Source organism: Rhizobium sp. BK251 (assembly GCF_004345245.1).
Classification (GTDB): Bacteria; Pseudomonadota; Alphaproteobacteria; order Rhizobiales; family Rhizobiaceae; genus Rhizobium.
This window is the reverse complement of the sequence record NZ_SLUQ01000001.1, coordinates 340,668-396,578: the sequence shown is the minus strand read 5'-3', so window position 1 is coordinate 396,578 and position 55,911 is coordinate 340,668. Positions and strand designations below refer to the sequence as shown.

The following is a 55,911-nucleotide window of genomic DNA, read 5'->3' as shown; positions in this document are numbered from 1 at the left end:
GTTCAATATGACCAGCAAACTCCTCACCACGGTTGCCGCAGGTGCGCTGTTCGCAACGGCACTTGCTCCGGCAGCATTCGCACAGAGCGCCACGACGCCGGCCGAACCCGCCCCGTCGGTCGAGGCCACGCAGCCCGCTACCCCTGCTCCGGCCCTTCCGGCCGACAACGCGCAGGCACCGGCAGCGGCTCCGTCGACCGATACGGCCCAGGCACCGGCGGCCCCAGGCAGCTATCTGACCGAACAGTCGGCTGACCAGATCAGCGCCAACACCTATATCGGCCAGTCGGTTTACAACTCGAACAACGAGAGCATCGGTAGCGTAAACGACCTGATCATGCAGAAGGAAGGCGGCCTTGTCGCCGCAGTGGTCGGTGTCGGCGGCTTCCTTGGCATCGGCGAGAAGAACGTCGCCGTTCCAATGGACAAGATTGCCGTCGCGCAGAATACGCAGGACGGCACGGTCAAGCTGACGACCTCCGAAACGGCTGACTCACTGAAGGCCGCACCGGAATTCAAGACGCTTGCAATGCAGTCTGCGGAACGCGCGCCTGCAACAACGGGTACGATGCCGACGGACAATACCTCGACGTCGTCCACCACCAATAACTAAGCCCCCTTTGGGAGGTGCAGGCGCTGCGGCGGCGTTGGGAAACCAACGTCGCCGCTTGTCTTTGTGATCACAGCAACGAACAGTATCTCAGCGCGTCGTAGATCGCTGCATGGACGTTCCGGCTGGCGACGGCATCGCCGATGCGGATCAGGTCGAACCGTCCTTCCGGGTTCCTGGCGGGCAGCGGCGTCCGGCGCGCAATCAGCGCCGAGTAATCGACAGCCCCCAGATTGCGCGAGTTCGGCTTCAGCTCGAGATAGAGGTCGGCATTGACCATCGTGCCGTGTTCGACCACGACCTGGGAGACATGCCGTTCGCTGGCGGTGTCGGCTGCGAAGTCCGATCCCAGCACTGCGACGAGGCCGTTTCCCGAACGACGCACCGATTTGAGGCGAGTGTTGATCGTCACGCGTACCTTCTTCTCGGCGAAGGCCTTCGCATAGGGCACATGATTCATGCCACCCATTTCCGGCGCGAAGAAACGCTCGGGCGATACGAGTTCAAGGTCGGCGCCTGCGTTTGCGATCACTTCCGCCGCCGACATGCCGGGATGGCCGCCGTTATCGTCGAAAAGCAGGACGGATCCTTCCGGCTTCACCGCGCCGGCCAGGATATCCCAGCTCGACGTTACCAGCTCCTCGCCGCCATCGAGCTCCGGCGACTGGGCGATGCCGCCGGTGGCGACGACGACGAGATCGGGTTCGAAGGCGAGGACATCGTCGGCACCGGCATAGGTGTCGTAATGGATCGGCACGCCCAGGCGTTCCAGTTCGGCAAGGCGCCAGTCGACGATGCCGATCATCTCCTTGCGCCGCTGATTGCGTACGAGAAGGTTGACCTGGCCGCCGGCCTTGCCGGTCGCCTCCAGGACATTGACCGAATGGCCGCGCTCGGCCAGCACGCGCGCAGCCTCGAGACCGGCCGGACCCGCCCCGACGACCACGGCCTTCCTGCGCGCGGCCGCCGGCGTGATGTCGTGCTGCATCTCCGCCTCGCGCCCGGTGGCGGCATTGTGGATGCAGAGCGCCTCGCCGCCCTCGTAGATGCGGTCGAGACAGTAGGTAGCGCCGACGCAGGGCCGGATGCGCGCCTCCTCGCCTGCGATCACCTTGCGAACGATGTGCGGATCCGCGATATGGGCGCGGGTCATGCCGACCATATCGAGCTTGCCTTCGGCGATCGCATGACGGGCAGTCGCAACATCGCCGATACGGGCGGCATGGAAGACGGGGAATTTGGTCGCAGCGCGGACCTCGCCGGCAAAATCGAGATGCGGGGAAGCCGGCATGCCCTGGATGGGAATGACATTGTTCAGGGCCGCATCATGATCGATATGGCCGCGGATGATGTTGAGGAAATCGATCGCGCCGGAGACAGCGATGCGCCGCGCGATCTCGATGCCCTCGTCGCGGGAAAGCCCCTTCTCCCAATCCTCGTCGGCCACCATGCGGATACCGACGATGAAATCCTGCCCGACGGCCTTGCGCACCGCCGCTGTCACCATCGAGGAGAAGCGCATGCGGTTTTCCAGCGATCCGCCGAATTCGTCCTCGCGGCGGTTGGTGGCCGGCGACCAGAAACCGTCCATGAAATGGCCGTAGGCCTCGAACTCGATGCCATCGAGACCGGCCGCCTGCATGCGCTGTGCAGCGTCCGCATAGTCGGCGACGATGCGTTCGATGTCCCAGTCCTCGGCCTCCTTCGGGAAGGCGCGATGCGCCGGCTCTCTTATCGGCGACGGGGCGAGCACAGGCAGCCAGTCGCCCTTGTTCCAGCCTGTGCGGCGGCCGAGGTGGGTCAGTTGGATCATCACGGCCGCGCCGTATTCATGACAGTCTTCGGCCAGCCTCTTCAGCCAGGGCACGATCTCGTCGCTGTAGGCATGCAGGTTGCCGAAAGAGGGCGGGGAATCCGGCGATACGACGGCCGAGCCCGCCGTCATGGTGAGCGCAATGCCGCCTTTGGCCTTCTCCCGATGATACAGGCGATAGCGATCCTTCGGCATGCCGCCTTCGGAATAGGCCGGCTCGTGCGCCGTCGACATGATCCGGTTCTTGAGCGTCAGATGCTTCAGCTGGAAGGGTTGAAGCAACGGATCTTTCGACGTGGTCATGGATGTCTCGCCTTTCATTGCAGCCGTCGGTCCCCCCGCCGCCGATCATTGCGCAGCAGCGGCGCGATTGCGATGCCCAGAGGCGGCGCGCAATAGCCCCCGTGCGTCTTTTGAGAAGGAGGAGAAGAGGTGGCGAGGACCAGCTGATGCGGTCAGGCCGGGACGCGATCCGTCGCGCCGAAATCGTAGTATTTTTCCTGCAGATACCGGAGCGTCGCGATGGCATCCGCAGGCTTTCCGAAGTAGTAGCCCTGTCCCATGCCGCAGCCCAGGGCGCGGAGCTTCACAGCCTCGGCATAGTCCTCGATACCCTCGGCGACGACTTCGAGGTCCAGGCCTTCACACATGGCGAGGATCGCCTTGACGATATGCTCCGAGGCGCGGTCGGAATTGATGCGGGAGACGAAGGCGCGGTCGATCTTGATCTTGTCGAACATGAAGTCGCGCAGGCGCCCGAGGCTCGACTGCCCGGTTCCAAAATCATCGAGAGAGATGCGCACGCCGGCCTGGCGCAAGTCGGAAAGGATGCGGTGTGCCGTATCCGCCGAGCTCATCACCGCCGTCTCGGTGATTTCGAGCTCGAGCCGGTGCGGATCGAAGCCGACACGCCCGAGAATGGCGAGGATACTGTTCGTGGTGCCAGGGTCCATCAGCTGGACCGAGGAGAGATTGAAGGAGAGAAAGAGCTCCCGCGGCCAGGAAAGCGCTGCCTCCGCCGCCTTGCGCAGCAGGGTTTCCGACAAGGCATCGATGAAGCCGCGCTCTTCGGCCAGCGGCACGAAGACGGCAGGTGAAACGAAGCCGAGATCCGGATCGCTCCAGCGCGCGAGGGCTTCGAAGCCGACTGCGACACTGTTGGAAAGCGAGACGATCGGCTGGAAATGGACGTCGATGGCATCGGAGATGATCGCGTTGCGGAGCGCCTGCTCGAGCTGCGTCGCCCGCCTCATCTCGAGGGCGATCTCCTTCGAATAGACGGTGATCTGGCCGCGTCCGCGACGCTTGGAGCGGTAAAGCGCGGTCTCGGCGCTCTTCAGCAGGTCCTCGAACTCCTCGCCCGCAAAGGGATAGATAGCAAAGCCGAAAGAAGCGGAGAGACGAACGTTGCGGTCGCCGAGATCATAGGGAGCGGAGAGGACTTCGCGGATCATCTGGCCGAATTTCTCCGCGCCGGCACGCTCGAAGACCAGCGGCAGCACGAAGGCAAATTCATCACCGCCATGGCGGATGACGATTGCGCCGTCCGGAATGCAGGCCTTCAGCCGGTGGGCGACCTGGCAGAGGATTTCATCGCCGGCGGCGGAGCCGAAAAGGTCGTTGATCGGCTTGAAGGAATCAAGATTGGCAATACCGATCGTGAAGGGTGCCGGATCGCTCGCGCGTTCCGCCGACAGCAGTCGCACCTTGTCGCGCATGCGATACCGGTTGCCGAGCCCCGTCAGCGGGTCCGTATAGGCCATCGCCTGCAGCTCGTCCTGACTGACTGGCACCAATGGTATTTCCGCCGACTTCATATCCGGTATCAGACCTCTTCCTCCACCTGGCCGGCAGGATGGGGATCAAAGTTTAATAAATCGATAGGAGAAGTATGGATCCGGCAACGATACAGATCCTGAAATTTTGGGAGTTGACGCGAGATTCCGGTCAGCCGCGTGCCTGGGCGACTTCCGGCGAAAGGTGCTTGTCGAACAGCGCCTGGAGGATGTCGGGACTGACCGGTTTCATGATGACGTCGTTCATTCCGGCTCGCGCACATTCGCTGCGGTCGCGTTCGAAGGCCTGGGTGAGGACGCCGACGATCGGGGTCTGCGATCCGTCGCCTTCCATCTGCCGGATGAGACGGGCTGCCTCGAAGCCATTGAAGCCCGGCAGCGAAATATCCATCAGCACGATCTGCGGCCGATGCTCGCTCCATAGCCTGACGGCTTCGTCGCCCGTCGAGGCGATCATGTAGCGATAGCCGAGGCCCTCGAGGATCTGGGAGAAGACGATCTGGTTGATGTCGTTATCCTCGGCGACGAGGACCTGCAGGCCGCCGTTCTCCTCGCCGGTGGTGATTTCCCAATCGGCGCTCGTGGCCTCGCCATCGGCCGCGCCGCGATTGACGCGGTTGAAATGGCGCGCAACGAGAAAGGTGATCTCGTTGGCCATCTGGAAGCCATCGAGCACCAGCGCAGTGATGCCATAGCGCTCGCCGAGTTCGAGACAACGCATGCCCATCTGGTTGTCGACGATGATAAGATCGAGCGCGACGCCCGCGGACGACGCCACCTCGAGGAAGGCCTCGAGTTCGCTGTCGCTGTGGACGGAACAGGCCTCGAATCCATATTTTGCGAGCGTCTTCACCGCCATCGTGTCGGCTGCGGGATCGTCCGTGACGATCAGCACCTTCTTGCCGGAGAAGCTCTCCGGAAAAACGGCTTCGGTAGCCGGCGGATTTCGGACTTCCTCGCCCGGCGCGCGAGCCGGTACATAGGCGCGTCTGTAGGACTGGCGGTTTGACACCGTCACGGCGGAAGCCAGGTTGAACTCCTCGACGTCGCCGCCGTCCCGCGGCAGCTCCTGCGCCGTCGAAACCAGGAAATAGCGGCCCGGCTTCCCGATGCGGTGCTTGCGGCTGACGACGTCTCGCTCGATGCCGTCCCGCGAAATCTGTCGATGGCGCGCGACGGACATTTCGCCGGTCTCCATGACATGCCGGTCGCTTTCCTCGTAGCGCGCCGCGACGTCGGGCGAGAAAATATCGGCGCTCCTGCGTCCGAGCACTTCGTCCGCGCCGACCTGATGCTTCTCGCAGAAGGCTTTGTTGACCGCGACATAGCTCAGGTTGCGATCCTTGACGAAAAGCGGAAAGGGAAGGTTGTCGAGGATGTCTTCCGTCAGCTGCACGCGTTCAAGATCCGCCCGCCACTGCTCCTCGCGCTTCTTCTCCTCGGAAATATCCGAGATGACGCAGAGGCCATAGCCGCCCGGCAGGCGGCGCTTCACGAATCGGATCCAGCGGTCTGCGCCGTGGCGCTCCACCTCCTCGTAGCGCTCGCGCCAGTGCGATGCGATCTTCTGCGATATCCAGTCGTCGCGCGACATGGGGTTCGCACCCTTTGCCGGATTGCGCTGCTGGCCGACGCCGGTGTCAAAGATTGCTCCGAGAAGATCGCGCAGGCGGGTGCCATGCCTCAGGAAATGCGCCGGCACGGGAAAAAAGCCGAGCAGCTGACGGCTTGTGAAGAGGACGAGGTCGTTCCTGTCATAGGCGATGAAGGCGGCGGACATGCCCTCGGACACGGCATCGAGGAACGCCGGCTGCAGGGCCGTGCCGGTAGGCTCCCAGCCGTCTGCCGGAGGATTCGCAGCCATTTCAGAGCCGGCCGTCATTCGCCCAGGTTCCACATTTTGTCCGGTTCAAGATGCTACTAAAGGTATATGCGAAACTGCCATCTTAATGTTAAGGCGTGATTAATTCGGACCTGCCTCTGGCTGGTTTCGAAACAGGGACTTATTTGAGTGGATGCGCGCGCCCCTGCCCCTTTCCTCGACGCCGCGAATCCTCGAAAATGGCAACATGGCAATCAGACAGCTCTCCGAAACCCTGATCAACCAGATCGCTGCCGGCGAGGTCATCGAACGGCCGGCAAGCGCGGCGAAGGAGCTCATCGAGAATGCGCTCGACGCAGGCGCGACGCGTATCGAGATCGCCACGGCGGGCGGCGGCAAGGGCCTTCTTCGGGTGAGCGACAACGGCTGCGGCATGACCGCAGAGGACCTGGAGCTCGCTGTCCGCAGGCATTGCACCTCCAAGATCAACGAGACGCTCGACGATATCCGCACGCTCGGCTTCCGTGGCGAGGCGCTGCCATCGATCGGCTCCGTGGCGCGGCTCACGATTTCGAGCAGGCGCGCCGATGGCGCCGGCGGTGCGGAGATCTCAGTCGAAGGCGGCAAGATGCGCGGCTTGCGGCCCGCCGGCACCAATCCCGGCACCATCGTCGAGGTCCGCGATCTCTTCTTCGCGACACCGGCGCGGCTGAAGTTCCTGAAGACCGAGAAGGCGGAAGCCGCCGCGATTACCGAGGTGGTGAAGCGCATGGCAATCGCGTTTCCCAAGGTGCGCTTCGTGCTCTCGGGCAGCGACAGGCAGACGCTGGAGTTCGCTGCAACCGGAGATGACCATCTGGCCCGCATGGCGCAGGTCATGGGCAAGGATTTCCGCGACAACGCGATCGCCATCGACGCGGCCCGCGAGGATGTGGAGCTTACAGGCTTCGTCGGCGTGCCGACCTTCAACCGCGGCAACTCCGCTCATCAGTACGCCTTCGTCAACGGCCGTCCGGTGCAGGACAAGCTGATCCTTTCGGCAATCCGCGGCGCCTATGCCGAGACCGTGCCGGCCGGGCGCTATCCGGTCGCCGCACTTTCGCTGAAGCTCGATCCGGCCCTGGTGGACGTCAACGTGCATCCGGCAAAATCCGATGTCCGCTTTCGTGATCCCGGGCTCGTTCGCGGCCTGTTCGTCGGTGCGATCCGCGAGGCGCTTTCCCGCGAGGGCGATCGGGCGGCGACAACCGGCGCCAGCGGCATGATGCGGTCCTTCCGTACCGGCTTCCAGCCCGCCTACCGCCCGCCTGCACCCGGCAACTGGACGGCCGCAGCATCTCCCTATCGCCCCCACGAGCCGGAGACGGGCTTGCGGGAGCGCCTGCAGGCCTCCTTCGACGGGCTCGCCGCCCCGACGGCACGGGCAGAGCGGGTTCCGCCGCCACAGCTGCAGCCGACACCAGAGGTCGTGCAGCGCTTTCCCCTGGGTGCTGCCCGCGCCCAGCTCCACGAGAACTACATCGTCGCCCAGACCGAGGACGGGCTCGTCATCGTCGACCAGCATGCCGCACACGAGCGCCTTGTCTTCGAGGCGATGCGCAAGGCGCTCAATGCGGCGCGGCTGCCCTCGCAGGTGCTCCTGATCCCCGAGATCGTCGACTTGCCGGAAGAGGATTGCGACCGGCTGATGGTTCATGCGCAGGGGCTTTCCGACCTCGGCCTCGCCATCGAACGCTTCGGTCCCGGCGCCGTCGCCGTGCGTGAAACGCCCGCCATGCTCGGCGAGGTCGATGCACAGGGGCTCGTACGCCAGCTTGCCGATGAGATTGCCGAATGGGACACGGCATCAAGCCTTTCCGCCCGGCTGGAACACGTGGCCGCCACAATGGCCTGCCATGGTTCCGTGCGCTCCGGACGGCGCCTCAGGCCGGAGGAAATGAATGCGCTGCTCCGCGAGATGGAGGTGACACCCGGCTCCGGCCAATGCAATCACGGCCGGCCGACCTACATTGAGCTGAAGCTTTCGGACATCGAACGGCTCTTCGGGCGCAGCTAGATCAGCCGTTTTCCGCAGCGGCGCATCCTACTCTAAAATGCTGGAAATCCGGCGGGTCACAGAGTATGGCTGACATGTGACAGGCTTTAGACTAGTATTTTCATGCATGTCGTTGCCGCAGGACCGCTGCGCCGTTTTGAGCGACATGCATTAGAGGATGGAAGGCATGAATCTTTTCGAAGGACACGGAAACCGCGAGGCGAAGATTCGGTATCTCGACGGCGATTTCCAGATCCTGATGCCCGGCGCCTATGTCGTCTGCGCGATGACCGGCAAGCAGATACCGCTCGACGAGCTGCGCTATTGGAGCGTTGCCAGGCAGGAACCCTATGCCGATGTCGCCTCGGCATTGGAGGCCGACAAGGTTGCCGGCGTGTTGCCGACGCAGAAGCGCTGATACATCCTACATCCGCCCGACCCCGAGCAGCGTCAGGTCAATCCTTCTTCCGGTTTTCCCGCAACCGCCGCTCGCGGCAGTAGGCAATCGCGCGCTCGATGATCAGGTCCGGCGCGCGATGGTCGACGAAGGCCATCTCCACCTCGATGACGCGGCAGCGCTGCAGCAGTTCCTGCGCCCTGCCATGTGCGCCCGCGAGTCTCACGAAGTCCTTCGAGGTCGTGACGATTTCCAGCCCGTCGCGGTCGGCAACGGTCAGGATTTCATCGATTTCGTCATCGGTCAGATGCTGGTGGTCGCCAAAGGGACGGCGCGCGACGATTTCCGCCTCCAGCTCCTCGACAGTCCGGAAGAACTTGCCGGGATCCGCGATCCCCGCAAAAGCAAGGACGCGCCTGCCCTTCAGGTCGTCCTGACGGGTGGGCCTGAGCGTAGCACCGAAGAACGGCTTGCCGGCGCGTGCGGCCATGCGGACGATCGCGTCGGCGGCGTTGCCCTGCCCGACCTTCAGCAGCGCGGTCGCATATCGCAACTGCTGGCGGATCGGGGCTCGCACCGGGCCACCCGGCACAATATGGCCATTGCCGATGCCGCGCACCGTGTCGATGACGACAAGCGCATAGTCGATCGCGAGCCGTGCACTCTGGAAGCCATCATCCATGATGATGATATCGGCGCCTTCCTCGACGAGGCGCTGCGCCCCCTCGACACGCCGGCGGGAGATGACCGTGAGTGCCTCGCGGGCGAGCAGCAGCGGCTCGTCGCCGACCGCCGAGGCGCGGTGATGAGCAGGGTCGACGACGGTGGTCACGTCCAGAAGTCCGCCATAGCCGCGGCTGAGGAAGCCGGGCTTCAGCCCCCTCGCCCGGGCCGCGCGGGCGAGCGTCAGAGCCGTCGGCGTCTTGCCCGCACCGCCGACCGTGAAGTTACCGACGCAGACGACAGGCACGGGCACGGACGCACGCCGCGCATGAGCCATGCGATGTCCGGCAATGCGACCGTAGATGAAGGAAACCGGTGACAAAGCCCAGGCGCGCCAGTCGGGCTTCGCCCACCAGAAAGGTGGTGCTTCGGATATCATCTTGCCGTCCCGCTCCCCTGTACGCGATCTTCTCCAGCGGCAGACAGCAGAGCCCCCAATATTCGACTTGGTGCAAGCAAACGGCAGTCTGTGCGAAAAAGCAAGCCCTTAGGGAGAAGTCGCAAAGCCCACTCCGGGCAAGAGGCCTTCGAGCGCGGTTATGTCATCGAGGCAATAATGCGAGGCATCGGCAAGCGATTCGCGCGAGCCCGTGCCGGTAAGTACGGCGATCCGCAATCCCGCCTCGGCGCTCATCGCCATATGAAGATCGTGGTTGTTGTCGCCGACGACGGCGACCTCAGAGGGCTGCAGGCCAGTCGCAGCGCAGAAGCCCAGCACCATGCCGGGCTCCGGCTTCGTGCCGAAGCCGCTGTCGTAGCCAGCGATATAGTCGACATAGTCGGCGAAGCCGAAGCGCTCGGCCGTATGGCGAATCGAGAGTTCGTTGTCGCTCGAGGCGATGCCGAGCTTGTAGCCGCGTTCATGCATCCGCCTGAAGAATGCGGCGAGGTCGGTAACAGGCACGGAGAAACGCGCGGCATCGGCAAAGAGCGCATCGAGACGCTCGGTCAATTCGTCCGTGGGGACCGGCGATCCCGCCGCGACCAGCCCGTCGGAAATCTGGCGCGTATTGCCGGCGGCGAGCAGGCTGTCCGGCACGATGTGGCCGGTTTGCGGGTCCATGCCGCAGGCGAGGAGCAATCGGTCGGCGAGCGCGGCGTCCCCTCTTGCGGCAATGCGGGCAAGCTCACGGTTCACGGGCAGCCAGCTCGCATCGTAGTCGAGCAACGTTCCGTCCTTGTCGAACAGTATTCCGCCGATCTCCGGATGCCGCCCCATGACCACCATCGAGACGCCTCAGCCCTGCGCCATGGTCTTCGGCAGAAGTCGCGCCTTGACGGTCAGCGGATTGATATAGGGCTCGAGGCTCTTCAACGTGGAAGACAGCGCGCCGCGCATTTCGTGGACGGTGGCGATCCCCGCATCGATCATTCCGTGGCGCACCTCGTCATTGGTCAGGAGATAGTGGACGCCCTTGGCGAGCATCTCGACGTCGCGCACCATGCGGGCGCTGCCGTTGCGCGCGAGCTTCTGATAGGCGTCGCGGAAGTTCTGTACCTGTCCGCCGGAAAGGATGGCGCAGCCGAGCATGGCCGGTTCCAGGGGATTCTGGCCGCCCTGGGCAAACAACGAACGGCCGACGAAGGCAACCTCGGTCATCCGCAGGTAAAGGCCCATCTCGCCGATGGTGTCTCCGAGGAAGACATCGACATCGGGGGAAAGCACGTCGTCGCGTGTGCGACGGGCGACCTTGAGGCCCTGCGCCGTCAGCATCTGCTCGATATCGTCGCAACGCTCCGGGTGGCGCGGCACGATGATGGTCAGCTGCGCGTCACGCTCCTTGAGCGTCCGGTGCACGACTGCAGCCGCGTTCTCCTCTCCCTCGAAGGTAGAGATGGCTGCCCAGGTCTTGCGGTCGCCGATCTGCTTCTTGTAGCGGGCAAAGACGGCAGCGTCATAGGGCGGCGCGTCGGTATCTACCTTGAGGTTGCCGGAAATGGAGACCTGCATTGCTCCGAGATCGCGGAAGCGCTCTGCGTCGAGGTCCGACTGGGCCACGACGACCGCCATGTTCTCGAAGAGCGCCTCGGCGATCGCGGGCCGGCGCTGCCAGCGGGCAAACGAACGGTCGGACATGCGGGCATTGACGAGAATCTGGGGAATGCGCCGCTGGCCGAGTTCCATGATCGTCATCGGCCAGATCTCCGACTCCGCAATCATCGCGCAATCGGGCTGCCAATAATCCAGGAAACGGCCAACGGCAGGCTTGATGTCCAGTGGCACGTATTGGTGGATGGCTTCCTCGCCCAGACGGTCGCTGGCAAGCTTTGCCGAGGTCGTCGTGCCGGTCGTCAAAATGACATTGATGTCGCGCCGGCGTATCTCGCGGATCAGCGGCGTGACCGCATTCGTCTCGCCCACGCTTGCGGCATGGAACCAGACGAGCGGCCCCTGCGGCCGGTTGGCGCTGGCATAGCCGAAACGCTCGAGCCGGCGGGCGCGATCTTCCTTACCCTTGGCGGACCGATAGGCGAGATAGGGGCCGATGACCGGATAGGCCAGCATTCCCGCAAGGCGGTAGGTTCCCAGCGCGACGCGCGCCACGCGGCCGCTCATATGAACTGCCTCCGATACGCACTGTGCCTCATCGCATCAATTCCCAGAATACCGCCCATGGTCGGAGATGACCGATTATTGCTAACAGAATGAGTCAAAAATACCGACGCACTATCCATGCGCCCCCGGCCCGCCGAACCTTTGACGGGCCGGCTGAAAAGTTATCGAGGGAGTCAGCCCTGACCGGAAGCCTTGTCCTGCGGGTCGAGCAAGCGGTGCATGTGTACGATGAAATAACGCATGTGGGCGTTGTCCACGGTCTGCTGCGCCTTTGCCTTCCAGGCGGTCAGCGCACTCGCATAGTCGGGAAATATTCCGACAATATCGAGGTCTTTCAGGTCGCGGAACTGAACGTCATCCAAACTCGCGAGTTCACCACCAAATACGAGATGCAATAGCTGCTTTTTGCCGCTTGTTTCCGTCATCGGACTTTCTTTCTTCTTCTTTCCTCCCCCCTCATCATCTGCGGGATTTTGACCGAAAGGTCAACTGGCTCTTCGACTTGTCAACTGCAGCAATATTTCGGGCAGACTTGAAGCCGAGGCGCCGCAGAGGCTGCGGTGGCTCACGTCGGGTTTGTTGTAGACGAGGCGGTTTCCTACGAGATCCACCAGATGGCCGCCGGCGCATTCGAGGATGAGATCGGCGGCAGCGAGATCCCAGTCGTGGGAATTAGGTTTCACGAACGTGCCCTCCAGCCGCCCGTCGGCGACCATGGCAAGCCTGTAGGCAAGAGAGGGAATATGTTTGGCGCGTTCGACCTGGCGTCGGAAATCGGGTGCAAAGGAGGCAACGACATCCTCCGCGGCAGCAAGGCGGCAGACTTCGCCCGGTTGCCGCTGCGACACGGTCACAGGCGCCTCGTTCTTCAGGGCCTGGCCGCCTTCAACCGCGCTGTAGGCCTCCTCCAATGCCGGGGCATTGAGGACACCGGCGACTGGTCTGCCGCGATGGACGACGGCAACGCTGACGCACCAGGTATCGAGGCCGGCCAGAAAGGCACGCGTGCCGTCGATCGGATCGACGACGAACAGCGTCTCGCGCGACAGCCGATCGTCGCCGTCCTCGGTCTCTTCGGACAGCCAGCCGTAATCCGGCCTCGCACTCCGCAGCATCGATTCCAGTGCCTCGTTGGCCGCGAAATCAGCAGCGCTGACCGGTGAACGGCCCTCGTTCTTCCACCAGACCTCGGGTGATCGACGAAAATACTCCAGAGCGACGTTGCCTGCCTGCCGTGCCGCATCGGCGATAAGCGCAAGATCGCGCTGCCAGCCGGAACTTTCCACTTCGCTCATCCAATCATCCGTTCATGTCTCAGCGCCCGGCGAGCGTCATCCCCTCGATGGCAAGCGTCGGCGCTGCCACGCCAAAGCTGCGGTCGATGTCGTTCGCGGGCGTCACGCGCATGAACATGTCCTTGAGGTTGGAGGCAATCGTGACCTCCGAGACCGGGAAGGTCAGCTCGCCGTTCTCGATCCAGAAGCCGGTTGCTCCCCTGCTGTATTCGCCGGTGATCATGTTCACGCCCTGGCCGATGAGCTCGGTGACGTAGAAGCCGGTGCCGAGGGAGCGTATCAGATCCTCCGGAGAGACATCCCCAGGTTCCAGAGCAAGGTTGGTCGAGGCAGGCGTCACCGAGGTTCCGCCCCGCACGCCGCGGCCGTTGGTCTCCATGCCGATCTCCCGCGCCGTCGACGTCGAGAGGAACCAGTGCTTCAGCACGCCGTCCTCGATCATGACGAGACGCTCGCCGGACACGCCCTCCCCATCGAAGGGACGGGAGGCGGGGCCACGAACGACCAGCGGATCGTCGGTGATGTTCAAGCCCGCCTTCAGGACCTGCTGGCCCATGCGGTCGCGCAGGAAACTCGTCTTGCGGGCAACGGCCGCCCCATTGATGGCGCCCGCGATGTGCCCGACGAAACCGCGCGCGACACGCGGATCGAAGATAACGGTCACGTTCTTGCCGGTATCCACCTGACGCGGATTGAGCCGCTTGACCGCCCGCTCTCCGGCGCGGCGGCCGATATCCTCGGGAGCATCGAGTTCGGCCGCATAGAGGCGGCTGTCGAAATCGTAGTCGCGCTCCATTCCGGTGCCCTCGCCGGCGATGACGCTGACGGAGCGCCCGAACCGCGAGCCCATGTAGCTGCCCTGGAAGCCGTGCGAGGTGGCAAGCACCATCCCGCCCATGCCCGCCGAAGCGCCGCCGCCGGAGGAGTTCGTCACACCCGAAACGGCAAGTGCGGCCGCTTCGGTCGCCAGCGCAGCTTCGCGGAGGGCATCCGCGGAGACTTCCGTCGGGTCGAAGAGCTGCAGGTCGGGATAGGAGCGCGCCAGATTGGCTTCGTCGGCAAGGCAGGCGAAGGGGTCCTCCGGGGAGACCTTCGCCATGGCGACAGCCCTTTCGGCAAGGGCTGTGAGATCGAAGCCGGGATTGGCCGAAACGCTCGCGACGCGTTTACCGAGGAAGACCCTCAACGAAAAATCGTCGCTTTCGGAGGATTCGGTCCCCTCGACCTTGCCAAGGCGGACGCTGACCGAATGCGCCCGCGAGCGCACGACAACTGCGTCTGCGGCATCGGCACCCGCCTTGAGGGCGAGGTCGATCAATTGGCTTGCACGGGAAAGTAGTGTGGCGGAATCGATTTCAGAAGACATCATTTTGGCCTTTCCTTCCCGTTCCATTTATTGTGCACTAACTGAAGCATCAAGGGCGGGATTGCCGATTCCTACCCCATATCCTCCCGCGGCGCCTCTCCGCTGAAAGAATGTCAGACATGTCAGCCCAGAATGCTCTCTTTTCCGAAACCCTGCTGCTGCTCGGCGGTGCAGTCGTGGCCGCCCCTATTTTCAAGCGGTTGGGCCTTGGCACGGTGCTTGGATATCTGGCCGCGGGCATCGTCATTGGGCCGATCCTGCACGGGATAAGCGACGGCGATCAGGTTCTCGGCGTTGCCGAGCTCGGTGTCGTATTTCTGCTCTTCATCATCGGCCTGGAGCTGAAGCCGACGCGGCTCTGGCAGATGCGCCGCGACATTTTCGGCCTTGGGATAGCTCAGGTGGTCCTATCTGGGCTTGCGCTCACGGGATTGTGTTATCTGTCGGGCGTCATGGACTGGCGCGGCAGCGTGATCGCAGGATTCGGCCTTGCTCTTTCCTCGACGGCCTTCGCGATGCAGATCCTGGAGGAGAAGGGCGACGTCAACACGCGTTACGGACAGCGTTCCTTTTCCATGCTGCTGTTCCAGGACCTGGCGATTGTGCCGCTCCTGGCATTGATCACGATCCTGGACGGTGGCGCCGAGACCGCTTCGCCCCTCCAGGGTTTCGCCGTAGCGGTTGCAGCGGTCGCCGGGATGATCATCGCAGGACGCTATCTCCTCACGCCGCTTTTCCAGATCATCGCAAGGACCGGCGCGCGCGAGGCGATGATTGCGGCGGCCCTTTTCGTGGTCATGGGATCAGCGACGCTGATGCAGCTCGCCGGCCTTTCCATGGCGATGGGCGCCTTTCTCTCCGGCGTGATGCTGGCGGAATCCTCCTATCGCCACGAGCTCGAGGCGGACATCGAGCCGTTCCGCGGCGTGCTGCTCGCTATCTTCTTCATGGCCGTTGGGCTTTCGCTGGAGCTCGACGTACTGATCGACAATATCCTGCTCATCGTGCTTGCCGTGCCGGTGATCATGATCGTCAAGGCAGTGATCATCTACTGCATCTGCAGGGTCACCGGCTCCAGCCATGACGAGGCGATCAACATTGCCTTTCTCCTGCCGCAGGGCGGTGAATTCGGCTTCGTGCTGTTCACCACCGCGAGCGGCGCCGGTCTGCTGACCGCCAGCACCGCGTCGCGCCTCGTCGCGATCGTCACCCTGTCGATGGCGCTGACTCCCCTCGGCGTTGCCCTTTCCAAGCGCCTGCTTGTCGGCAACAAGCAGGAGCAGCTCGACGAGGATTTCGAAGGCGCCGGTGCAGACGTGCTGATGGTAGGCTTCTCCCGCTTCGGTCAGATCGCTGCGCAGATCCTGCTTGCCGGCGGACGCGACGTGACCGTCATAGACTTTTCGGCCGACCGCATCCGCCAGGCCGCCTCGTTCGGTTTCCGCATCTATTTCGGCGACGGCACGCGCAAGGAGGTGCTGCGTGCGGCGGGCATTGATCACGCCAAGATCGTCGTAGTCTGCACGCACCGGCGGGAGATCACAGACAAGGTGATCGAGCTTGTGCAGGCGGATTATCCCCATGCCCGGCTTTTCGTCCGTTCCTATGACCGCATCCATTCGATCGCGCTGCGGGGTCGCGGAGTTGACTACGAATTGCGCGAGACGCTGGAATCCGGCCTGCTCTTCGGCCAGAAAACGCTGGAGGCTCTCGGCGTGGCCGAGCAGAAGGCGATCGCCATCAGTGAGGATATCCGCAAGCGTGACGAGCAGCGGCTTGTCCTTCAGGCCGCAGAAGGATTGCAGGCCGGACGCGACATGCTGTTCTCCCAGCCCGTTCGACCCGAACCGCTCATCAAGCCGAAGCGCCAGGTCGACGGGACTTTCGACGAGGCGACGGCCGTTCCGGGTGCGCGGGAGGCTCCGGCCGACGCGTAGAGCACCGGCTTAAACGAAGCGGCTTATCTCGCGATCCAGCGCGTATTTGAGTTCGTCCCTGATGCCGGCGGAAATCGCCAGGATGTCGCGCGCCTTGAGGAAATCGAGAACCCCGAAACGCCCCACCGCGGGACGCAGGAATATGTGCGGCTGCTGCAGCTTCAGCTTCAGCGATATGCTGGTCTGCATCATCAACTGGCCGGAGCCGAAAATGCTTTCGACGCGGTTCGGGATATGCGTGCCATCCCCTTCGGGCGCCCCCACGACATCGATGCCGATGACGATATCGGCGATCCCCATCAGGTTTTCGTAGGGTACCGGATTGCTGATGCCGCCATCGATCATCACTCGTCCGTTCAGGCGCACCGGCATGAAGACGGCTGGGATGGCCGAGGACGCCGCAAGCGCCTGAAAGAGATCGCCATCCTCGACGATCACTTCCTCCTGGCCATAGTAATCCGTCACCGTCACCTTCATCGGTATCTTCAAGTCGGCAAAGTCTTGCGGGACCGCGGGCGGAAGGAAGGCGCCAAGAACGCGTTCGAGATTGAACTGCCCGAGCCGAATGCCGTTCGATACGGCATCCCGCATCGAGGCCGGCCGCAGGCTCCAGATGCGGTTGGCGACAGCCGCCTTGTTGCCGACGACAGAAAGCGTGTAGTCCCGGACTTCTTCGCCGCGCATCCCGGCCGCCATGCCGGCGCCCATGATCGCACCGATCGAGGAACCGGCGATCGCAACCGGCGTGATACCGAGTTCGTCCAGCGTCTCGATTATATGGATATGAGCAAGGCCACGCGCGCCGCCGCCGCCAAAGGCGACGGCCACTGTGGGCACGCCACCGGCGCGTGGACGCACCTCGGATAGATCAGCACCATGCGGCATTGCTCTCTCCCGATCGAAGGGGCCGCCTACTGCGGTTGATAGCGGAAAAAATGCATCTTCGAATCGCCGAAGGTTCGCGATTCAAGGAACACATAGGCAGGATGAACCGAGACGGTAACATCCGCCCGTTCTTCAAGGATCGCGAGCGCCCCAGGTTCCAGCCATCCGCCATCCGCCGCCGCCGCGAACGCCTTTTCGCCGAGTCCCTTTCCATAGGGCGGGTCTGCGAAAAGGACGTGGAAGGGCTCGAGCGTGCCGACATTTCCGAGTGACGTCGCGTCTCGACGCAGGATACGGGCTCGGCCGTGTAGGCCGAGCGCATCGATATTCTCCCACAGCAGCCCGCGGCCCTCGACGCTGTTTTCGACGAACAGCGCGTTCTGGCAGCCGCGTGAAACCGCCTCCAGCCCAACTGCACCGGTGCCGGCGAACAGATCGATGATCCGGGTGCCGTCGACGCATTCGGGATAGGCGTGGTTCAGGATGTTGAACAGGCTTTCACGCGTCCGGTCCGCTGTCGGCCGGATGTCGTTGGATTTGGGAACGGCAAGCGGCCGCCCGCGAAACTCACCGCCGACGATCCGCACCGCGCGTCATTCCCTTGCCCTTACCGCCGCCACCAGCAGGCTTATCGCCACCCGGACGGCCGCCCTGCGACTTTCCCGAAAAACCTTTGCCGGCCGGCTTGCCAAAGGACTTGCCCGCCGGCTTGCCGAAAGATTTGCCGCCGGGCTTCCCGCCAGAAGGCTTGTCGCCGCGCGGCTTTTCGGACCGCCCTTCGCCGTGGAACGATTTTGCGCGAGGACGCTCGTCACCTTCCGGCCGTGGGCCGCGATCACCGTCCGGCTTGCCCGTGTAGGGCCTGTCGCCGCGAGGCGGGCGGTCGCCGAAGGGGCGCTCGGCACGGGCAGGCCTATCGCCAAAGCTGCGCGGCTTTTCGGAACGTCCTTCGCCCTGGAAAGACTTTGCGCGGGGACGCTCATCCCCCTCGGCCCTCGGCTTGCGATCACCGCCCGGCTTGCCCGTATAGGGCCTGTCGCCACGGGAAGGCCTGTCTCCGAAGGGCCGCTCGGCGCGGGCAGGCCTGTCGCCAAAGCTGCGCGGCCTTTCGGAACGTCCTTCGCCCTGGAAGGATTTTGCGCGAGGACGCTCGTCGCCCTCGCCCCTCGGCTTGCGATCACCGCGCGGCTTGCCCGAAAACGGCTTGTCGCCACGGGGCGGGCGGTCGCCGAAGGAGCGCTCGGAGCGGCCGCCGAAGGAGCGCTTTCTGTCGAAACCCTCCTCGCGATCCCCTGCCTTGCCGACAGGTTCGCTGGAGCGGATCCACTCGCCGTCCTCTTCCCGGACGCGGTTTACCTGAACGCGATGTTCCGCGGGCGGACGCGTGGAGCCGCCGCGCTGCGGATGCTCACTCTCGCCACGCCGCGCACTCGTCTTGGCGTTCTTGGCGGCCTTGGCGGCTGCCTTTTCGCCCAGCGGACGGGCGCCCGGGGCCATCCAGACATTGGCGCTGCGCTTCTGCCCCAGCGGCGTATGTTTCCTGGGACGGTCGTCATCCTTGTCCTTGCGACCGGCTTCCTTGCGGCCGCTGTCCTTGCGCCCGCCATCCTTGCGGTCGTCGCGCCGGGTATCCAGGCGGCTCAGTGCGCGCTCGCGCTTGTCGGAAGGCTTCTCGCGCTTCGCCCAATCGTCCCGCGCGGAGCCGCGTTCAGCCACGGCATCCGCCTCTTCCTCGGCGGCGACGGCAGGTGCGTTGTAGACCGGTGCATCAAAATTCGCCTTGGAATCCTCGATAAGGCGCGGTCCAAGCTGATCCCGCAACGTGCGGCCGCGCACCTCCAGCACGTGACCTTCCGGCAGTTCGCCGAGCTGGAAGGGGCCATAGGAAATGCGGATCAGCCGGTTGACGTCGAGACCGAGCGCACCGAGGACGTTCTTGATCTCGCGGTTCTTGCCTTCGCGAAGCCCCATCGTGATCCAGACATTGGAGCCCTGCTCACGGTCCAGCGTCGCCTCGATCGAGCCGTAGAGCACGCCGTCGACGGCAATGCCGTCTTTCAGCGTATCGAGGCGTGCCTGGTCGATCTCGCCGTGCGCGCGAACGCGGTAGCGGCGCAGCCAGCCGGTGGTCGGCAGCTCGAGAACGCGCGCCAGCCCGCCATCGTTGGTAAGTAGCAGCAAACCCTCGGTGTTTATGTCGAGGCGGCCGATCGACATGACCCGCGGCAGCTCCTCCGGCAGGTTTTCGAAGACCGTCCGACGACCCTCGGGATCGGAGTTCGTGGTCACGAGGCCGGCGGGCTTGTGATAGAGCCAAAGGCGTGTCCGCTCGATCCCGCGAATCGGAACGCCATCCACTTCGATCGCGTCTTCCAACGTCACGTTGACGACGGGCGTATCGAGCAAGACGCCGTTGAGCTTGACCCGGCCCTCCATGATCATGCGCTCGATATCGCGGCGCGAGGCCACGCCCGCCCGCGCCATGAGCTTGGAAATCCGCTCGCCCTTGCCCGCACCTTCCGCATCGGCGGCCGAGGTCTTGACAGGGGCCTCCTTGAGAGTTTTCGTGCGCACGCCTTTTGCGCCGGGCGATGCCTGTTTACTGCGCGCAGGGGGCCTGGACCCGGGCCGCTTCGGCTTGTCTTTGAATGTCATTTGCTGTTTGCCTGAATTGTCAAAGCGTGTCCTATCAGGTCACACCGTCGTGGTTAAGAGGAAATTGCGATATGCCGGAGACAAATCGCTTCATGGATCTGGCTGTCGCGCAAGCGAGGGCGGCCGCTTCTCGAGGCGAGGTGCCAATCGGCGCGGTGATCGTTCTCGACGGCGAGATCATCGCAAGCGCCGGCAATCGCACGCGCGAAACAAACGACGTGACCGCCCATGCCGAAATCGCTGCCATAAGAATGGCCTGCGAGAAACTCGGGCAGGAGCGGCTTGCCGGCGCCGATCTCTATGTGACGCTGGAGCCCTGCACCATGTGCGCCGGGGCCATTTCCTTTGCCCGCATCCGTCGGCTCTACTATGGCGCCGAGGACCCGAAGGGCGGCGCCGTCGACAATGGGGTACGCTTCTTTTCCCAACCGACATGTCATCACGCACCCGATGTCTATTCCGGCTTCAGCGAGCAGGAGGCGGCCGCCATCCTGCGCGACTTTTTCGTAGAGAAAAGAGAAATCCAATGATCGCCCTGCTGCTCGCCTTCGCATCGATGATCGTGCTGGCGGTCTATGCGCAATTCCGCATCGCGCCCGGAAAAAAGCGCCTGCCGATGCAGTGGTCCGCAACCGGCCAGGTACGATGGGACGCGCCGCGGCTGATCGCGCTCGCCTTCATTCCCGGCATTGCGGTCGTAGTCGTGCTGATCCTGGCATTTACGGGGATCGGGCGGATATGGGAACTGGTGATGATCGCCTGGCTGCTCGTCATAAGCCAGGGCTTCCACCTCTGGCTCGTCCACCGCAACATCGACAATCCCAAGCCGTAGGCGGATCGAAGCGATCCGACGTCAGCTTATTGGAAGGGCATCCACCAGCTCGAGCCGGTCTTTGCTACGGCCGCTTCCTTCTTGCGCCGCTTTTCCTTCTTCTGTTCCGGTTCGCCCAGATCCTCGAGCTGCGTGGCGTCCGCGACATCGCGGTACTCGGTCGGCGGATCGGAGAGCGAACGGCGCTGGTCGATGTAGGCACCGTCCTGCAGCTTGCGCGCATCACGGAAGGCCTGCTGCTGCTCCTTGGCGGTCAACCGGCGGCCGGAAGCTTCGGAGCCGGCGAGCGGCGAACGATAGGTCGTGCTGGCAGAGTTTTCATCAGCTTCGGCAACGAGGCGGGCGCGCGTCTCTTCCGGCGATTCAACCCATTGCGGGTTGTCCTTGCTGGCAAGCGACTGCTGGGGAGCAACCAGAGTTTCCTTGCTGGCGGCCGCCGGCATGACGAGCGCCGGACGAGGCTGATAGGAGACACTGCTGTTCTTCGGCGCAAGCGAAGAGAGGGAGACGGAGGAGCCGAGGTCGTCGGCGAGCTGCTCCATGGCGGTCTTGTCCGTACCGTAAGTCGGGCTGCTCATGCAGCTTTGGAGCATCGAGCAACCGGCAAGCAAAGCTGCCAGGCAGACGCCCACACGAAACCTATGCGTCAAGATCATGAAAACCCTTCCAGCCATGCCGGTGCTTCATCGCCCCACCGGATGTACGTCCCCCTGACGCAAAAATCCGGCCATTTTCAGGCAGCTTTTACCGGATGAACCGCAAAAATGCAATTCATCCAGTAAGTTTCATCCAAGTGTTGCACCAAGTTCACGCAATGCCGCTGCATCGCGCGCCGAGACATCCGGATAGGCGGGATCCGAGCCGACGTCGGTCGTGATGCGCCAGGAGCGGGCGCACTTGCGCCCCTCTGCAAGCTTCGGCACGACGCCGACCTTCTGCACCTCCGGCAGGCGGAAGGCATCCGAAGGGCCCTCGCCCGCCTCGATCGTGATCGCGGAGGTGATGCAGACCTCTTCGAAATCCAGTCCTTCCAAGGCCTTCAGCAGCTCCGGATCGCCGACATGGACGACCGGAGCGGCCTCGAGCGAGGAGCCGATGCGCTTGTCCTTGCGCTCGATCTCGAGCGCGCCGGTGACGACCGAGCGCACTGCGCGGATCTTCCGCCACTTCTCCGCAAGCGCGTCGTTCCGCCACTCGGCGGGTACGGCCGCGAACTGCTCGAGGTGCACGGAAACGGCCGCAGGATCGCGCGAGAGCCACGCTTCCTCGGTCGTGAACGGCAGCATCGGCGCAAGCCAGGTCACCATGCAATCGAAGATCATGCGGATGACATAAAGCGCCGAGCGGCGGCGCAGGCTGGAAGGCGCGTCGCAATAGAGCGCGTCCTTGCGGACATCGAAATAGAACGCCGAAAGCTCGACATTCGCGAAATCGATGAGCGCGCGGGCGATCCGCTTGAAGTCGAAGGCGTCGTAGCCTTCGCGCACGAGCTGGTCCAGCTCCGACAGGCGATGCAGCATCAGCCGCTCCAGCTCCGGCAGATCGGCAAGTGCGATCACCTCGCCCTTGTCGTGCGCCAGGGTGCCGAGCATCCAGCGGATGGTGTTCCGCAGCTTGCGGTAGGCATCGATGTTGGTCTGGATGATCGTCTTGCCGAGACGCTGGTCTTCCCAGTAGTCGGTCGTCATGACCCAGAGGCGCAGGATGTCGGCGCCGGCGTCCTTCATCACCTCCTGGGGAGAGACGACGTTGCCCTTGGACTTCGACATCTTCTCGCCCTTCTCATCCATGGTGAAGCCATGGGTGATGACGGAGTCATAGGGCGCGCGGCCGCGGGTTGCCGCCGATTCCAGCAGCGAGGAGTGGAACCAGCCGCGATGCTGGTCGGACCCTTCGAGATAGACGTCGGCCGGCCACTTGAGGTCCGGGCGGTCCTCGAGCGTAAAGGTGTGGGTCGAGCCCGAGTCGAACCAGACGTCGAGGATATCGGTGACCTGGGTCCAAGGCTCGTTGGAACGCGAACCGAGGAAGCGCTCACGGGCACCCTCTGCAAACCAGGCGTCCGCACCTTCCTTCTCGAAGGCGGCGAGGATGCGGGCATTGACCTCGTCGTCCTGCAGCGTCTCGCCGTGCTCATCGACGAAAACGCAGATCGGTACGCCCCAGGCGCGCTGGCGCGAGAGCACCCAGTCCGGGCGCTGCTCGATCATGGCGCGCAGGCGGTTCTGGCCGGCGGCGGGCACGAAGCGGGTGTCGTCGATCGCCTTCAGGGCGCGCGAGCGCAGCGTCGTGCCGTCCGCAAGGTCCTTGTCCATGTAGACGAACCACTGCGGCGTGTTGCGGAAGATGACCGGCTTCTTGGAGCGCCAGGAATGCGGGTAGGAATGCTTCAGCCGCCCACGGGCGAAAAGCATGCCGACCGCGATCAGCGCCTTGATGACGGCATCGTTGGCATCGCCCTTCTTGCCGCTATCGTCGATGACGCGCGCAGGACCGCCTTCGCGGTCCGGGCCGAAGCCGGGCGCATCGGCGGTGAAGAAGCCGCCGTCGTCGACCGGGAACGGGATCTTCGTCTCGATGCCGCGCGCTTCCAGTTCGCGCGCGTGATCCATCCAGACGTCGAAGTCTTCGCGACCATGGCTGGGCGACGTGTGCACGAAGCCCGTACCGGCGTCATCGGTAACGTGATCGCCGGCGAGCAGCGGCACCGGGAAATCGTAGCCGCCGCCGAGACCCTTCAGCGGATGGGCGCAGGTTATCGCACCGAGCTCTGCGGTGGTCACATCGCGCAGGCGCTTAAATTGCAGCTTTGCCTTGGCAAAGCTTTCCTCCGCCAGCTTGTCGGCAAAGATCAGCTTTTCGCCGGGACGCGGACCGAAGTCGTTCTCGGCGGCCGTGACCTCGTAGAGGCCATAGGCAACCTTCAGCGAATAGGCGATCGCGCGGTTACCGGGGATCGTCCAGGGGGTCGTGGTCCAGATGACGACGAAGGCATCGGCAAGCGCATCCGCACCCTTCGCAACCGGGAACTTCACCCAGATCATGTCGCTTTCGACATCGGCATATTCGACCTCGGCTTCGGCGAGCGCCGTGCGCTCGACGACCGACCACATGATCGGCTTGGAGCCGCGGTAGAGCTGGCCGCTCTTCGCGATCTTCAGGAGCTCACCTGCGATGCGCGCTTCTGCATGGAAGTTCATCGTCAGATAGGGGTGCTCGAAGTCGCCGACGATGCCGAGGCGCTTGAACTCCTCGCTCTGGACCTTGATCCATTTTTCGGCATAGGCGCGGCATTCGCGGCGGAACTCGATCATCGCCGCCGGCTCGGAAAGGTCGGGCTTGGCCTTGCCCTTGGAGCGGTAATTCTCCTCCTCGATCTTCCATTCGATCGGAAGACCGTGGCAGTCCCAACCCGGGACATAGTTCGAGTCATAGCCGCGCATCTGGAAGGAGCGGGTGATGACGTCCTTGAGGATCTTGTTCAGCGCGTGGCCGATATGGATGTTGCCATTGGCATAGGGCGGGCCGTCATGGAGGACGAACTTCTCGCGGCCGGCGGCAGAGGCGCGCAGCTTCTTGTAGAGGTCCATTTTCTGCCATTGGGCGACAAGCTCCGGCTCCTTCTGCGGCAGGCCGGCGCGCATGGGGAAGTCGGTTTCGGGCAGATAAAGGGTTTTCGAATAGTCGATTTTGTCGGCGGTATCGGTCATTGTCCTGACAATCGTCTCTTGGCCACGAATGGGCGCATCCGGTTCGGAAATTTCGGTGACGGAAAAGCGCTCGGGAGAAGCGCCAAAAACCCGGACCTTCCGGCAGATCACTGCACGCGGAAGGCCGGGCCAATAATTCGTATTGCTCTAGACAGCCGAAACTGGGTCATCATCGGCGGTTCATAGGCGCTTTTCGCCGGAAAAGGAAGAGGGGATTCGCAGCGGAGCGCACGCCCGGCGCGGCAAAAATATCGATGCGATGTCGAAATCGGTGGACCTCAAACGTCTCAATATCGAATGCACCGGAAAAGCATTGTGCTGCCCCGTGCAATCGTGGATCTTTCAGGAGGGAGTGAGGTCGGCATGAGTAGTTCTTATCGTTGGGTCATCGTCGGCGCAGGCGCGCTGATGTCGTGCGTGGCGCTTGGCGCCATGTTTTCACTGGCGATCTTCCAGGAGCCGATCGCCACGGCCACCAATTGGTCGCATGCCGGCATCGCAAGCGCGATGACGCTCAATTTCATCGTCATGGGTGTGGGCGGCTTCATGTGGGGAGCTGCAAGCGACCGCTTCGGGCCGCGGCCCGTCGTGCTCATCGGCTCGGTCATCCTCGGCCTCGCGCTCGTGTTCGCGAGCCGGGCCGAGACCCTGTTCCAGTTCCAGCTCACCTACGGCGTGCTCGTCGGCCTTTCCGCGAGCGCCTTCTTCGCGCCGATGATTGCAGCGACGACGGAATGGTTCGACGAGAACCGCGGCCTTGCCGTCTCGCTGGTTTCGGCCGGCATGGGCGTCGCGCCCATGACCATCTCGCCGATCGCGCGCTGGCTCATCACCGAATACAGCTGGCGCCCGGCCATGATGATGATCGGCATCGGTGCCCTGGTGCTGATGGTGCCCGCCGCCCTTCTCGTACGCCGCCGACCGGACGCGCCGGCCGACGAGCCGGTTGCGAATTCGATCTCAAGCGACGGCCCGGTGAGCCTCTCCAAGGTATTCGCCTCGCCGCAGTTCATCGTTCTGGGTCTCACTTTCGCCGCCTGCTGCGCCGCGCATTCCGGACCGATCTTCCACATGGTGAGCTACGCCACCGTCTGCGGCATCGCGCCGATGGCGGCCGTCAGCATCTACAGCGTCGAGGGCCTGGCCGGTCTTGGGGGACGACTGCTCTATGGGACGCTTGCCGACAGGCTCGGGGTGAAGCCCGTCCTCGTCGCCGGCCTCCTCGTCCAGGCGGGCGCGCTCGCCACCTATCTCGCCGTCAGCGATCTCAGCGAATTCTATGCGCTCGCCGTGGTCTTCGGCAGCGCCTATGGCGGGGTGATGCCGCTCTATGCATTGCTCGCCCGGGAGTATTTCGGCCCACGCATCATCGGCACCGTCTTTGGCGCAGCAACGATGCTCTCCAGCCTCGGCATGGCCTTCGGCCCGCTGATCGGCGGCTGGATCTTCGATACCTACGGGAACTACTCCTGGCTCTTCATCGGCTCGGCGCTGGTTGGGCTGGGAGCGGCGGGGATTGCCCTCGCCTTCCCGCCTTTGCCGCAGAAGAAGGCCCGGGCGGCCTTCGCGGCGTCGTAGGAGCGCGCGGCTACGCGAAACAGAGCGTCCGGTCGAGGTCGTCAAGCGGCCGGACACCGGCAAGAAGCGCCCTCGCCTCTTCCTCGTCGCGCCTGATCTGCGCGACGAGCGGTTCCAGCCCATCGAACTTCAGTTCGGGGCGGAGATAGCCGAAGAAGGAGACGGCGCAGACCTGCCCATAGAGATCGCCGCTGAAATCGAAGACATAGGTTTCGAGCAGCGGGGCGCCGTTTTCCGTCACCGTCGGGCGGCGGCCGTAGCTTGCCACCGCATCACGGAGCGTGCCGTCCGCGCGCCGGAAATGCACGGCATAGATGCCGGCTTTCAGCTCGGTTTCGGGCGGGAGCTGCATGTTCGCTGTCGGAAAGCCGAGCGTCCGCCCGAGCTTCTCGCCGCCGATGACCTCCGCCTCGACAGTATAGCGGTAGCCGAGCATGCCGGCTGCCTCGGCGACATCGCCTTCCTTCAGCAGGGCGCGAATGTGGCTGGAGGAGATCACGTCGGTGTTCTCATCGCGGAAGGCGTCGATGAGCGTCACGCCGAAGCCGTAGCGGTTTCCTGCATCCATGAGGAAGGCCGGCCCGCCCTCACGCCCGTGACCGAAATGGAAATCGAAGCCGGTGACGACCTCGGATGCGCCGAGCCAGTCGCTGAGGATCGAGTGCACGAAGTCCTCGGCGGAACGCTGGGAGAATTCGCGGTCGAAGGGATATTCGATGACCGCATTGAACCCCATGGTTTCGAGGATGCGGGCTTTCAATGGCGCCGGAGTCAGGCGGAAGACAGGTGTATCCGGCCGGAAGACCGTTCGCGGATGCGGCTCGAACGTCAGAACAAGCGCCGGTATCCCCCGCTTGGCCGCGATTTCGAGCGCCCGATTCAGCACCGACTGGTGGCCGCGATGGACGCCGTCGAAATTGCCGATGGCAACCACCCCGCCCTTCAGATGGGGCGGGAGCGGATCGCGGGTTTCATTGCGGTGGAAAACAGTCATCGGCCGGGTATCCCACAGGCATCAGGCAAGGCGCGGCATCCACCAGAGCGGCTTTGCTCCCTGCCCTTCGAGATAGGCATTGAGGAGCGCTTCATCCGTGTTTCCGTTCAAGGTGTATTCCTGCGCGTGGATGCCGCCGCTGATGTAGAGCAGGTCGAGGCCGTAGTCGAGTGCGCCGCGCACGTCGGTCGGCATGCCGTCGCCGATGGCAAGCACGCGCTTCATCGGGAAATCACCGCGAACCTCGCGCGCCGCCGCAAGCGTCGCCTCGTAGATCGGCTTGTGTGGCTTGCCGGCGATGCGGGTCGCCCCGCCGAGTTGGTTGTAGTAGGCGGCCATGGCGCCGGCGCAGGGGATGATGCGGTGGCCGCGCTCGACCACCAGGTCGGGGTTCGCGCAGATCATCGGCACGCCACGCGCCTGGAAGGCCTTCAGCATGTCCGTATAGTCTTCGGGCACCTGGGTCTCATCGTCGAAGAAGCCGGTGCAAACGATCGAGTCGGCCTCTTCCGCCGAAACGCGCTCGACGTCCAGACCCTCGATGATCGCGAGATCTCGGTCCGGGCCGAGCAGGAAGACCTTCTTCGGTCCCTCGGCGATCAGCACCCGTGTCACGTCCCCGGAGGTCACGATGCGGTCATAGGCGCCATCGGGCACGCCGATCTGGCGCAATTGCGCCACGACCTGGGGCGCAATGCGCGGGGAATTGGTGATGAGGACCACGGTGAGGCCGGCAGCCCTTGCCCTCTCCAGCGCTTCCGACGCTTTCGGAAAGGCATCGACGCCATTGTGCAGCACGCCCCACACGTCGCAGAGGACCACGTCATAATGATCCGTGATTTCCGCAAAACTCGCTATCTGTCTGGCCATGCCTGCTTCCCGATTTCGCTCAGTCAGGCGTGACATCGCAAAGGACAGCGGGGATGGCAAGGGATTTTGCCGGAGCCGTCTGAAAAAGCCGCAACTGTGCTTTTCGCTTCACGCGGGGGCGCAGAGGCAACGTCCGGTCAACCGGCGCCGCACACCCCGATATCCTTAGATCAGGTTGAGGCCACGCAGTAGCAGACCCGCAATCGCACAGAAAGCCAGTACCTTTGTCATGCCGAGCTTGAGCCTGAAGATGAGGAAGGCAGCCATGACGAAGACGAGCAGCGCGGCCACATCCAGTGAACGCCAGTCCGGCCAGGCAACGGCCATGAGGGGCATTTCTGCGGTCTCGTTGCCCGGCAGCGAAACCGTATGGGTCAGCAGGGCGATGCGGTCGACCTTTGCAAAAAGCACATGCAGGCCGAACCAGATCGCGAGATTGAGAATGACGCCGACGACCGCCGCGGTGATCGCGGCAAGCGAAGCGGAGAGAAGCCGATTGCCGCGCAGCCGCTCCACATAGGGAGCGCCGGCGAAGATCCACATGAAGCTCGGCACGAAGGTCGCCCAGGCTGCAAGCGTCGCACCGAGAAAGCCGCCGAGCAGCGGATCCATGCCCAGCGGATTCCGGAAACCGGCAAGGAAGCCGACATAGCAGAGGACGAGCACCAGAGGCCCCGGAGTCGTCTCGGCAAGCGCCAGCCCGTCCAGCATCTCGCCGGGCCGCAGCCAGGCGTAGTGTTCCACTGCCACCTGCGCGACATAGGAAAGGACGGCATAGGCGCCGCCAAAGGTGACGACCGCCATGCGGGAAAAGAAGGAGAAGATCGCGCCGAAGACATTGGATTGGCCGCTGAGCGCCTCGGCGATGACATCCTGCGGTGCGTTTAGAGCCACGATCAGCAGGATCGGCGCCTGCCATATCAGCGCCCAGCATGCCAACACGCCGACCGTCCGCGACAGACCGGAGCGCATCGGCCGAGCCTGCAAGTCGATGACATCGCTCTCCGGGACGGATGAAGGCGGAGGGAAAGAACCGCTCAATATCTGATAGCGGGCGATGGCGAAGCCGGCGAAAGCGGCGGCGATTACCACCAGCGGAAACGGAATGTTGAAGAGGAAAAGGGCAAGGAACGCCAATGCCGCGATCCAATAATGCAGGCGCCCCTTCAGCGCCCGCCTGCCGAGCTTGATGACCGCCTCGATGACGATCGCCAGCACCGCCGCCTTCAGCCCGAAGAACAGGACGGCGAGCCAGTTCGCCTCCTGGAAGAGCGCATAGGCCGCCGACAGACCGAGGATGACGAGAAAGCCGGGCAGGATGAACAGCAGCCCGGCAACGAGGCCGCCGCGCACCCCATGCATCAGCCAACCGACATAGGTCGCAAGCTGCTGGGCCTCAGGGCCAGGCAGCAGCATGCAATAGTTGAGGGCGTGGAGGAAGCGCTCCTCGGAAATCCAGCGCTTCTCCTCCACCAAGGTCTTGTGCATCAACGCGATCTGCCCGGCAGGCCCGCCGAAGCTGAGGCAGCCGATCCTTGCCCAGACGCGGGTTGCCTCCCGAAACGAGGGAGCGACCGCGACCTCTTCGACCACGACACCGCTATTCACGATTCCTGCTCCGCCCTGCCCCATGGGAGACCCAGTCGTGCTTTTCCTGCGTGGCGTCGCGCGCCCAGCGATAAAGCGCATCATAGAGGAGCATGCCCGCCTCGAGCTGTTCGAGATCCTCCGCAAACAGGCGGGACAGCCCGAGCGACAAGGCGAAGAGCCCGGCGGCCTCCGGTTCCAGATCCGGCCGGTTGGTGTCCGCTCCCCGGACGATGCGAGCCACATGCTGCAGGGCCGGGAAACCGAGGCGGAATTCCTTGACCATAGTATCGAAGGTGCAATCCTCGCCGCGATGGCTCCAGAACACATCCTCAACGTCGAAAGGCGTCGCGCCGAAGCGTTCGGCAACGGCCTCGACTTCGGAGGCGGTGACATAGAGAAACCGCGCCGCCGGATCCACGAAACGGCGTATCAGCCACGGACAGGCTATGCGGTCGATCTTGGGTCGCGCACGGGTCACCCACAGCGACCCGCCGAAGGCGTTGCCGCCCGGCAGGATGGCGACCGGAACCAGCGGCATCTTCAGTTCCTCCCAGGCGCTGAGACCGCCTTCCAGCACCTCCGCCGAGGCGCCTGCAAGCCTCAGCCAGGCGGCGACACCTTCGCTAAGCTTTGCACCGTGCTTGCACAGCACGACGACGCTCTGCCCCTTGAATTCAGCCGCCCAATCGGCAACCCGGGCATGGTCGCGGCGCATCGACGACGGCAGCAGATAGGGGGCGGCCGAAAAGTCGTCGTGGTCGCGTACGTCGATGATCGCGGGCGTCTTCTGCGTACCCAGCAGGCGTGCCAGTTTTTCCGGAGAAATGGAGTTGAACGAGGCCATGTTACGTCCCTTCTGAAGAGTTGGACGCGCGATTCCAGCATGACGCCTCGTGAGGTATCCGCAAACCCCATGGTTTTGTTAAACAACAAATCGGCAGAAAGTCAATCATCCGGAAACGTCATCAAGCTGCCATGAAAATCGGTAAGTCATTGCGGGCCAACGACCCTTGCGCAAGGCTCCGGATTCCGCCCTCGAACCTCGCACCTGTGCCCACGTAAGCGGCGCAACGCCTGATCGAGAAAAATTTGCGGCCTGCCTTGACTCCCCCAGGCACCACCCCTAAATCCACCGCGCTAGCACTCATCGCTGAGGAGTGCTAACGTCACCCGTGTGGAACTCCCTGTTCCGCAAATGTCATTTGATCGAGGGATTAGACAATGGCAAGCACCAACTTCCGCCCCCTTCACGATCGCGTCGTCGTCCGCCGCGTTGAGTCCGAAGAAAAGACCAAGGGCGGCATCATCATTCCGGACACCGCCAAGGAAAAGCCGCAGGAAGGCGAAATCGTCGCCGTCGGTTCGGGCGCCCGTGACGAAAGCGGCAAGATCGTCGCTCTCGACGTAAAGGTCGGCGACCGCGTCCTGTTCGGCAAGTGGTCCGGCACGGAAGTCAAGCTCAACGGCGAAGACCTTCTGATCATGAAGGAAGCCGACATCATGGGCGTTATCGGCTGATCGCCGGTCGCTCTATCGAAATTTCGCTGACACCTCTTTTCAGGAGTTCTCAAAATGGCAGCTAAAGAAATCAAGTTCGGCCGCACCGCGCGCGAAAAGATGCTGCGTGGCGTCGACGTTCTCGCTGACGCAGTGAAGGTCACGCTCGGCCCGAAGGGCCGCAACGTCATCATCGACAAGTCCTTCGGCGCTCCGCGCATCACCAAGGACGGCGTATCGGTCGCCAAGGAAATCGAACTGGAAGACAAGTTCGAGAACATGGGCGCCCAGATGGTCCGCGAAGTTGCTTCGAAGACCAACGACATCGCCGGCGACGGCACCACGACTGCAACCGTTCTCGCCCAGGCGATCGTTCGCGAAGGCGGCAAGGCCGTTGCAGCCGGCATGAACCCGATGGACCTGAAGCGCGGCATCGATCTCGCCGTTGCTGAAGTCGTCAAGGATCTCCAGGCCAAGGCCAAGAAGATCAACACGTCGGAAGAAGTCGCACAGGTCGGCACGATCTCCGCAAACGGCGAAAAGCAGGTCGGCCTCGACATTGCTGAAGCCATGCAGAAGGTCGGCAACGAAGGCGTCATCACGGTTGAAGAAGCCAAGACCGCCGAAACCGAACTCGAAGTCGTCGAAGGCATGCAGTTCGACCGCGGCTACCTGTCGCCCTACTTCGTCACCAACCCGGAAAAGATGATCGCCGACCTCGAAGACGCTTTCATTCTCCTCCACGAGAAGAAGCTCTCGAACCTGCAGGCGATGCTCCCGGTTCTCGAAGCCGTCGTTCAGACCGGCAAGCCGCTCCTCATCATCGCTGAAGACGTCGAAGGCGAAGCTCTTGCAACGCTCGTCGTCAACAAGCTGCGTGGCGGCCTCAAGATCGCTGCCGTCAAGGCTCCGGGCTTCGGCGACCGCCGCAAGGCCATGCTGGAAGACATCGCCATCCTGACGGGCGGCACTGTCATCTCCGAAGACCTCGGCATCAAGCTCGAGAGCGTCACGCTCGACATGCTCGGCCGCACCAAGAAGGTCTCGATCTCCAAGGAAAACACCACGATCGTCGACGGCGCTGGCGCCAAGTCCGACATCGAAGGTCGCGTTGCACAGATCAAGGCTCAGATCGAAGAAACCACTTCGGACTATGACCGCGAGAAGCTGCAGGAGCGCCTTGCCAAGCTCGCTGGCGGCGTTGCCGTCATCCGCGTCGGCGGCTCCACGGAAGTCGAAGTCAAGGAAAAGAAGGACCGCATCGACGACGCGCTCAATGCGACCCGCGCTGCTGTTCAGGAAGGCATCGTACCCGGCGGCGGCGTAGCCCTGCTGCGTTCGTCCACGAAGATCACCGCAAAGGGTGAGAATCAGGACCAGGAAGCCGGCGTCAACATCGTCCGCAAGGCGCTTCAGTCGCTGGTTCGCCAGATCGCTGAAAACGCTGGTGACGAAGCCTCGATCGTTGTCGGCAAGATCCTCGACAAGAACGAAGACAACTACGGCTACAACGCTCAGACCGGCGAATACGGCGATCTGATCGCACTCGGCATCGTCGACCCGGTCAAGGTTGTTCGTACGGCCCTGCAGAACGCAGCTTCGGTTGCTTCGCTGCTGATCACCACCGAAGCCATGATCGCCGAGCTTCCGAAGAAGGAAGCTGCTGGCGGCGGCATGCCGGGTGGCATGGGCGGAATGGGCGGCATGGACATGATGTGAGACTGAGGTCTCGCATCTGGGCCATCCGGTTCAGTTCGGAAAGGGCGGTCTTCGGATCGCCCTTTTTCTTTTCCGTCACTGCCTGCGGCAACCTGGCGAAGAGCTCGAGACTTTCGCGAGGCTTGCGGCGCCAATCGGGACAACAGGCGGGCCTCAGCGCTGTAAAATTCGCCGACTTACCTTCCAGTTGCAGAATATCTGCAGAATTTTCCCGAAAATACGCAGCTTTTCGACAGTCTTCTCTATTTATAGAGCCTGTTTATTGGAAAACTTGCATTTTCACGGCGTATCAATAATCATCCGGCCAGTCCGCATGACCCCTAGAAAGTCATTGCTGTCGGCACGAAACTTATGTAACTCGCGCAGACGGGAATATTTGTTTCGGTTCCGAACTGTTCATTTTTCTATTTTGACGCAAGGGCAGCAGAATAACCGCCTGTTGCAGGCTCGAGTGCCTTGCCACCATTTCGAGCAGCACTGCGATTTTAGTGCCGGCAAGCCACTGCATGACGCAGCAGCTTGATGAATATGCAAACATCTTTTGACAGGAACGTGCGGCCAGCGAAGCCGCACCGGGAGCTGGGGAGCACCGTGTTCAACATTGCCAATGCCAATCTTGGCACACCTTTCGTGCCGGGCTCGCTGGAGCCCGGAATTCAGAGCCGGGACCTCCTGGCACAGTTTTCCGTAACCGAGGGCTGGAGCGGCGACCTGTCGAGCGGCTCGATCAGCCTTGGCGAATGGGGTGCCGCGCTTCACGGCCTGCCGTCGCGCGAATGCGGCCTGCTGAGCCTGATGCGGTGCTACGACACGCGCGACCACCGGCGCATCATCGAGCTCTTCGAACAGGCTGCGACCAGCCCCTCTTCCTTCTGCTTTTCCACCACGATCGCCACGAAGGCCGGGCAGCGGCAGCCGCTGTTCTGCATGGGCGAATCGAGCGGGCACGACCGGAAATATGCGGGAAGGATCATCGGTCTGTTCATATTCCCGCGTTTCAAGCTGGATGCAGGCGCCAAGGTCGCCGGTCCAGGCAAGCGCGTTGCACCCATCTGACCTTGCGGGTTGGGAGGCCGGTCTCCCGGCCTTCCCTTCTTTCAAGCGGTTGGATCGCCGGCCTCAGGCCCGAGCAGGGATATTGAGGCCGCGTGCAGCGGCGGGCCTTTCCAGCGCGCGGGCGAGCCAGGCCATGACGTTCGGGAACTCGGCGAGGCGGAGAACCTCGGCGCCGCCATAGGAAACGTCGAGACCACGCACCCAGGGGAAGGTCGCGATGTCGGCGATGGTATAGAGATCGCCCATGATCCACTGCCTGCCCTGCAGGCGGCCCTCGAGCACGCCCAGAAGCCGGCGGCTCTCATCCCGATAGCGCTCCATCGGATAGGAGTTGTTCGCCACCTTGTCGGCCGCGAATTTGAAGAAGTGGCCGAACTGGCCGAACATCGGCCCGACGCCTCCCATCTGGAAGAACACCCATTGCAGCACCTCGTAGCGGCCCGCTGCATCTGCAGGAATGAGCTTGCCGGTCTTCTCGGCGAGATAGACGAGGATCGCGCCCGACTCGAAGATGCCGATCGGCTTTCCGTCCGGGCCGTTCGGATCGATGATGGCGGGAATCCGGCCGTTCGGATTGAGTGAAACGAATTCCGGCGACTTCTGGTCGTTGGTCGCGAACGAGATCAGATGCGGCTCGTAGGGCAGCCCCAACTCTTCCAGGACGACTGAAATCTTGATGCCATTGGGCGTCGGGAGCGAATAGAGCTGAATAATTTCCGGATTGCTGGCCGGCCAGCGCTTGGTAATTGGAAAAGCTGAAAGATCTGCCATTAGGGCCTCCGTTGCAATGGCTCCTAGATAGGGTCCGGGGCTCGTCAAGCACAAGACGCAAACCGCCTCGACACATCAAAAAAGCGCGCCCATCGTTCCACAATAGTGAACAAAGTGTCTGCTGTCGTTTATCTTTCCAATAACAAGAAAATCGGCGACAAGAGTTTCAACAAAGCACTTATTCAACCGACACTCGAAACACTCAAGCGGAGACAACGATGTCCAACACTTCCAACATCATCCTGCTCGGCGCACGCGTCCTGCTCGGCTTCATGTTCGTCTATACCGGCTACGGCAAGCTGATCGACCCCTCCGGCACGGCCGGCATGATCGCGGGTGCCGGCCTCCCCGCCTCGGTACTGCTGGCCTACGTTGCCGGCATCTTCGAACTCGTCACCGGCCTCGCAGTCATCGCCGGCTTCCAGACGCGCATCGTCGGCTGGGCACTCGCAGCCTTCTGCGTATTCACCGGCCTCGCCTTCCACACCGGCGCCGTCGCCGTTCCGGGCTGGCCTGATGCAGCACTCGGCTGGATCAACGCGCTGAACCAGATCATGGTGATGAAGAACCTGACCCTTGCAGGTGCCTACATCTTCCTCGCAACCTTCGGCCCTGGCCTCTACTCCGTAGACGCCCGCCGCGGTTCGCTTGTGACGGCCTGATACCGAAATACCTCCGACAGGCCTCCAGCCATACTGCCCGCCGTCTCAACAACGGCGGGCTTTTTGTATTCGGATAGGGATTTCAGAGAGCGAAGCCGATGGCCGCGGCAATTCGATCGACCACCGGGTCTCCGGCGTGGCTATCCTTCCTCGCCCGCACCAGGCAGGCTTCGGAGCGAAGGATGATACCGTCGGAGAGGACCTTCAGGTGATTGGCCTTCAGTGTCGAGCCGGTCGAGGTGATGTCGACGATGATATCCGCCGAGCCGGAGGCCGGCGCTCCTTCGGTCGCACCCAGGCTCTCGACGATGCGATAGAGCTGGATGCCATGCTGGCTCGAGAAGAATTGCTGCGTGAGGCGCCAGTACTTCGTGGCGATCGCGAGGCGTCGGCCGTGGCGTGCGCGAAAATCGGCAGCGACATCGCCGAGGTCGGCCATGCTGTCCACGTCCAGCCAGATCTCCGGCACGGCGACCACGACATTTGCCTGGCCGAAGCCGAGGCGGGCGCAGATTTCCACCCGTCGATCAGCTTCCGCGATGCCTTCGCGGATGAGATCCTCGCCCGTTACGCCAAAATCGATCGTGCCGTTGGAAAGCTCGCGAGAGATTTCGGACGCCGAGAGGAAGGCTATCTCGACATCGTCCCAACCTTCGACCCGGCCACGGTAGGAACGGTCATTGCCGACTGCGGCGATCCGCATGCCGGCACGCTCGAATATCGCCGAGGCGTCGTCCTTCATCCGGCCCTTGGATGGCAGCGCAATGGTGATCGTCATGGTGCGGCCCTCGCCGTTTCGATGCGGTCGAGCCAGAGCGAGAAGCCGACGGCGGGGATGCGGTCCTTCGCGCCGAGGAAAGTGAGAAGCCGGTCGAAGCGCCCGCCGCCCGCGAGGACGGCGTCCGATCCATCGACGCCGACCTCGAAGACAAGGCCGGTGTAGTAGTCGAGCGGGCGTCCGAATGCCGCGCGGTATTCGACGATCGAGAGGTCGATGCCGGCGTTTGCGAGAGCCGCCACGCGGCCGTCAAATCGGGAAAGCGCGTTTCCGAGCTTCAATCCAGCGCCATCCGCGAAACCCGACAAGGTGGCCGAGGCATTGAAAAGTGGAACTCTCAGCGAAAGGAATTGCTCCAGCACGCGGAAGGCCGCGTCGTCCAGACGCGTTTCGGACAGGATCAGCTTTTCCTTGAGGCGGCGGGCGATCTCCTGCGGCGAGCGACTCGCGTTCGACGAATAGCCGGTCACCTGCATGGTGTTCTCGATGTGCGCGACGAGCGCTGCCTCGTCGTCCCTTCCGACCAGCCTTGCGACGTCATCATCGAGGCCGGTGACGAACTGCGGGCTGACAAGGCTGCTAAGAAGCGCTTCCAGATGGACCATGTTGCCAAAGGCGTGGATCAGGCGCTTCTGCCAGCCAAGCGGCAGGCCAAGCGCCTGTACAACGGCCTCGAAGACGGCCTGGTCGCCGAGCGTCACGGAAAGACGCCTGCCGGGAAGCAGCCGCCCGAGAACGGCCGTCGCATCGCTGATCGCGCGCGCATCCGCGCTCGATATATTGATGTCGCCGAGATCCTCGATGCCGGCCTGATAGAACTCGTTGCTGCCGTCGCGGCGCTGGCGGAAAACCTCGCCGAGATAGGAATAGCGCTTCGGCGTGCCGGTTGCCGTTTCGATGTGGCGCAGACAGACCGGAATCGTGAATTCGGGCCTCAGGCAGAGACTGGCCCCCGTCTCGCTTTCGGTCATGAAGATGCGGCGGCGCAAGTCCTCGCCGGCGATGTCGAGGAAGGGCTCTGCCGGCTGGATGACGGGCGTATCCACCCGCTCGGTCCGCCGGGCCGCGAATTCGGCGAGCAGTTCGTCAGCGAAATCCGGCTGGTTGATGAGCGGCATTCACCCGGCCCTCTCGCGATCCTCGCGCTGGGCATCGAGGATTTCCCGGACCTTGGCGACAAGTTCGCCTTCCGGCACCGTGTCCTGCGCAACCCGCGCCTCGCGCCAGCTTGCATTGTCCTCGATCTCGCCGGAAAGGCGCTTGCCCTCGATCAGATCCTTGATCTGGACGACGCCTTGGGCGCGCTCGTCGCCACCCTGGATGATGGCGACCGGGCAGCCGCGGCGGTCGGCATATTTCAGCTGGTTGCCGAACTTCTTCCAGTTGCCCTGGTACATCTCCGCCCGGATGCCGGCGGCACGCAATTGCTGCGTCATGCGCTGGTAGCGACCCATGCTCTCGACGTCGCCATCCATCACGGTGACGAGGACCGGTTCGACGACCTCGTTCGCGCCGAGCTTGCCAAGGTTCTTCAGCGCCGTCATCAGGCGTGATACGCCGATGGAGAAGCCCGTCGCCGGGACCGGCTGGCCCATGAAGCGCGAGACGAGACCATCATAACGCCCACCGCCGCCGACCGAACCGAAGACGACCTTTTCTCCCTTCTCGTTGGTGACGTCGAAAAGGAGCTCGGCCTCGTAGACGGGGCCGGTATAATATTCGAGGCCGCGGACGACGGAGGGGTCGATCTTGATGCGATCCGGGCCATAACCGGCGTCGGTCACGAGCCCGCCGATGAAGTTCAATTCGTCGACACCCTCGACACCCTTCTCCGTCCCGGCAACCAGTTCGGCAAGCCGGACGGCGCTTTCGGCGTAATTCTTGATGCCGACGAAGAACAGTACCTTTTCGACCTGCTCGTGGTTGAGCCCCGCGCCCTTCGTGAAATCGCCGGACTCGTCCTTCCGGCCTTCGCTAAGCAACAGGCGAACACCCTCAGGGCCAAACTTGTCGAGCTTGTCGATGGCGCGCAGGACGTTTAGCCGCTGTGTCGCCTTGTCGTCGCCGCCGAGGCCGATCGCCTCCAGCACGCCATCCAGGACCTTGCGGTTGTTGACGCGGATGACATAGTCGCCGCGCTTGATGCCGAGTGCCTCCAGAGTATCCGCCATCATCATGCACATCTCGGCATCCGCCTGGACGCCGGGGGCGCCGACGGTATCGGCATCGAACTGCATGAACTGGCGGAAGCGGCCGGGGCCTGGCTTTTCGTTGCGGAAGACATAGCCGGCGCGATAGGTGCGGTAGGGCAGCTGGATCTCGTTGAAATTCTCCGCGACGTGACGGGCGAGCGGCGCCGTCAGGTCGTAGCGGAGCGACATCCACTGCTCGTCGTCGTCCTGCAGGGAGAAGACGCCCTCGTTCGGCCGGTCGCTGTCCGGCAGGAACTTGCCGAGCGCGTCGGTATATTCGAAAAGCGGCGTCTCGACCGGATCGAAACCATAATGCTCATAGACCTTGCGGATCTGCGCGGTCATTTCCTCGACCGCGCGGATATCGGCTGCGGAGCGATCGACGAAACCGCGCGGCAGGCGGGCCTTGAGCTTCTGTGGTTTCTTCTGCTTGTCGTTCATTTCTGGTGCTATCCGGTCAATATGACAGTGGCGGTTACGTAGCGGATTGGGCGGAGTGCGGCAAGGGCGAAACCCCGTGATCTGGCGGGCCTTGGCGAAGACCCGGAACGCGGATCGATGATCGCCGCCATCGAAAAAGCAGCAGGCCTCGATCTTGGATTTGCCATGAGCAGGCTGTAAGGTCCGCGCCATGAAGCTTGTTGCCGCCTTCACTATGGTCCTGGCCTGGCTGCTTTACGGGATCATGCCCGTAATGGCGGATGCTCCCGTGCTGTCGCCCGCGGCGATGCATGCCTCGATGGACCATGGGCAGAACATGCACCACCAGGCACCGCAGGATCATGCCGCGATGATGGCTGGCGCCGTCGCGAAGGATGGCGGCAACCCCTGCCCGCATGGCGACGGCATGGCGCACAGCCCGTTCTGCGCTGCTTGCCTCGTCATTCCGCCGACCATTGCCATTGACGGCGGTGGACCCTTCGCCTTCTCCTATCCTTCGCCGTTTGCCGGCGATCCGCTGCAGGATACGGCTCCGACGCCGCTGGCACCCCCACCTCGCGCCTGACACGCTTTCTCGAATTTAACCGCACTCGCGGCGACCTGCGTCGCACGCGAAAGAGAATTCTGTCAGACAGAGGAAAGACAACATGTCTCTGAAATCCACCATTCTTGCGGGCTCCATCGCCCTGCTCTCCATCTCCACGGCTTCCGCGCAAGAGATGGGCCATGACCACATGAACATGCAGCCCAACATGGGCATGAAAATGGGCATGAGCCAGCCGAGCGGCGACCAGGGTCCCTCCAGCCAAGCCTTCGCCAAGGCCAATGCCAAGATGCATGAGGACATGGCGCTGAACTACACCGGCAACGCCGATGTCGATTTTGCGCGCAGCATGATTCCGCATCACCAGGGAGCGATCGACATGGCCAGGATCGAGCTTCAATATGGCAAGGATCCTGAAATGCGCGCATTGGCCGAAGACGTCATCAAGGCGCAGGAAGCCGAAATCAAGACCATGCAGGATTGGCTGAAGGCCCACGCCAACTAACGCCGGACGAAGCAGACGCCGGGGCCAATGCTCCGGCGTCTGCTTTCAATAGCAGCTACTGAGCGAGCGGGTCAGCCTTTCGCTTCGAAGGGCACCGGGCGGCGCGCAGCTCCCTGACGCGCCAGCATCCAGCCGGGATATTCGGGCGAGAGCTCGCTGACGGCATCGAGCCTGGCCATGTCTTCCTCGTCCAACCTCACCTTCACCGCCGCGAGGTTCTGCTCAAGCTGCTCGACGCGCTTTGCGCCGATGATGACGCTGGTCACGAAGGGCTTGGCAAGGATCCAGGCAAGCGCGACTTCCGGCACGCCGACGCCGTGCTTGGCGCCGATCTCGCGCATGACGGCGACGCATTCCCAGGCGCGGTCCTTGTCTACGGGCGGAAAGTCGAAGGTAGCGCGGCGCCCCTCGCCGTTACCCGGTGCACCCGGACCATACTTACCTGAAAGCAGGCCGCCGGCGAGCGGCGACCAGACCATGAGGCCGAGCTTCTCCTCCTTCATCAGCGGCACGATCTCGCGCTCCAGATCGCGGCCGGCGATCGAATAGTAGGCCTGCACGGTCTCGAAGCGGGCAAAGCCGCGACGGTCCGAAATGCCGAGTGCCTTGGCGATGCGCCAAGCCTGCCAGTTGGAAACACCGACATAGCGCACCAGGCCACGGGAGATGAGGTCGTCCATGGCCCTCAGCGTTTCCTCGACGGGCGTGACGGAATCGGTCGCGTGGATCTGGTAAAGGTCGATATGGTCGGTCTGCAGGCGCTCAAGGCTCGCCTCGACCGAGTCCATGATGTGGCCGCGCGATGCGCCGCGGTCGTTGGGCTTTTCGCCCATGACGCTGTAGACCTTCGTCGCGATGACCACGTCCTTGCGCGGGACGCCGAGATTTTTCAGCGCCTGGCCGAGGAGGCGCTCGGACTGGCCAAAGGAATAGACATCGGCCGTGTCGATGAAATTCACGCCGGCGGCGAGCGACTTTTCGACGATGCGGTCGGCGGCTTCCTGATCGACGTCGACGATGGCGGCCCATCCCGGCGTGCCGGCCTCTCCGAACGTCATGGTCCCCAGGCAAATTTCCGAAACGAACAGCCCCGTATTACCGAGTTGGTTGTAGCGCATTTTTGAAATTCCTTTGATTTGGGCAGGAGTGCATTGAGCGCCCCGGCAGCGATCCGTGGGCGGGACAATGCGCGGGCAGGGAGCCCGCATGTGTGACAACCGAGTGGAAGTAACGCAGGCGCCGCATTTTTCAACTGCTGCGAGCCGGCGTTCACGCCCTCGTCAACACCCTTGCTTCGGCGCGCGGCGTGCATAGATTCGTTGTCTCTTGCTGCATCGCGAGGAAGAAGGCCAATGTCCCTCCGTCCGTTGACGACAATCGGCTTCGATGCCGACGACACGCTCTGGCAGAACGAGCAATATTACAGGCTGACGGAACGACATTTTGCCGATCTCCTTTCCGATCACGCCGATAGCGCGCGAATCTCGGAACGGCTTCTCGAGGCGGAAAAGCGCAATCTCGGCCACTACGGATTCGGCATCAAGGGCTTCACCCTTTCCATGATCGAGACCGCGATCGAGATCACCGAGGGCAAGGTGCCCGCACGCGTTATTACCCAGATCCTCGATATTGGGCGAGACCTGCTGTCGCACCCCGTCGAGACGTTACCGAACGTCCGCGATACGCTGGAAGCGCTCGCCGGAAACTATCTGTTGGTGCTGATCACCAAGGGCGATCTCTTCGACCAGGAGCGCAAGCTTGCGCAATCGGGCCTCGGCGACTTCTTCGACAATGTGGAGATCGTCTCGGACAAGACGGCCGTCACCTACCGCCGCATATTTTCCAAGGTGGGCGACGGGCCGGAGCGCGCCATGATGGTCGGCAACTCGCTGAAGTCCGACGTCGTTCCCGCAATTGCCGCCGGCAGCTACGGGGTCTTCGTTCCTCACGAACTCACATGGATCATCGAGCATGTCGAGGAACCCAAGGATGCGCCACGGTTCCGTAAGATCGCCCATCTCGGCGAGTTGAAGGGGCTCATCGACAATATCGGCGGCGAGCCGTGACACGCTGCGAGCCCCAGGCCTGCCTCAGTTCTGCGGGTCGATCAGTATTTCATAGGGTGCACCGAGCCCACGACGGCTGGAAACACGCGTATAATAGGGCCGGATCAGCCATGTCGTATCCGACTGTGCCGTGAGGTCGGCTGTCGGGCCACTCTCGTCGGAGCCGAAAAAAGCTTCGTCCGCCGAGGATGAAAGATCGAAGATCGCCATGAAGGCATAACGGCTCTTCGAATTGAATGTGATCCTCACGTGCTGTCCGGCCTTTACCGGGAGCGTATAGACCTTGCTCCTGCCAAACTTCGTCCAGCCCTGGAGCCGCATCAGGACGGCGGGGACCTCAAGCGGCGTCAGGATTTCGCCCTCGTCAAGCTGGGGCGCCTGCATCTCGGCGGCGACCGGCGTCGCAATCGCCAGCAGCACCGCAAACAGCGCGGCAATGACCTTCACCCCCGGCATCATGGCCGCCTCAATGCGCGTCGCATCGCCTCCACCTTCTCCCTGCAGAAACAACCCTCGATATGGTCGTTGACGAGGCCCATCGCCTGCATGAAGGCATAGACGGTCGTCGGGCCGACGAAGGTCCAGCCCCGCTTCTTCAGATCCTTGGAGATACGCTGCGAGGTCGACGTAGTGGGATTTGCGACGAGAGTCGCGTGGTCGACCACGGCGGGCCGTTCTTCCAAACCGGGCTCGAAGCCCCAGAAATACCGGGCAAGCGATCCGAACTCGGCCTTGAGGTCGACGGCGCGCCTAGCGTTGTTGATTGTCGATACGATCTTGCCCCGGTGACGCACGATACCCGGATCGGCGAGGCAACGCTCAATGTCTGAATCGCCGAACAAGGCAACCTTCTCGAAATCAAATCCGGCGAAGGCCGCACGGAAATTCTCGCGCTTGCGCAGGATGGTCAGCCAGGAGAGGCCGGACTGGAAGCCCTCGAGACAGATCTTCTCAAACAGCCTGATATCGTTGGTGACCGGATAGCCCCATTCCTCGTCGTGGTAACGCATATAATCCGGAAGACTACCGTGCCAGGCACAGCGGTTCTTGCCATCTTCGCCGGTAACTATGCCTGTCAGACTCATGTCGCTGCTTCGCCCTCGCTTGTCTAATCCGCCTTTAGCATTTACAAACCATCTTTCCAAACCGAACGGTAACCCTGCGAAAAGGTTTATTCGATCGACGGCAATTTCGTGATCGCCAGTTTACCATTCGCTGGGCGAGCAATGGCACGATGCCTGCAATGCCGAGACCCGGCATGTCACCCGGTCCAGTGTAGAGAGTCCACCTGATGATGAAATCCCTGCTGCTCGCCGCCATCATGACCGGTATCTTTGCCGGCACGGCCCTTGCCGAAGACCGCTACCAGCCGCGGCCACCCGTCATTCTCAGCCCCGACCTGTCCGCGCCCTGGGTTGCTCAGCTTGGCGGCCCCAACGTCCGTCCCGTCGTCTATACGCGGCCGGTCGCCCAGCGGCGCAGCCTCTTCCAGTGGCCCACCCTTCGGCGCGCACAAAGACCGGCCGAGGCACAGCCGGCCGGTTTGCCGGGCGCACCGAAGCCGATCAGCGCTTTCAACGAGCCGCAGTTCCTGACGCAGATCGTAGCCTATGAGACCAAGGAAAAGCCCGGAACAATCGTCATCGACACCAACAACCGCTTCCTCTACCTCGTCATGAGCGGCGGCAAGGCACGCCGCTACGGCGTCGGCGTCGGCAAGCCCGGCTTCGAATGGGCGGGCGCGCACAAGGTCACCCGCAAGTCGGAATGGCCGGAATGGATACCGCCTTCGGAAATGATCTCTCGCGAGGCCGCAAAGGGTCACTATCTGCCGGCGCGGATGGATGGCGGACCTGCAAATCCGCTGGGCGCGCGCGCCATGTATCTCGGCTCCTCGCTCTACCGCATACACGGCACCAACGCGCCATGGACGATCGGAAGCGCTGTTTCCTCCGGCTGCATCCGCCTGCGCAATGAAGACGTGGTCGATCTCTACGATCGGGTAAAGGTTGGGACGCGCGTCATCGTCATCTGAGGCAACGACGGATTTTCCAGGCGGGGATACTGTAGAACGAACCCCCAAAACTGGCCGATTGTTTCAGGTTTATGTTGAATAAGGGCGAAGTTTCGTTAGCTTCGCCCTGTTTTGCATTGAGAGGGACTCGCATATGAGAAGATTTGCATTGATGCTCGCCGCGTCCGGCCTTGCCGTGTCGTGCCTGTTCACGTCGGTCACGGCGCAGCCCTTGGGCGCGACATCGTCCGCCGCAACCGTCGAGCAACATGCAACGCCGATGGTAACGACCGTCCAGCAGATGAAGACGGTCAAGCCGCAATTCAGGCGCCGGGTCGTCCGTCTCGCGACGACGGAAGCGCCAGGCACCATCATCATCGACACCAACAACAAGTATCTCTATTTCGTCGAAGGCAACAACCGCGCGACGCGCTACGGCATCGGCGTCGGCCGCGACGGCTTCGGCTGGTCCGGCGTCGTGAAAGTGGGCCGCAAGGCCGAATGGCCGAGCTGGACGCCGCCGGCCGAGATGCGCCAGCGCGAGGCAGCCAAGGGACGCATCATTCCGGCCTTCCAGGAAGGCGGCCCCAACAACCCGCTCGGCGCACGCGCGCTCTATCTCTACCAGGGCGGCCGTGACACGGTCTTCCGCATCCACGGCACCAACCAGCCCTGGACCATCGGCCTCAACATGTCCTCCGGTTGCATCCGCCTGATGAACAGCGACGTAAAGCACCTCTACGAGCGCGCACCGGTCGGCACGAAAGTCATCGTCATCGGCCCCGGCAACAAGCAAGGCGACGTCAGCTTCCAGGACCGGGGCGTCGATATTCTGCGGACCGTGTTCGGCGACTGAGATCCGACGCGTAACGGTTTGATTAAGGGCGGCTTTCGGGCCGCCCTTCCTGTTTGCGCCACCTGCGCTCCCACAATCCAGTTTTTTGCGGGCGCAGGGCCCTCACCGCAATATGGCTGTCACACAAGCCGGCATAAATGCACGCCAATTGCATTCGAGGGACTCACATGCATCGTGACTTTTGCAGGAGCGCGCCGGCTCTGGCTGCGCTTGCCTTTTCACTCGCCCTATCGACAGCCAATGACGCATCCGCAGAGATGCAGTTCTCGATCTACGGCGGTTTCCAGACGGCCCCGCACAGCGATGTGGACCTATCCGACGGCACGCACTTCACCGCCGGCTGGGAAGGCAAGTCCTTTTCTTCGCCTCCCTATTACGGCGGTCGCGCGACATGGTGGCTCACCGATTTCAACTATCCCAACCTCGGCTTCTCGATCGACTACACCCACGCCAAGGTCTATGCGGACCAGGAAACGCTGAAGGAGACCGGCTGGTCGCATTTCGAGTTCACCGACGGCCTGAACCTGCTGACGGCGAATGCGCTCTATCGCTTCCAGAAGGAGGGGCGCAAATGGACCCCCTATGTGGGCGCGGGCGTCGGCGTCAACATCCCGCATGTGGAAGTCACCCGGCCTTCGGGCACGACCTTCGGCTATGAATTCGGTGGCGTCACGCTGCAGGCGCAGGCAGGTATCAGCTACCAGATCACCAGCCGGTGGTCGGCCTTTGCCGAATACAAGGGGAACTATTCCTTCGTCGACGTGCCGATCGACAACGGAGACAGGCTGAAGACCGATATCCTGACGAATGCCGTGAACGTCGGCCTTTCCTTCCACTGGTAACGGCCGACGCCAAGGTCGCGCCGACGGCGTCAAGCCAGCTTAGGAGCAGCTCGTCCGCGCGGCGCCGGACTCGTCGAGGTAGGTGTTGCATTTCAGGCTGGGATCACCAGACGTCTGGCAACCGGCTAACACCAGAACTACACACATTACCAGCCACTTCATCCACGCCTCCTGTTGGTTGCACCCCTGAGGATGCCACGCTCGAAATCGTCGTCAATCATTTTCTAAAACAGCGCGGCCCTATACACGGCAACGCCCACCTTCAAGCGGCCGTGAGTTTCGCCGGTCGTTCTCCGCCGTGCGCCCAGTCGAGCAGCTCGATAGTGTGAAGGATCGGAATACCCGTGCCGCTTGCGATCTGGGTAATGCAGCCGATATTTCCGGTGGCGATGACGTCGGCCTTCGTCGCTTCCAGGTTCCTGACCTTCCGGGCCTTGAGCTTCGCGGCGATCTCGGGCTGCATGATGTTGTAGGTGCCGGCAGACCCGCAACAAAGATGCCCCTCCGCCGGATCGCGCACGGCAAAGCCCGCCGCTTTCAGCAACTGCTTCGGCGCCATGGTGATCTTCTGTCCATGCTGCATCGAACAGGCCGAATGATAGGCGACGGTGATGCCATTCGGGGCAAGGGCCGGCAGCTCGAGCGCAACGAGGAATTCGGTTATGTCCTTGGCCAGCGCCGAGACGCGCGCAGCCTTTGCCGAATAGGCTGGATCGAGGCGGAGCATATGGCCATAGTCCTTGATCGTCGTGCCGCATCCCGAGGCAGTGACGATGATGGCATCAAGGTCCCCCCGTTCGATCTCCCGCATCCAGACGTCAACGTTTGCACGCGCGCTCGCAAGGGCCTGTTCCTCCCGACCCATATGGTGGACGAGCGAGCCGCAGCAGGCTTCGCCTTCGGGCACCACGACTTCCACGCCGAGGCGCGTCAGCAGGCGGATCGTCGCCTCGTTGATCCCCGGGTCGAGTACCGGTTGGGCGCAACCGGTCAGGATCGCCACCCGCCCTCTCCGTTCGCCGCGCGGAGCGTGGACGGCCGGCTTCGCGAAGGAAGATGCCGACGGCACCTGCGATGGCGCGAGCGCGAGCATCGCGGCAAACGGCGCCAGCACCGGAGCACGCTTCATGAGAGACGCAAACGGTCGGCCGAGGCGCGCAAGACGAAGCGCCGCGCGAAAGCGGCCGGGATAGGGCAGGACGGCGGCGAGCAGATTACGCGTCAGCCTGTTCATGAACGGCCGCCGATAGGTCTTCTCGATGTGGGCACGGGCGTGGTCGACGAGATGCATGTAGTCGACGCCCGACGGACAGGTGGTGGTGCAGGCGAGGCAGGAGAGACAGCGGTCGATGTGCGTTACGAGCTTTTCATCGGCAGCGCGGCCATTCTCCAGCATATCCTTGATGAGATAGATGCGGCCGCGTGGGCTGTCGAGCTCGTTGCCGAGCGTCACATAGGTCGGACATGTGGCCGTGCAGAAGCCGCAGTGGACGCATTTGCGCAGGATCTGCTCGGATTCCGCGACGTGAGGGTCAGCAAGCTGCTCTTTCGTAAAATTGGTCTGCATCTGCGAACTACATCACTCCCAAATTGCGCCTGTCGAACTGGCTCCTGATCCGTTTCTCCGCAAGCGGGTAAACGGCATTACCCTATTCCCCTCATCACTTCCGCGACCCGGGGCATCCATATAACAACGCCTCCATTGCTGCCCGCATTCGGGCCAAAGCCGAGGGCTGGAAGGTCTTCAACGCCGCTTTCCCGCCCCAAGCAAACTCACCCCAAGGGAAATATTACTCTGCCGAACATTGAATATTTTAGCATTTTCTTCTATTATTGACTTAGTTCGTGGGAGGATATTTTTCCTTCCTGTTGGCTTACGACTGGGCAAACTTGCCCAATACTAAGGAGGAGAAGGCTATGTTGAAGTTCACTTTAGCCGCGGCGTTCCTCGCGAGTGCATTCGCTGTACACGTCTATGCGCAAGAAAAGATGTTGAAATGCGATGAGCCGACCGTAATGCAGATGTCGGCTGACGCGGATGCGATGACCGATGCCTCCAAGAAGGCAGAAGCCATGAAGGAAATGAACCTCGCCAAGGAGGCATTCAAGACACAAATGGTGGACGAGTGCATGATGCACATGGAAAACGCCAGGAAGACCATGGGCAAGAGCTAGTCCGTTCTGCGGCCACTACGGAGGCCCGGCAACGGGCCTCTTTTATTTTCACTCCTCCTTGCGACATTGGACTCCTCACGCCATCTTGCCGGGGTTCAGGATACCCGCCGGATCGAGTTTCTCCTTCACCCGCCGAGCGAGCGCCGCGACTGCTTCGGTCTCCGGCTGGAAGGCCGAGGTTGCCGATCTCGCCTGCCCCGTTGCTCTCAGCAAGGTCGCGTGACCACCGCCGAGCGCCTTGATGTAACGTCGGATGAGCTCGGCTTCGGGATCGGCCTCCATGCGCATCAAGACCAGCCCGCCCTGCCAGTCGTAATAGGCGTCGACGCCGGCTTCGAGCCGCAGCGCTGCCACGAGCTGGTGACCGGCGGAGGGCGCCACTGATACTCGCCAGACCGGCCGCGTTGTCCCGTCCGCATAGGGCAGGACATCGCGAATCTCCTGCCAGAGACGACGGCTTTGCTCGGCATTCAGCCGCGCGACGCGGCCATAAGGGGACATGGCTGCCGCCAGCTTTTCCGCCCGGACGGGGACGGAGGCATCCAGCCCTTCGATACGCAGGACAGTCGCCTCGCCTTCCGGAAGGTTGCCGCCAAGGAACCGCCAGGCAACCGTCAGCGGCAGATGGGCGACACCCGAGGCATCCACGGACAGAGCCATCGCCGCCGCCATCGCAGCGGCTGCCTCGGCGTCGTTCAGGCCGGAGACGACGATCGTTTCTTCGGTCTTCAGCCGCGGCGGCACGCGGAAGGTGACTTCCGTCAGGAGGCCGAGCGTGCCGTGGGAGCCCGCCATCAGCTTCACCAGGTCGAGGCCGGTGACATTCTTCATGACGCGACCGCCGGCCTTGACGATCTCGCCGCTGCCATTGACGAAACGCACCCCAAGCAGGCTGTCGCGCGCGGCACCCGCGATAAGCCGGCGCGGACCCGCGACGTTAGCCGCGAAGACGCCACCGATCGTCGGCTCGCCGGATGTGCCCATCAGGGGCCGATGATCCATCGGCTCGAAGGCCATCATCTGGCCGTTTGCCGCAAGAGCCGCCTCGATCTCCCCGACCGGCGTGCCGGCGCGGGCTGTCATGACCAGTTCGCCGGGATTATAGGAGACGATCCCGGAAAGGCCGGTGGACCGCAATATCGCATCGGTCTCCACGGAATTTCCGTAGCCGGAGCGCGTGTTGCCGCCAATGATCGATAGCGGCTTTGCACGGGCGGCATGGGCGCGGATGATCTCCGCCGCTTCCACTTCGGTTGTCGGAATCAGCATCTCGCTCATCCGCCGCTTCGCCCGTCGAGCGGAAAGACCTTGGAGGGATTGAGCAGCCACTGCGGATCGAAGGCTGCGCGGATCGCCATCTGCTGGTCGAGGTCGGCCTGCGAATATTGATGGCGCATCAGGTCGCGCTTCTCGATGCCGACACCATGCTCGCCGGTCAGACACCCGCCGGCATCGACGCAGAGCTTGAGGATATCATTGCCCGCCGCCTCCGCGCGTGCGGCATCCTCCGGATCGTTGGCATTGAAGAGGATCAGCGGATGCATGTTGCCGTCGCCCGCGTGAAAGACGTTCGCCACCCGCAGGCCATAGCTGTCGATGATCTCAGAGGTCTTCTTCAGCACGTGGCTGAGCTGGCTGAGCGGCACGGTGCCGTCCATGCAGATGTAATCGGCGATGCGGCCGGTAGCGCCGAAGGCGGATTTCCGCCCCTTCCAGATCTGCGCCGCCTCGGTTGCGCTCTGGCATTCGCGTACGGTCTTGACCGCGTGCCTGCGCGCGATCTCGACGATGCTCTTCAGCATCGCGTCCATCTCGGCCTCCGAGCCCTCCACCTCGACGATCAGCAGCGCGCCGACATCGAGCGGATAGCCGGCATGGGCAAAGGCCTCGCAGATTTCGATTGCCGGCTTGTCCATGAATTCGATGGCGACGGGAATGATGCCTGCCGCGATGATATCGGCGACGCAGGTACCCGCCTCTTCGGACCTCTCGAAGCCAAAGAGCACAGGGCGGGCACCCTCCGGTCTGGCAATCAGCCTGACCGTTGCTTCAGTGACGATGCCGAGCTGGCCCTCCGAACCGCAGACGAGGCCGAGGAGATCATAGCCCGGCGCATCGAGAGCCTTGCCGCCAAGCTCGACGACGGTTCCGTCGGCGAGAACCATCTTGACGCCGAGCAGGTTGTTCGTCGTCACGCCGTACTTCAGACAGTGCGCGCCCCCGGAATTCATGCCGATATTGCCGCCGATGGTGCAGGCAAGCTGGGAGCTCGGGTCGGGAGCATAGAAAAAGCCGTCGGCCGCAACCGCGTCGGAGATGCTGAGATTGGTGACGCCCGCCTGGACGGTTGCCGCGCGATTGGCAAAATCGACTTCGAGGATGCGGTTCATCTTGGAGAGCCCGATGACGACGGCATCCTCCTGTGGAATGGCGCCACCGGAAAGGGAGGTGCCGGCACCGCGCGGCACCACGGGCACGCCGTATTTGTGGCAGTATTTCATCACCGCCGCGACCTGCGCGGTCGTCTCCGGCAGGGCTACGGCAAGCGGCAGGCGGCGATAGGAAACAAAGGCATCCGTCTCGAAGGGAACAAGCTCGCCGGCCTCATGGATCAGGCACTCGGGAGGCAGCAATTCGGCCAGATCCGCGACGATCTCGCGCCGGCGCGCCAGAACAGCTGCCCGCGGCTCGAGGAATGAAATGGCATGGGCCATGGCATGCTCCCTATGTGCAGATCGGCCGCCAAATAGCCTCCGGCCCCATCCTCACTGCACATCCTATCAGGCACGCTGCTTAGCACTTTCCTGAAATTGGCGCAAATGCTAAGCACTTGTGTCAAAAGAGGAAAAAATATCATTCCATGACCAATCTCGGCGATCTGGAAATATTCGCAAGGGTGGTTTCGACCGGCAGCATGTCCATGGCCGGCAGGGTGCTGGGCTTTTCTCCGGCGGTGATCTCGAAGCGTATCAAGCGACTGGAAGACCGGCTCGGGACACGCCTGCTCCAGCGCACGACGCGGCAGATTTCACTGACCGAAGCCGGCCAGGGTTTCTACGACCGGGTCCTTGCCATCCTGGCCGGGCTCGAGGAGGCGGAGGCCTATATTTCCGGCCGATCGGCACGCATGCACGGCACCCTGAAGATTTCAGCTCCGACCTCCTTCGGCCGCATGCATATCGCGCCTCATTTGCGCCCGTTCATGAGTGCCCATCCGGATCTGAACATCCATCTCGTGTTGACTGACGAGTTCACCGATATCGTCGGCGAAGGCTTCGATCTTGCCATTCGCATTGCAGAACTGACGGATTCGAGTCTCGTGGCGCGGCGGCTGGCGCCCGTGCGGCGCATTCTCTGCGCCTCGCCGGATTACGTGGCGACGCACGGCATGCCCGAGGATATAGATGCGCTGCGCGAGCACACATGCCTGCCCGCCCACAACAATGATGCCTGGCGCCTCGAGGGTCCGAAGGGGGCGATCACCCTGCGGCCCGAGGGAACGCTGATTACCAATTCCAGCGAGGTGATTCGCGAGGCTGTGATCGGCGGCCTCGGCATCGCCCTGCGCTCGACCTGGGACATCGGGCGGGAACTGCAGGAAGGTAAGCTCGTGCAGGTCTTGCCGGCCTATGAAGGATCGCGCAACGTGGCGCTTTCGGCTGTCTATCCGAGCCGCCAGTTCCTGCCGGCGAAAGTGCGTCTCTTCATCGACTACCTAGCTGAACTCTACGGACCTACGCCCTACTGGGAGCGCTAGGGCCGTCAGTGCCGTTCTTCCAGGTGCTTGCGCCGGGCTCGGCGCACGACAAACCATACCGCCAGGACGACGAAGGGCACTGCAAAGCCCGTCATGGCCTCAGGCTTGATGGGCACCAGGTCATGGTCGATGGCTTTGGTGAGGTAGCTCAGAAGGCCGATGACATAGTAGGAGATGGCAGCGACGGAGAGGCCTTCGACCGTCTGCTGCAAGCGCAACTGCAGGTTCGCGCGGCGGTTCATCGAGGCGAGCAGCACGGAGTTCTGGCGCTCCAATTCGACATCGATCCAGCTGCGGACAAGGCCGGTGGCGCGGGAGAGCTTCTGCGAGAGGTTCGCCTGGCGTTCCTCCACGGACTGGCAGGTGCGCATGGCGGGCGCAAGCCGCCGCTCGAGGAAGGAGCCAAGCGTTTCATAACCCGGCACGGGCACCTCGGCGAGGGTCGCGACGCGTTCGTTGACGATGCCGTCATAGGCGCGGCTTGCGCCGAACCGGTAGAGGCTGAGCGCCGCATTCGCCTCCAGTTCCGCCGCAAGGCGGGTGATCTCACCGAGCATCTCATCCGCCTGCTCGCGTGCATGGGCCTTCATGTGCTGGGTGACGGCGGTAAGCCCGTCCTCGATGCGGCGTATCTCCGGCGAAAGCGTCTGTGCAAGCGGCAGCCCGAGCATGGCGAGCGTCCGATAGGTTTCGATATCCAGCAGCCGCTGGACGAGCGCGCCCCTTCCCGCCTCGCTCATGCCCCGATCGATGACGAGAATCTGCGTGAGGCCATCACCGTTCTGGCGAAAATCGGTGACGATTGCGGCCTGGCCGTTCTTCGTCTGGCTATAGCAAAGGCTCGCCTGGTCAAAGAGCATCATTGCCTCGATCGTTTCGGGGCCTTCCGGGCGAATCTCCAGCCGGATGCCCGAGATCAGAAGACCGGGCGGCGAAAAGCCGTCGCCGAACGGATGAACCGGAACGTCGCCGCCGAATTTATCCGGCACCGGCCCATCCCAGAACCAGGTGGAAAATTCCGTATGTCGTTCCCAGCGCAACGTCCCCTGCCCCCAGGGAATGGCATGGTGACGCGCATCTCGCTCAGGAGGCGAGATGCCGCGGCTGCGCGAAAGCTCGGAAATCACACCGTGATGCACGGCCGCACCGCCATCCATCATGAAGGCAAGCTGGAAGATGACGCGCGGCAAAGTCACCAGCGCATAAGGCCTCGCGTGGATCTCCCCGAGGGCAAGCGCCCTGTGCGGTGCCGTCGGAAAAGTAAACTTGCCATTTGTCACGCAGCCGTCCCCCTTGCCTTGCACGGATAAACTAACAGACGCCCGGCCCCATAGGCAGAGTATCCTTTGTCACAGACGAAGCCGTGCACACTGGATCGAGGCATCCAGCGACTTATCTTCTCAGGCAAAATGCGGCGGGAGGATATCATGCGCTATGGCGGCCTCATCCAGATATGGTCGGAAGCCCTCGATCTATCGAAGACGCAGTTCACGGTCTTGCAAGGAGACATCACGCAATTGCGGGTGGACGCGATCGTGAACGCGGCCAACTCAAGTCTCCTCGGCGGCGGCGGTGTCGATGGCGCCATCCATCGTGGCGCCGGACCGGAACTGCTCGATGAGTGCCGTGGGCTGGGCGGTTGCCCTACAGGAGAGGCAAAGATCACCCGCGGCTATCGCCTGCCGGCGCGGCATGTGATCCATACGGTCGGACCGGTATGGAACGGCGGCGACCGCGGCGAGGACGAACTGCTTGCCTCCTGCTATCGCAACAGCCTGAAGGTCGCGAGGGCCAATGGGTTGAGGGCGATCGCCTTCCCGGCGATTTCGACCGGCGTCTATCGCTTTCCGGCGGACCAGGCCACGGTGACGGCTACGCGGACCGCCCTCGCGGAAAGCATGGATGGCGCGTTCGAGGAAATCATCTTCTGTTGCTTCGGCGCCGACATGGCAACGCTCTATGCACAGCAGCTGCCGCGAATGCTCGCGGATGCAAGCAACTAGCGCACGGCCAGCCGCTCGATCACCAGATCGAGGAGGAGCCGCAGACGCGTCAGGCGTTTCAGGTCCCGGTGATAGCCGACCCAGGTGTCGCGGCCAGGCGGTGGCTCGTCGACATCGATGCGCTCGATGCCCTTGATCGCATCGCCGAGCGGCCGCGGGAGGACGGCAAGGCCGGCTCCGGCGGCGCAAAGGGTCGCCTGCACATCGCGATTGTTGCTGCGCAGCGCGACCGTTGCTTCCGGCAGCACGCGTTTCAGCCAGGCGACGTCCGGCATGGTCTCGAAGGCCTGATCCATCGTCACCAGACGCGCACCCTTGCCGCCGGCACGGGGGAAATCGCCTCCGACACGCATGTAAAGCCCGTAGTCGATATGCATCAGGCGCCGCGATATGACCTCCGGCTCCGTGAAGGGCGCAATACGAAAGGCGAGATCTGCCTCGCGGCGCGGAAGGCTGAGGAGCCGCGAATCCGTAATCAACTCGACCATCACATTCGGATAGGCAGCGGAGAATTCCGCGAGGATGGGCGAAAGCACATGTGCGCCGAACCAATCCGACGACGAAAGCCGCAGCATGCCGCCCAGTTGGCGTCCCTGCCCCGCGACTTCTCGCTGCAGCGCTATCGCTTCCTCCTCCATGCGCTCGGCATGACCGAGAACCGCCGAACCCTCATCGGTGAGGACGAACCCATCGGCGGTGCGTTGGAACAGCGTCTGTCCGACGGCAGCCTCCAGGGCGCGCAGCCGCCTTCCCATCGTCGGCTGGGTCAGGCCGAGGCTACGCGCTGCCGCGCCAAGCGTCCCTTCCCGCGCGATGGCAAGAAACAGCCTTACGTCGCTCCACTCCATGACCATACCCCAAACACAAATGCATGACTTTCGTGCAGTCTATTTCATTTCCATTCACGTCTCAACGGCGCATCCTTCTGTCAACGCCATGAAGGAGACGATCATGTCCACGCAGAAAACGATGAATGCACTCATCCTCGAGAATAACGACGGGCCCTTCCGGCTTGCCGAAATTCCGCGCCCCGTGCCGCAGACAGGCGAGGTGCTGGTCCGCATCAAGGCCAGCGGCGTCAATCCGCTCGATACGAAGATCCGGGCCGGAAAGGCAGCCCACGCCCGCCATCCCTTGCCTGCCGTGCTCGGCATCGACATGGCCGGGATCGTCGAGGACGTGGGCGCGGGCGTCACCGGCTTTCGCCGCGGCGACGAGGTCTATGGCATGACCGGCGGAGTGGGTGGCGTGCAGGGATCGCTTGCCCAATATCAGGCCGTTGACGCCGCCCTGCTTGCACGGAAGCCCGCAAATCTATCCATGCGCGAGTCAGCCGCCCTGCCGCTGGTGTTCATCACCGCGTGGGAAGGGCTGGTCGACCGCGCAGACGTCAAGGCCGGACAGAAGGTGCTCGTCCTTGGCGGCGGCGGTGGTGTCGGCCATGTGGCGGTACAGATCGCAAAGTCGTTCGGCGCGGAGGTCTACGCCGTCGACGGTGCGCCGAAGGCGGATTACATCCGCAGCCTCGGCGCGACACCCATTGACTACGCGACTGAAACACTCGATGCCTATGTCCAGAAATACACGGACGGCAAGGGCTTCGACCTCGTCTACGATACGATCGGCGGCCAGGGCCTCGATACTGCCTTCCAGGCGGTAGGCCGGTTCGGCCATGTGGTCAGTTGCCTCGGATGGGGCACCCACGCGCTGGCACCGCTTTCGTTCAAGGCGGCCACCTATTCGGGCGTCTTCACGCTACTGCCTCTGCTGACCGGCGAAGGCCGCGAACATCACGGCGAAATCATGCGTGCGGCCACGAAGCTGGCGGAAGCCGGCCATCTCGTGCCTAAGCTCGACGCCCGCCGCTTCGGCATCGGCGATGTGGCGGAAGCGCATCGGCTGATCGAAGATCGCGAAGCCGCAGGAAAGATCGTCGTCGACATCGAATGAAAGCGGCATTTCAATCGCAGCCGCTATCCTTTAGATGCTGCCGCGTCCCACTACCGGGGCGCGGTAGGCCGCCGTCAACTCATGGTAGCAGTCAGTCGAGCGCGGGAAGGATTTCCGTTCAGAAGCTCGCAGCGTTTTTTTCTCCACCGCGCCACGGGCGGGCGACCAAGCCCGAATAAAGAATCCGCGACATTCTTAGCGGTGGAAATGTCGCGAAAAGACCGATTCGTGGCGGTATTTTTGACCCGGATCACATCCGGTTTCCGTATGAAATATTCTTCACTTTTGTACCTCTAAGTACTTTTGCCATATTGATCGCAGAAGTTTTAAATAGAATGCTTATATACAGGTGATTCTCACTCGACTATCGAAAGGACGCTCCGACAAGTGACCCTGCTGACCCGCATTGCTTCTGACGTGCAACTCATGTTTCGGCGTCCGCCGCGACAGCAATATGCCGCGCTCTGCTATCGGGTGAAGAAGAAGACGGGTGATGTCGAGGTGTTGCTCATGACCAGCCGCGACACCGGCCGGTGGGTAATACCCAAGGGTTGGCCCATGTCCGGCAAGCTCTCGCACGAGGTTGCCGCCCGCGAGGCATTCGAAGAAGCCGGCGTG

Annotated in this window: 52 protein-coding genes (1 of these 52 cut by a window edge); 22 read left to right on the top strand and 30 right to left on the bottom strand. The window is 62.9% G+C overall.

Annotated elements, in window-relative coordinates; all coding sequences use genetic code 11:
- The first annotated feature begins 7 nt into the window (after positions 1-7).
- Positions 8-613, top strand: a complete 606-nt coding sequence (locus EV286_RS01850; protein ID WP_132955294.1) for a PRC-barrel domain-containing protein — start codon at positions 8-10, stop codon at positions 611-613.
- Positions 614-680: 67 nt separating this feature from the next.
- Here EV286_RS01850 and EV286_RS01845 read toward each other — a convergent pair whose 3' ends face one another.
- The 3 genes from EV286_RS01845 to EV286_RS01835 all read right to left on the bottom strand — a co-directional run bounded on the left by EV286_RS01845 (position 681) and on the right by EV286_RS01835 (position 6,083).
- Positions 681-2,726: an NADH:flavin oxidoreductase gene (locus EV286_RS01845; RefSeq protein ID WP_132955293.1), complete on the bottom strand. Its 2,046-nt coding sequence runs from the start codon at positions 2,724-2,726 to the stop codon at positions 681-683.
- Between the two features lie 152 nt (positions 2,727-2,878).
- The gene (locus EV286_RS01840; RefSeq protein WP_132955292.1) at positions 2,879-4,240 is read right to left on the bottom strand and encodes an EAL domain-containing protein; all 1,362 of its coding nucleotides are present in this window, start codon (positions 4,238-4,240) and stop codon (positions 2,879-2,881) included.
- Between the two features lie 130 nt (positions 4,241-4,370).
- Positions 4,371-6,083: a response regulator gene (locus EV286_RS01835; RefSeq protein ID WP_245500598.1), complete on the bottom strand. Its 1,713-nt coding sequence runs from the start codon at positions 6,081-6,083 to the stop codon at positions 4,371-4,373.
- A gap of 205 nt (positions 6,084-6,288) precedes the next feature.
- Here EV286_RS01835 and mutL point away from each other — a divergent pair, with 205 nt between their 5' ends.
- Both mutL and EV286_RS01825 read left to right on the top strand, forming a co-directional pair.
- Positions 6,289-8,097: a DNA mismatch repair endonuclease MutL gene (gene mutL / locus EV286_RS01830; protein ID WP_132955290.1), complete on the top strand. Its 1,809-nt coding sequence runs from the start codon at positions 6,289-6,291 to the stop codon at positions 8,095-8,097.
- A 166-nt stretch (positions 8,098-8,263) separates the two neighbouring features.
- Positions 8,264-8,494 (top strand): DUF2093 domain-containing protein, encoded by a 231-nt coding sequence (locus EV286_RS01825; RefSeq protein ID WP_132955289.1) that lies wholly within the window; start codon positions 8,264-8,266, stop codon positions 8,492-8,494.
- Positions 8,495-8,531: 37 nt separating this feature from the next.
- Here the strand turns inward: EV286_RS01825 and lpxK are convergent, their stop codons facing one another.
- From lpxK to EV286_RS01795, 6 genes are all read right to left on the bottom strand, one after another.
- Positions 8,532-9,575 (bottom strand): tetraacyldisaccharide 4'-kinase, encoded by a 1,044-nt coding sequence (gene lpxK, locus EV286_RS01820; RefSeq protein ID WP_132955288.1) that lies wholly within the window; start codon positions 9,573-9,575, stop codon positions 8,532-8,534.
- 108 nt (positions 9,576-9,683) lie between these two features.
- On the bottom strand, positions 9,684-10,415 hold the full coding sequence (locus EV286_RS01815; RefSeq protein ID WP_132955287.1) for an HAD family hydrolase: 732 nt from the start codon (positions 10,413-10,415) through the stop codon (positions 9,684-9,686).
- A gap of 18 nt (positions 10,416-10,433) precedes the next feature.
- Positions 10,434-11,753, bottom strand: a complete 1,320-nt coding sequence (gene waaA / locus EV286_RS01810) for a lipid IV(A) 3-deoxy-D-manno-octulosonic acid transferase (RefSeq protein ID WP_132955286.1) — start codon at positions 11,751-11,753, stop codon at positions 10,434-10,436.
- Between the two features lie 173 nt (positions 11,754-11,926).
- Positions 11,927-12,178 carry a DUF4170 domain-containing protein gene (locus tag EV286_RS01805; RefSeq protein WP_132955285.1) on the bottom strand — a complete coding sequence of 84 codons (252 nt, stop codon included), beginning with the start codon at positions 12,176-12,178 and terminating at the stop codon, positions 11,927-11,929.
- A 60-nt stretch (positions 12,179-12,238) separates the two neighbouring features.
- Positions 12,239-13,048 carry a 3'(2'),5'-bisphosphate nucleotidase CysQ gene (locus tag EV286_RS01800; protein ID WP_132955284.1) on the bottom strand — a complete coding sequence of 270 codons (810 nt, stop codon included), beginning with the start codon at positions 13,046-13,048 and terminating at the stop codon, positions 12,239-12,241.
- Between the two features lie 19 nt (positions 13,049-13,067).
- Positions 13,068-14,414 (bottom strand): TldD/PmbA family protein, encoded by a 1,347-nt coding sequence (locus EV286_RS01795; RefSeq protein ID WP_132955702.1) that lies wholly within the window; start codon positions 14,412-14,414, stop codon positions 13,068-13,070.
- A 119-nt stretch (positions 14,415-14,533) separates the two neighbouring features.
- Here EV286_RS01795 and EV286_RS01790 point away from each other — a divergent pair, with 119 nt between their 5' ends.
- The gene (locus EV286_RS01790; RefSeq protein ID WP_132955283.1) at positions 14,534-16,351 is read left to right on the top strand and encodes a monovalent cation:proton antiporter-2 (CPA2) family protein; all 1,818 of its coding nucleotides are present in this window, start codon (positions 14,534-14,536) and stop codon (positions 16,349-16,351) included.
- Positions 16,352-16,360: 9 nt separating this feature from the next.
- Here the strand turns inward: EV286_RS01790 and EV286_RS01785 are convergent, their stop codons facing one another.
- The 3 genes from EV286_RS01785 to EV286_RS01775 are packed head-to-tail and all read right to left on the bottom strand — an operon-like array spanning position 16,361 to position 19,891.
- Positions 16,361-17,236, bottom strand: a complete 876-nt coding sequence (locus EV286_RS01785; RefSeq protein WP_132955282.1) for a patatin-like phospholipase family protein — start codon at positions 17,234-17,236, stop codon at positions 16,361-16,363.
- 26 nt (positions 17,237-17,262) lie between these two features.
- Positions 17,263-17,823, bottom strand: a complete 561-nt coding sequence (gene rsmD, locus EV286_RS01780; protein WP_132955281.1) for a 16S rRNA (guanine(966)-N(2))-methyltransferase RsmD — start codon at positions 17,821-17,823, stop codon at positions 17,263-17,265.
- On the bottom strand, positions 17,804-19,891 hold the full coding sequence (locus EV286_RS01775) for a pseudouridine synthase (RefSeq protein WP_132955280.1): 2,088 nt from the start codon (positions 19,889-19,891) through the stop codon (positions 17,804-17,806). Before EV286_RS01775 ends, rsmD begins: the two co-directional genes overlap by 20 nt.
- 71 nt (positions 19,892-19,962) lie before the next feature.
- Between EV286_RS01775 and EV286_RS01770 the strand changes: the two genes are divergently transcribed.
- Together EV286_RS01770 and EV286_RS01765 are read left to right on the top strand one after the other, a co-directional pair.
- On the top strand, positions 19,963-20,421 hold the full coding sequence (locus EV286_RS01770) for a nucleoside deaminase (protein WP_132955279.1): 459 nt from the start codon (positions 19,963-19,965) through the stop codon (positions 20,419-20,421).
- The gene (locus tag EV286_RS01765; RefSeq protein ID WP_132955278.1) at positions 20,418-20,723 is read left to right on the top strand and encodes a hypothetical protein; all 306 of its coding nucleotides are present in this window, start codon (positions 20,418-20,420) and stop codon (positions 20,721-20,723) included. The genes EV286_RS01770 and EV286_RS01765 overlap by 4 nt, the downstream gene beginning before the upstream one ends.
- A 26-nt stretch (positions 20,724-20,749) precedes the next feature.
- On the opposite strand, the gene EV286_RS01760 is transcribed toward EV286_RS01765, so the two are convergent.
- Together EV286_RS01760 and ileS are read right to left on the bottom strand one after the other, a co-directional pair.
- A complete protein-coding gene (locus tag EV286_RS01760) occupies positions 20,750-21,379 on the bottom strand; it encodes a hypothetical protein (RefSeq protein ID WP_132955277.1) in 630 nt (209 codons plus the stop codon).
- A 129-nt stretch (positions 21,380-21,508) separates the two neighbouring features.
- Entirely contained in the window at positions 21,509-24,433 is a 2,925-nt protein-coding gene (gene ileS / locus EV286_RS01755) for an isoleucine--tRNA ligase (protein ID WP_132955276.1), read from the bottom strand.
- 363 nt (positions 24,434-24,796) lie between these two features.
- Between ileS and EV286_RS01750 the strand changes: the two genes are divergently transcribed.
- Positions 24,797-26,011 carry an MFS transporter gene (locus EV286_RS01750; protein ID WP_132955275.1) on the top strand — a complete coding sequence of 405 codons (1,215 nt, stop codon included), beginning with the start codon at positions 24,797-24,799 and terminating at the stop codon, positions 26,009-26,011.
- Positions 26,012-26,021: 10 nt separating this feature from the next.
- On the opposite strand, the gene EV286_RS01745 is transcribed toward EV286_RS01750, so the two are convergent.
- The 4 genes from EV286_RS01745 to EV286_RS01730 form a co-directional block, all read right to left on the bottom strand.
- The gene (locus EV286_RS01745; RefSeq protein ID WP_132955274.1) at positions 26,022-27,005 is read right to left on the bottom strand and encodes a bifunctional riboflavin kinase/FAD synthetase; all 984 of its coding nucleotides are present in this window, start codon (positions 27,003-27,005) and stop codon (positions 26,022-26,024) included.
- Positions 27,006-27,026: 21 nt separating this feature from the next.
- Positions 27,027-27,875 carry a TIGR01459 family HAD-type hydrolase gene (locus EV286_RS01740; protein WP_132955273.1) on the bottom strand — a complete coding sequence of 283 codons (849 nt, stop codon included), beginning with the start codon at positions 27,873-27,875 and terminating at the stop codon, positions 27,027-27,029.
- 165 nt (positions 27,876-28,040) lie between these two features.
- Positions 28,041-29,507: a chromate efflux transporter gene (gene chrA, locus EV286_RS01735; protein WP_132955272.1), complete on the bottom strand. Its 1,467-nt coding sequence runs from the start codon at positions 29,505-29,507 to the stop codon at positions 28,041-28,043.
- Positions 29,476-30,309 carry a sulfurtransferase/chromate resistance protein gene (locus EV286_RS01730; protein WP_132955271.1) on the bottom strand — a complete coding sequence of 278 codons (834 nt, stop codon included), beginning with the start codon at positions 30,307-30,309 and terminating at the stop codon, positions 29,476-29,478. Before EV286_RS01730 ends, chrA begins: the two co-directional genes overlap by 32 nt.
- A gap of 377 nt (positions 30,310-30,686) precedes the next feature.
- Here EV286_RS01730 and groES point away from each other — a divergent pair, with 377 nt between their 5' ends.
- From groES to EV286_RS01715, 3 genes are all read left to right on the top strand, one after another.
- Positions 30,687-30,983, top strand: a complete 297-nt coding sequence (gene groES, locus EV286_RS01725; RefSeq protein WP_132955270.1) for a co-chaperone GroES — start codon at positions 30,687-30,689, stop codon at positions 30,981-30,983.
- A gap of 54 nt (positions 30,984-31,037) precedes the next feature.
- Positions 31,038-32,681, top strand: coding sequence for a chaperonin GroEL (gene groL, locus EV286_RS01720; RefSeq protein WP_132955269.1), 1,644 nt, complete (start codon positions 31,038-31,040; stop codon positions 32,679-32,681).
- A gap of 591 nt (positions 32,682-33,272) precedes the next feature.
- Positions 33,273-33,737: a hypothetical protein gene (locus tag EV286_RS01715; protein ID WP_132955268.1), complete on the top strand. Its 465-nt coding sequence runs from the start codon at positions 33,273-33,275 to the stop codon at positions 33,735-33,737.
- 63 nt (positions 33,738-33,800) lie between these two features.
- Here the strand turns inward: EV286_RS01715 and EV286_RS01710 are convergent, their stop codons facing one another.
- On the bottom strand, positions 33,801-34,508 hold the full coding sequence (locus EV286_RS01710) for a glutathione binding-like protein (protein WP_132955267.1): 708 nt from the start codon (positions 34,506-34,508) through the stop codon (positions 33,801-33,803).
- 218 nt (positions 34,509-34,726) lie between these two features.
- Between EV286_RS01710 and EV286_RS01705 the strand changes: the two genes are divergently transcribed.
- A complete protein-coding gene (locus EV286_RS01705; RefSeq protein WP_132955266.1) occupies positions 34,727-35,170 on the top strand; it encodes a DoxX family protein in 444 nt (147 codons plus the stop codon).
- 82 nt (positions 35,171-35,252) lie between these two features.
- Here the strand turns inward: EV286_RS01705 and hisG are convergent, their stop codons facing one another.
- From hisG to hisS, 3 genes are read right to left on the bottom strand one after another with little or no spacing between them, the layout of a single operon-like run.
- Positions 35,253-35,948, bottom strand: a complete 696-nt coding sequence (gene hisG, locus EV286_RS01700; RefSeq protein ID WP_132955265.1) for an ATP phosphoribosyltransferase — start codon at positions 35,946-35,948, stop codon at positions 35,253-35,255.
- Positions 35,945-37,066 (bottom strand): ATP phosphoribosyltransferase regulatory subunit, encoded by a 1,122-nt coding sequence (locus tag EV286_RS01695; protein WP_132955264.1) that lies wholly within the window; start codon positions 37,064-37,066, stop codon positions 35,945-35,947. Before EV286_RS01695 ends, hisG begins: the two co-directional genes overlap by 4 nt.
- A complete protein-coding gene (gene hisS, locus EV286_RS01690) occupies positions 37,067-38,581 on the bottom strand; it encodes a histidine--tRNA ligase (RefSeq protein ID WP_132955263.1) in 1,515 nt (504 codons plus the stop codon). It abuts the gene before it with no gap.
- 190 nt (positions 38,582-38,771) lie between these two features.
- Between hisS and EV286_RS01685 the strand changes: the two genes are divergently transcribed.
- Together EV286_RS01685 and EV286_RS01680 are read left to right on the top strand one after the other, a co-directional pair.
- Complete coding sequence (locus tag EV286_RS01685; RefSeq protein WP_132955262.1) at positions 38,772-39,146, top strand: hypothetical protein; 375 nt, start codon at positions 38,772-38,774, stop codon at positions 39,144-39,146.
- A gap of 82 nt (positions 39,147-39,228) precedes the next feature.
- Positions 39,229-39,630 (top strand): DUF305 domain-containing protein, encoded by a 402-nt coding sequence (locus EV286_RS01680; protein ID WP_132955261.1) that lies wholly within the window; start codon positions 39,229-39,231, stop codon positions 39,628-39,630.
- A 71-nt stretch (positions 39,631-39,701) separates the two neighbouring features.
- Here the strand turns inward: EV286_RS01680 and EV286_RS01675 are convergent, their stop codons facing one another.
- The gene (locus tag EV286_RS01675; RefSeq protein ID WP_132955260.1) at positions 39,702-40,748 is read right to left on the bottom strand and encodes an aldo/keto reductase; all 1,047 of its coding nucleotides are present in this window, start codon (positions 40,746-40,748) and stop codon (positions 39,702-39,704) included.
- A 234-nt stretch (positions 40,749-40,982) separates the two neighbouring features.
- On the opposite strand from EV286_RS01675, the gene EV286_RS01670 reads away from it, so the two are divergent.
- A complete protein-coding gene (locus tag EV286_RS01670) occupies positions 40,983-41,696 on the top strand; it encodes an HAD family hydrolase (protein ID WP_132955259.1) in 714 nt (237 codons plus the stop codon).
- A gap of 24 nt (positions 41,697-41,720) precedes the next feature.
- Here EV286_RS01670 and EV286_RS01665 read toward each other — a convergent pair whose 3' ends face one another.
- Together EV286_RS01665 and EV286_RS01660 are read right to left on the bottom strand one after the other, a co-directional pair.
- Positions 41,721-42,152: a hypothetical protein gene (locus EV286_RS01665; protein ID WP_245500583.1), complete on the bottom strand. Its 432-nt coding sequence runs from the start codon at positions 42,150-42,152 to the stop codon at positions 41,721-41,723.
- Entirely contained in the window at positions 42,152-42,781 is a 630-nt protein-coding gene (locus EV286_RS01660) for a DNA-3-methyladenine glycosylase I (RefSeq protein WP_132955258.1), read from the bottom strand. Before EV286_RS01660 ends, EV286_RS01665 begins: the two co-directional genes overlap by 1 nt.
- Positions 42,782-42,987: 206 nt before the next feature.
- On the opposite strand from EV286_RS01660, the gene EV286_RS01655 reads away from it, so the two are divergent.
- From EV286_RS01655 to EV286_RS01645, 3 genes are all read left to right on the top strand, one after another.
- Positions 42,988-43,731: a L,D-transpeptidase gene (locus tag EV286_RS01655; RefSeq protein WP_132955257.1), complete on the top strand. Its 744-nt coding sequence runs from the start codon at positions 42,988-42,990 to the stop codon at positions 43,729-43,731.
- A 133-nt stretch (positions 43,732-43,864) separates the two neighbouring features.
- Positions 43,865-44,566: a L,D-transpeptidase gene (locus tag EV286_RS01650; protein WP_132955256.1), complete on the top strand. Its 702-nt coding sequence runs from the start codon at positions 43,865-43,867 to the stop codon at positions 44,564-44,566.
- Between the two features lie 167 nt (positions 44,567-44,733).
- Positions 44,734-45,408, top strand: coding sequence for an outer membrane beta-barrel protein (locus EV286_RS01645; protein WP_132955255.1), 675 nt, complete (start codon positions 44,734-44,736; stop codon positions 45,406-45,408).
- 262 nt (positions 45,409-45,670) lie between these two features.
- Here EV286_RS01645 and glcF read toward each other — a convergent pair whose 3' ends face one another.
- Positions 45,671-46,975: a glycolate oxidase subunit GlcF gene (gene glcF, locus EV286_RS01640; RefSeq protein ID WP_132955254.1), complete on the bottom strand. Its 1,305-nt coding sequence runs from the start codon at positions 46,973-46,975 to the stop codon at positions 45,671-45,673.
- Positions 46,976-47,325: 350 nt separating this feature from the next.
- Between glcF and EV286_RS01635 the strand changes: the two genes are divergently transcribed.
- Entirely contained in the window at positions 47,326-47,583 is a 258-nt protein-coding gene (locus EV286_RS01635) for a hypothetical protein (protein WP_132955253.1), read from the top strand.
- Between the two features lie 75 nt (positions 47,584-47,658).
- On the opposite strand, the gene EV286_RS01630 is transcribed toward EV286_RS01635, so the two are convergent.
- Both EV286_RS01630 and EV286_RS01625 read right to left on the bottom strand, forming a co-directional pair.
- On the bottom strand, positions 47,659-48,861 hold the full coding sequence (locus EV286_RS01630; RefSeq protein ID WP_132955252.1) for an FAD-binding protein: 1,203 nt from the start codon (positions 48,859-48,861) through the stop codon (positions 47,659-47,661).
- Complete coding sequence (locus EV286_RS01625) at positions 48,858-50,297, bottom strand: FAD-linked oxidase C-terminal domain-containing protein (RefSeq protein ID WP_132955251.1); 1,440 nt, start codon at positions 50,295-50,297, stop codon at positions 48,858-48,860. Before EV286_RS01625 ends, EV286_RS01630 begins: the two co-directional genes overlap by 4 nt.
- 146 nt (positions 50,298-50,443) lie before the next feature.
- On the opposite strand from EV286_RS01625, the gene EV286_RS01620 reads away from it, so the two are divergent.
- Positions 50,444-51,340 carry a LysR family transcriptional regulator gene (locus EV286_RS01620; protein WP_132955250.1) on the top strand — a complete coding sequence of 299 codons (897 nt, stop codon included), beginning with the start codon at positions 50,444-50,446 and terminating at the stop codon, positions 51,338-51,340.
- A gap of 5 nt (positions 51,341-51,345) precedes the next feature.
- On the opposite strand, the gene EV286_RS01615 is transcribed toward EV286_RS01620, so the two are convergent.
- Positions 51,346-52,620, bottom strand: a complete 1,275-nt coding sequence (locus EV286_RS01615) for a DUF3422 family protein (RefSeq protein ID WP_132955249.1) — start codon at positions 52,618-52,620, stop codon at positions 51,346-51,348.
- Positions 52,621-52,767: 147 nt separating this feature from the next.
- Between EV286_RS01615 and EV286_RS01610 the strand changes: the two genes are divergently transcribed.
- Positions 52,768-53,343: an O-acetyl-ADP-ribose deacetylase gene (locus tag EV286_RS01610; RefSeq protein WP_132955248.1), complete on the top strand. Its 576-nt coding sequence runs from the start codon at positions 52,768-52,770 to the stop codon at positions 53,341-53,343.
- Here EV286_RS01610 and EV286_RS01605 read toward each other — a convergent pair.
- Positions 53,340-54,191 (bottom strand): LysR family transcriptional regulator, encoded by an 852-nt coding sequence (locus EV286_RS01605; RefSeq protein WP_132955247.1) that lies wholly within the window; start codon positions 54,189-54,191, stop codon positions 53,340-53,342. The two genes, EV286_RS01610 and EV286_RS01605, sit on opposite strands and share 4 nt — an antisense overlap.
- Before the next feature lie 103 nt (positions 54,192-54,294).
- Here EV286_RS01605 and EV286_RS01600 point away from each other — a divergent pair, with 103 nt between their 5' ends.
- A complete protein-coding gene (locus tag EV286_RS01600; protein WP_132955246.1) occupies positions 54,295-55,293 on the top strand; it encodes a zinc-dependent alcohol dehydrogenase family protein in 999 nt (332 codons plus the stop codon).
- 387 nt (positions 55,294-55,680) lie between these two features.
- Positions 55,681-55,911 carry the 5' portion of an NUDIX hydrolase gene (locus EV286_RS01595; RefSeq protein WP_165932764.1) on the top strand. Its footprint extends 267 nt past the window's final position, so 231 of the gene's 498 nt are visible here — the first part of the coding sequence; it begins with the start codon at positions 55,681-55,683; its stop codon lies off the right edge, out of view.

What these genes read in the sequence shown, in the direction of transcription:
- EV286_RS01815 (WP_132955287.1), bottom strand. Translation starts at nt 10,415, where the DNA reads ATGGGGCGGCATCCGGAGATCGGCGGAATACTGTTCGACAAGGACGGA.
- EV286_RS01770 (WP_132955279.1), top strand. Translation starts at nt 19,963, where the DNA reads ATGCCGGAGACAAATCGCTTCATGGATCTGGCTGTCGCGCAAGCGAGG.
- EV286_RS01625 (WP_132955251.1), bottom strand. Translation starts at nt 50,297, where the DNA reads ATGGCCCATGCCATTTCATTCCTCGAGCCGCGGGCAGCTGTTCTGGCG.
- EV286_RS01845 (WP_132955293.1), bottom strand. Translation starts at nt 2,726, where the DNA reads ATGACCACGTCGAAAGATCCGTTGCTTCAACCCTTCCAGCTGAAGCAT.
- EV286_RS01670 (WP_132955259.1), top strand. Translation starts at nt 40,983, where the DNA reads ATGTCCCTCCGTCCGTTGACGACAATCGGCTTCGATGCCGACGACACG.
- EV286_RS01740 (WP_132955273.1), bottom strand. Translation starts at nt 27,875, where the DNA reads ATGGCCAGACAGATAGCGAGTTTTGCGGAAATCACGGATCATTATGAC.
- EV286_RS01750 (WP_132955275.1), top strand. Translation starts at nt 24,797, where the DNA reads ATGAGTAGTTCTTATCGTTGGGTCATCGTCGGCGCAGGCGCGCTGATG.
- EV286_RS01660 (WP_132955258.1), bottom strand. Translation starts at nt 42,781, where the DNA reads ATGAGTCTGACAGGCATAGTTACCGGCGAAGATGGCAAGAACCGCTGT.
- groL (WP_132955269.1), top strand. Translation starts at nt 31,038, where the DNA reads ATGGCAGCTAAAGAAATCAAGTTCGGCCGCACCGCGCGCGAAAAGATG.
- EV286_RS01805 (WP_132955285.1), bottom strand. Translation starts at nt 12,178, where the DNA reads ATGACGGAAACAAGCGGCAAAAAGCAGCTATTGCATCTCGTATTTGGT.
- EV286_RS01675 (WP_132955260.1), bottom strand. Translation starts at nt 40,748, where the DNA reads ATGCGCTACAACCAACTCGGTAATACGGGGCTGTTCGTTTCGGAAATT.
- EV286_RS01685 (WP_132955262.1), top strand. Translation starts at nt 38,772, where the DNA reads ATGAAGCTTGTTGCCGCCTTCACTATGGTCCTGGCCTGGCTGCTTTAC.
- hisS (WP_132955263.1), bottom strand. Translation starts at nt 38,581, where the DNA reads ATGAACGACAAGCAGAAGAAACCACAGAAGCTCAAGGCCCGCCTGCCG.
- EV286_RS01655 (WP_132955257.1), top strand. Translation starts at nt 42,988, where the DNA reads ATGATGAAATCCCTGCTGCTCGCCGCCATCATGACCGGTATCTTTGCC.
- EV286_RS01710 (WP_132955267.1), bottom strand. Translation starts at nt 34,508, where the DNA reads ATGGCAGATCTTTCAGCTTTTCCAATTACCAAGCGCTGGCCGGCCAGC.
- EV286_RS01600 (WP_132955246.1), top strand. Translation starts at nt 54,295, where the DNA reads ATGTCCACGCAGAAAACGATGAATGCACTCATCCTCGAGAATAACGAC.
- EV286_RS01705 (WP_132955266.1), top strand. Translation starts at nt 34,727, where the DNA reads ATGTCCAACACTTCCAACATCATCCTGCTCGGCGCACGCGTCCTGCTC.
- EV286_RS01665 (WP_245500583.1), bottom strand. Translation starts at nt 42,152, where the DNA reads ATGCCGGGGGTGAAGGTCATTGCCGCGCTGTTTGCGGTGCTGCTGGCG.
- EV286_RS01840 (WP_132955292.1), bottom strand. Translation starts at nt 4,240, where the DNA reads ATGAAGTCGGCGGAAATACCATTGGTGCCAGTCAGTCAGGACGAGCTG.
- chrA (WP_132955272.1), bottom strand. Translation starts at nt 29,507, where the DNA reads ATGGGGCAGGGCGGAGCAGGAATCGTGAATAGCGGTGTCGTGGTCGAA.
- EV286_RS01730 (WP_132955271.1), bottom strand. Translation starts at nt 30,309, where the DNA reads ATGGCCTCGTTCAACTCCATTTCTCCGGAAAAACTGGCACGCCTGCTG.
- EV286_RS01795 (WP_132955702.1), bottom strand. Translation starts at nt 14,414, where the DNA reads ATGTCTTCTGAAATCGATTCCGCCACACTACTTTCCCGTGCAAGCCAA.
- EV286_RS01790 (WP_132955283.1), top strand. Translation starts at nt 14,534, where the DNA reads ATGTCAGCCCAGAATGCTCTCTTTTCCGAAACCCTGCTGCTGCTCGGC.
- glcF (WP_132955254.1), bottom strand. Translation starts at nt 46,975, where the DNA reads ATGCAGACCAATTTTACGAAAGAGCAGCTTGCTGACCCTCACGTCGCG.
- EV286_RS01835 (WP_245500598.1), bottom strand. Translation starts at nt 6,083, where the DNA reads ATGGCTGCGAATCCTCCGGCAGACGGCTGGGAGCCTACCGGCACGGCC.
- EV286_RS01850 (WP_132955294.1), top strand. Translation starts at nt 8, where the DNA reads ATGACCAGCAAACTCCTCACCACGGTTGCCGCAGGTGCGCTGTTCGCA.
- EV286_RS01765 (WP_132955278.1), top strand. Translation starts at nt 20,418, where the DNA reads ATGATCGCCCTGCTGCTCGCCTTCGCATCGATGATCGTGCTGGCGGTC.
- ileS (WP_132955276.1), bottom strand. Translation starts at nt 24,433, where the DNA reads ATGACCGATACCGCCGACAAAATCGACTATTCGAAAACCCTTTATCTG.
- EV286_RS01695 (WP_132955264.1), bottom strand. Translation starts at nt 37,066, where the DNA reads ATGCCGCTCATCAACCAGCCGGATTTCGCTGACGAACTGCTCGCCGAA.
- EV286_RS01760 (WP_132955277.1), bottom strand. Translation starts at nt 21,379, where the DNA reads ATGATCTTGACGCATAGGTTTCGTGTGGGCGTCTGCCTGGCAGCTTTG.
- waaA (WP_132955286.1), bottom strand. Translation starts at nt 11,753, where the DNA reads ATGAGCGGCCGCGTGGCGCGCGTCGCGCTGGGAACCTACCGCCTTGCG.
- mutL (WP_132955290.1), top strand. Translation starts at nt 6,289, where the DNA reads ATGGCAATCAGACAGCTCTCCGAAACCCTGATCAACCAGATCGCTGCC.
- EV286_RS01635 (WP_132955253.1), top strand. Translation starts at nt 47,326, where the DNA reads ATGTTGAAGTTCACTTTAGCCGCGGCGTTCCTCGCGAGTGCATTCGCT.
- EV286_RS01775 (WP_132955280.1), bottom strand. Translation starts at nt 19,891, where the DNA reads ATGACATTCAAAGACAAGCCGAAGCGGCCCGGGTCCAGGCCCCCTGCG.
- EV286_RS01785 (WP_132955282.1), bottom strand. Translation starts at nt 17,236, where the DNA reads ATGCCGCATGGTGCTGATCTATCCGAGGTGCGTCCACGCGCCGGTGGC.
- EV286_RS01630 (WP_132955252.1), bottom strand. Translation starts at nt 48,861, where the DNA reads ATGAGCGAGATGCTGATTCCGACAACCGAAGTGGAAGCGGCGGAGATC.
- EV286_RS01605 (WP_132955247.1), bottom strand. Translation starts at nt 54,191, where the DNA reads ATGGAGTGGAGCGACGTAAGGCTGTTTCTTGCCATCGCGCGGGAAGGG.
- EV286_RS01620 (WP_132955250.1), top strand. Translation starts at nt 50,444, where the DNA reads ATGACCAATCTCGGCGATCTGGAAATATTCGCAAGGGTGGTTTCGACC.
- EV286_RS01745 (WP_132955274.1), bottom strand. Translation starts at nt 27,005, where the DNA reads ATGACTGTTTTCCACCGCAATGAAACCCGCGATCCGCTCCCGCCCCAT.
- EV286_RS01680 (WP_132955261.1), top strand. Translation starts at nt 39,229, where the DNA reads ATGTCTCTGAAATCCACCATTCTTGCGGGCTCCATCGCCCTGCTCTCC.
- EV286_RS01800 (WP_132955284.1), bottom strand. Translation starts at nt 13,048, where the DNA reads ATGAGCGAAGTGGAAAGTTCCGGCTGGCAGCGCGATCTTGCGCTTATC.
- groES (WP_132955270.1), top strand. Translation starts at nt 30,687, where the DNA reads ATGGCAAGCACCAACTTCCGCCCCCTTCACGATCGCGTCGTCGTCCGC.
- EV286_RS01645 (WP_132955255.1), top strand. Translation starts at nt 44,734, where the DNA reads ATGCATCGTGACTTTTGCAGGAGCGCGCCGGCTCTGGCTGCGCTTGCC.
- EV286_RS01825 (WP_132955289.1), top strand. Translation starts at nt 8,264, where the DNA reads ATGAATCTTTTCGAAGGACACGGAAACCGCGAGGCGAAGATTCGGTAT.
- lpxK (WP_132955288.1), bottom strand. Translation starts at nt 9,575, where the DNA reads ATGATATCCGAAGCACCACCTTTCTGGTGGGCGAAGCCCGACTGGCGC.
- EV286_RS01650 (WP_132955256.1), top strand. Translation starts at nt 43,865, where the DNA reads ATGAGAAGATTTGCATTGATGCTCGCCGCGTCCGGCCTTGCCGTGTCG.
- EV286_RS01610 (WP_132955248.1), top strand. Translation starts at nt 52,768, where the DNA reads ATGCGCTATGGCGGCCTCATCCAGATATGGTCGGAAGCCCTCGATCTA.
- hisG (WP_132955265.1), bottom strand. Translation starts at nt 35,948, where the DNA reads ATGACGATCACCATTGCGCTGCCATCCAAGGGCCGGATGAAGGACGAC.